The organism is Aestuariibaculum sp. M13 (genome assembly GCF_024723255.1).
GTDB lineage: Bacteria > Bacteroidota > Bacteroidia > Flavobacteriales > Flavobacteriaceae > Aestuariibaculum > Aestuariibaculum lutulentum.
In genome coordinates this window covers 197,219-254,889 of the sequence record NZ_JANIAC010000001.1, presented here as the reverse complement: position 1 = coordinate 254,889, position 57,671 = coordinate 197,219, and the positions used below count along the sequence as shown (strand labels likewise).

The following is a 57,671-nucleotide window of genomic DNA, read 5'->3' as shown; positions in this document are numbered from 1 at the left end:
AGGTTAGAAATGAAGTATCTAATCTGAATTCATTTGTTCAGGAACGTTTAACCGGAATGAAAATTTTACAACTGTTCACGCGTGAAGATGTAGAGTATAAAAACTTCATGGAAATTAACGAGCGTCACAAAAAGGGCTGGTTAAAAACCGTTTGGTACAACTCGATATTTTTTCCGTTGGCCGATTTGGTGTCTTCGGTGTGTATTGGGGCGGTAGCCTGGTATGGCGGATTAAGCATTGTGTTAGAAAATCATGAAGTATCGCAGGGCGATTTAATTGCGTTTATCATGTTTATCCCGATGCTCTTCAGACCTTTACGTCAGATAGCCGATAAGTTTAACACCCTGCAAATGGGTATGGTGGCTGCAACTCGTGTATTTAAAGTAATAGATACCACTTCGCAAATTGATGATAACGGAACCATAGTAGCGGAGCATTTTAAAGGAGATATTGCATTTAAAAATGTCGTGTTTAGTTATGTTGATGACGAAGAAGTATTGAAAGGCATTTCATTTGATGTGAAAGCAGGTGAAACCATCGCTATTGTTGGAGCAACCGGAGCAGGTAAGTCAACCATCATTAATTTATTGAATCGTTTTTATGAAATTAAAGACGGATTGATTGCCATTGATGGCGTAGATATTAAAGAGGTGACTTTAGCCTCGTTACGTACGCAAATAGCTGTTGTATTGCAGGATGTGTTTTTATTTGCCGATACGATTTTAAATAATATTACTTTAAATAATCCGGAAATTACTGAAGCTCAGGTTGAAGCGGCGGCTAAGGAAATTGGGGTTCATGATTTTATAACCAGTTTACCGGGCGGGTATCATTATAATGTGAAAGAACGCGGGGTGATGTTATCTTCTGGGCAACGTCAGTTAATTTCGTTTTTAAGAGCTTATGTAACCAATCCGAGTATTTTAGTGTTAGATGAAGCTACGTCTTCGGTAGATTCGTATTCAGAGCAATTGATTCAAAATGCGACGGATAAAATAACCAAAGGCAGAACCTCGATTGTTATTGCACACCGTTTAGCTACCATTAAGAAAGCTGATAAAATTTTAGTGATGGATGCCGGTGAAATTGTAGAACAGGGTACACACGACGAATTGCTTCAAAAAGCAAACGGGTATTACAAAAACTTATATGAAGTTCAGTTTTTAAAAGAGGAAGTGGTTTAAGCTAAATCTTCTTTAATAAGTGATTTCAGGGTTTCAGTATTATCGAAAACAATAAATTCGCCATCTTTAAAATAGGAGATTTGTCCGGTTTCTTCACTAACAACTAAAGCCAGTGCATCGGTTCTTTCAGTAACACCAATGGCAGCGCGGTGACGTAAACCAAATCGTTTTGGAACCGTTTTTTCATTGTTTAAAGGTAGAATGACACGGGTGGCTTTTACGATGTTGTTACTTACAATAATGGCACCATCGTGTAACGGACTGTTCTTGAAAAAGATACTTTCAATAATTGGCTGAGTCACTTTTATATTCATTTCATCGCCCGTAGAACTCAAAAAATCTAGATTGTTGTTGCGTTCAAAAACAATTAAAGCTCCGGTACGCGATTGCCCCATTTTAGTACAGGCCGATAAAATAGCATCGACATTGGTTTCATCGATAGATTCGGTTTTTAAAAAGCTAAATTGCTTAAAAAAGCTACGACGACGTTTAAAATTTGTTGATCCTACCATAAGCAGAAACTTTCTGATTTCAGGTTGAAAGACAACAATAAGAGCAATAATCCCCACTTTCATAAATCCTCCAAAAATTCCGGAGAGCAATTCCATGTTAAGGAATTCGGTAAGGCGCCATACCAGATAAGTAATGATGATTCCAATAAAAATGTTGATGGCAACAGTACCTTTAATAAGTTTATAAACATAATAGAGTAACAGGGCCACTAAAAACACGTCTATAATGTCGACAATAGAAAATTTTAGAAGGTCATTAAATATATCCAAGGCGAATGGGTTTTGGTAAATTTAGTAAAATAAGATTAATTATTTAAGGCTTCCATTAGCTTAACACATTCCATGGCTTCCTTAACATCATGAACACGTAAAATGGCAGCGCCTTTTTGGAGCGCAATGGTATTTAATACACTCGTACCGTTAAGGGCTTCCTGAGGATTAGTCTCTAAATATTTGTAAATCATCGATTTTCTGGATACACCTACAAGTAAGGCTTTATCGAGCATTTTAAAAAGCTCCAGATGTTTCATTAACTCATAATTCTGCTCCAGGGTTTTCGAAAATCCGAAACCTGGATCTACAATAACATCTATAATCCCTAAAGCTCTGGCAGCTGCAATGCGTTCGGAGAAATAGAATAAAATATCTTTTGTTAGATTATCGTATTTGGTAAATTGCTGCATGGTTTGTGGTGTGCCACGCATGTGCATCATAATATACGGAACATGCAAGTTGGCAACCGTAGGCAGCATGTTTTCATCAAGCAGTCCTGCTGAAATATCATTGATTATGGCTGCACCAGATTCAATGGCTTGTTTGGCAACAGCACTTCTAAACGTATCTACTGAGATTAAAGTTTCAGGGAAAGATTTCAGAATTAAATCGATAATCGGGGTGATGCGTTGCAGTTCTTCAGTTTCAGAAACAAAAGCTGCATTAGGACGAGAACTGTAAGCGCCAACATCAATGAATGTTGCGCCTTCATTAAGCATGGTTTCCACATGATTTAAGATGTCGGCTTCATTTTTATGTTTTCCGCCATCATAGAAAGAATCAGGGGTGATGTTTAAAATTCCCATCACTTTTGGCGTTGATAAATCGATGAGTTCTCCTTTGCAGTTTATGGTCATAATGGTGTTCTAAATCTTAAAATGTGACGCATTTTAATAAAATGGTCTTGTATTCAGTAATCGAATAAGCCGTGTAAAATTAAAGAATTACAAGTAGGTATTCATTATAAAATAAATATTAAATAAACTTTAAGGCTCTTGCTTTTGAACTTTAAACAATTTAAGCGAAATTTACCCAAAATTCAATTTTATACATGCAAGATACTTCAAAGCAATACGATGCTGTTATAGATACCTGTAAAAGTTTATTTATCAAGAAAATGTCTGATTATGGTTGTGCATGGCGCATTATGCGTTTACCGTCTTTAACCGATCAGATTTTTATTAAAGCCCAGCGCATTCGCAGTCTTCAGGAGAACGACGTGCGTAAAGTAGACGAGGGAGAAGTAAGCGAATTTATTGGGATTATAAATTACTGCATTATGGCTTTGATACAGATTGAAAAAGGTATTGCCGATCAGCCGGACTTATCGACCGAGGAAGTTACTGAACTTTATGAAAAGCAAGTAGCTATCACTAAAAAGTTGATGGAAGATAAAAACCATGACTACGGTGAGGCCTGGCGAGATATGCGTGTAAGCAGTTTAACCGATTTAATTCTGCAAAAATTATTGCGAGTTAAACAGATTGAAAACAATGCTGGAAAAACCTTGGTTAGTGAAGGTATTGATGCCAACTATCAGGACATGATTAATTATGCCGTATTTGCCCTAATTCACTTAAACGCTTAATATGAAAATTTTAGTTGCCCTATGCCGCATATTTGTTGGTGTATTATTTATAATTTCCGGATTAATAAAGCTTAACGACCCACTTGGGTTTTCCTATAAATTACAGGAATATTTCAGTCAAGATGTTTTAAACGTTCCCTTTTTAGAGCCATATGCCTTAATGATTTCCATTTTTGTTGTGGTATTTGAGGTGATTTTGGGCGTATTTTTACTGATTGGTTACAAACCTAAATTTACGGTTTGGAGTTTATTAGGCATGATTGTGTTCTTTACCTTTTTAACCTTTTATTCGGCGTATTTCGATAAGGTTAAAGATTGTGGATGTTTTGGCGATGCTTTAAAACTAACCCCTTGGGAGAGTTTTACTAAAGATGTCATTCTGTTAGTGTTCATTTTAATATTATTCATTGGAAAAAAATACATTACACCGGTATTCACCCAATTACCAACAACCATTTTAGCAATGTTGAGCTTTATTTTCTGCTTATGGTTAGGATTTCATGTATTAATGCATTTGCCGGTAGTAGATTTCAGAGCGTATAAAATAGGAGCGAATATAGAAGAAGGGATGTCTACTCCAGATGACGCACCAAAACCTGTTATAGAATATAGCTGGAAATTTAACGTAAATGGTAAAGAGGAAGTGATTAAAACTTTAGGAGATTACCCTTCTGTTGATGGTAATTTTGTAAGTGTAGATACTGAAGTTATCGATGAAGGTTATCAACCTCCGATTTATGATTTTTCCATAGAAAATTCAAATGGAGATGATTTAACCGAATACTTTTTACATGAAGATAATGTAATTGTTATTGTATCATACAGTCTGGAGAAGATAGAGAAAGAAGGCGCAGAAAAGCTTAAAATATTTTCAGAACGAGCAAAAGGTTTAGGCTATATGGTTATTGGTTTAACAGCTTCAGGTGATGATGCTAAACAAAAAATCAATGCAACTTATGGTTTAGATTTTGAATGGTATTTATGCGATGAAAAAGCTTTAAAAACTGTAGTTCGTGCTAATCCGGGTATTATTGAAATGGATCAGGGAACCATTCAGCAGAAAGTGCACTGGAATGATATTGAAACTTTACAATTACCGAAGGTTGAGAGAAAACCTGAAGCAGTAAAAGATGATGGAACTCTATATTTGATTGATGATGAAATTTCAACAGAAGAGGCTTTGGAAGCGTTAGATGAAGAAACAATAGAATCTCTGCACGTTTTAAAGGAAGTAAAGGAAGGGAATGAGTTAGATTCTATCAATAAAGTCAATAAAACAAATTATACGTCGTTAGTAAAAGCGGTATTAAAACAAGAATAACCTGATTAGCTACTTATTAAATAAAATTACTTATGCTTTCCTCACGTTGTTTGGGGTAGTTACTGTTATATTCTTTTTATTTAATGTGCTTCCCGGAGATCCGGCACAGATGATGCTGGGACAAAATGAAGACAGTAATCAGTTGGCTATTGTTAAACAGAAATACGGATTCGATAAGCCGGTAAGTACCCAGTATTTTTATTATCTGAATGATTTATCACCTTTATCGTTTCATTCTACAAATCCCGAAGATTACACGTATTTACAGTCTGACAAATACAGGGCGGTCAAATTGTTTACAATAGGAAAAACTACAACGGTATTAAAATTTCCATATTTACGCGAATCGTTTACCAAACAAGGTAAGAAAGTTACTCAGGTATTAGGTGAAACCTTACCAAATACCTTTGTGTTGGCTATATCCTCAATAGTTATTGCTATGCTGTTTGGCATTTTATTGGGTATCGTTTCAGCCTTATACAAAGACACCTGGTTAGATAAAACCATACAGATTTTCAGTACGTTTGGTATGAGTGTTCCGTCGTTTTTTAGTGCTATTTTATTTGCCTGGTTTTTCGGTTATGTTCTTCATGAATACACCAATTTAGAAATGACAGGGAGTTTATATGAACTGGACGATTTTGGTGAAGCCATGCATATTAAATGGAAAAATTTAATTCTACCTGCAATTGTCTTAGGGATTCGCCCATTGGCTGTAGTTATTCAGTTGATGCGTAATTCGTTGCTGGAAGTTTTTAATCAGGATTACATTCGTACAGCAAGAGCTAAAGGCTTAAGCGAATTTCAAATTATTAGGCGTCACGCTGTGAAAAATGCATTGAATCCGGTGGTGACAGCCATTTCGGGTTGGTTTGCCTCTATGTTGGCTGGAGCGGTTTTCGTAGAGTATATTTTTGGTTGGAATGGTTTAGGAAAGGAAATTGTAAATGCTTTAAATACATTAGATTTACCTGTAATTATGGGTGCGGTGTTAATAATAGCATTACTCTTTATAATTATTAATATTTTTGTAGATATAGTTTACGTTTGGTTAGACCCTAAAGTAAAACTACAGTAAATTTGCATTTAAAAATTAGCTAGAATGAGATTATTAGTATTGAGTATTGTTTTTTGTTTCAGTATGTTGAGTTGTGTAGCACAGGATCATCCAGCTAAATTTTCAAAAGAAGCATTAAACGATACTTTTGAGACCCTAAATGGTGAAACCGTAAAATTTAAAGACATCATAAAGCAATACAAAGGTCAAACCGTGGTTATTGATATTTGGGCGTCCTGGTGCAGCGATTGCATTAAAGGTATGCCAAAAGTACATGACCTTCAGGATCAATTTGGAGAAGTAACCTATTTGTTTTTATCATTAGATAAAACCAAAGAAGCCTGGAAAAAGGGTATTGAAAAGTATGAAGTAAACGGCGAGCATTATTTTATGCAATCGGGGTGGAAGGGACCTTTCGGAACTTTTGTTCAGTTGGATTGGATTCCAAGATATATGGTTGTCGATAAATCAGGAAAAATTAAACTGTTTAAAGCGATTGAAGCCGACGACCAGCGCATTAAAGAAATTTTATAACTAACAACTAAAATAAAAATCCCTTAAACTAAAAAGGGTAACAGTAACATGAGAGCACAAATTGTAGCAGGAAACTGGAAGATGAATAACGATTTAAGTGAAACCGAATCGTTAATTGCAAGTTTAAAAGGACAAACAAAAACGTCGAATGCAGAAGTTATGGTAGCGCCAACGGCAACCAACTTATATTCGGCATATAACAGCTTAAAAGGTTCAGGTATTGAGGTTATCGCTCAAAACATGCACTTTGCTGCAAACGGAGCGTATACAGGAGAAGTAAGTGCTTCGATGCTTAAAAGTGTTGGCGTACAAACCGTTATTTTAGGCCACAGCGAGCGTCGTGAATATTTCAACGAAACTGACGAAATGTTAGCTAAAAAAGTAGATGCCGCTTTAGAAAACCAAATGCGTGTTATTTTTTGTTTTGGCGAAGAGTTAGCCGACAGAAAATCAGGAAACCACGAAAATGTAGTTGAAAGTCAAATTAAAAACGCCTTATTTCATTTAGAGGCTGATGCTTTCAAAAGTATTGTTTTAGCTTATGAGCCAGTATGGGCTATTGGTACTGGAGAAACGGCAAGCCCTGAGCAGGCGCAGGATATGCACGCTTTCATCAGAAAAACTTTAGCTGATAACTATGGTGCAGACGTGGCAAATTCGGTGTCTATACTTTATGGAGGCAGCGTAAAACCTAACAATGCGGTAGAGATTTTCTCTAAACCAGACGTTGACGGCGGATTAATTGGTGGCGCTTCGTTAAACGCCGAAGATTTTTTTGCTATCGTAAACGCATTTTAATATAAAGTATTATTTCTGAAGCATCAGAAACTAAACTATAATCTGGGCGTTACCTCAAACCCGTTTGGGGTCGCGCTTTTTTCGTAGAGTTTAATTTTTAGTTAAAGAACTCATGAATACAAGTATTTCGGTAGTCGCTCTCTGCGAGGAGCTTCAACAATACCTTAATCGCTAACGCAAAAAACAAGAACCAGCCTCATGAGTGTAAAACTCATGAGGTTTTAATATAAAATAAACCATGTCAAACATCATTTATATAGGATACGAATTTACTGTAACACCATTACAACCTGCGGTAGAAATCTTAATCGCCGAGTTAGGCTATGCCGGATTTGAAAGCTTTGTAGAAACCGAAACAGGGGTTACAGCATATATTCAGCAGGAGGAGTGGAATGAAGACATTTTAAACGATGTTCAAATTTTAAATTCCAACGAGTTTAAAATAGACTATACCTTCAACGAAATTGAGCAAACCAACTGGAATGAAGAGTGGGAAAAGAATTTTAACCCTATTGTGGTAGATAATGTATGTTCGGTACGTGCACCATTTCATGAAAAACCAGACACCCAGTACGATATTATTATCGAACCTAAAATGAGTTTCGGTACCGGGCACCACGAAACCACACACATGATGATTCAGCATATTTTAAAAAACGATTTTACAAATAAATCGGTTTTAGATATGGGTTGCGGAACCGGTGTATTAGCCATTTTAGCCGAAATGAAAGGCGCTAAGCCAATTGATGCTGTAGATTACGATAACTGGTGTTATGTAAACAGTTTAGAAAATGTAGAGCGTAACAATTGCGAACATATTACAGTTATTGAAGGTGATGCCAGCGTATTGGAAGGTAAAAAATACGATGTTATTATCGCTAACATAAACCGTAATATTCTGTTACAGGATATGGCTACCTATGTGTCATGTTTAAATGAAAACGGAACCTTGTTTTTAAGCGGGTTTTATAACGATGATATTCCGGTTATTCAGGAAGCGTGCGAAAAGTTACTGTTAAAATTTGCTGAAAAATTCGAGAGAAACCATTGGGTTGCGTTAAAATTTTTAAATTAGTGCATTGTTTTGTAGTGAGTTATGTGGTGTTTATGAAAAATGCCTCCCACTTTAAAACAATTTAAGAAGTTTGAAATCTCTAAAAATGAATAAAAAATTATTGTGTATGAGTACTAGAGAAGAAACGTCCGAAGAATTACTCTTGGAAGAAGAGGTATTAACGCAAAACGAAATTGTTTTGTATAATGATGACGTCAATACCTTCGACCATGTTATTGAAACACTAATTTACGCCTGCGACCATACGGCAGAACAGGCAGAACAATGTTCGATTATAGTACACTATAACGGAAAATGTACTGTTAAAACAGGAGCTTACGACGATTTAAAACCACGTTGCTCCATGTTACTTGATGCCGGCTTAAGTGCAGAAATAGTTTAATACTATTTATTCATAGAATTTGCTAAAGCAAATTCTATGAATAAATATGTAAAGGCGTTTTTTTAGTGAGGGAGTTTATCTTTTAGAACTCCGTAAATGAATGTCCCTACAATAGCAGCTATTATAACAATAGCAATGGTGTAATACCCTGCTCCAAAAAGAATATACATAGGTCCCGGACAAGCACCTACTAAAGCCCATCCAAATCCAAAGATGATACCTCCAATAATGTAACGAGGGAATCCTTTGTCTTTTTTAGGAACAAAGATTTCAGCTCCATCAGTATTTTTAACATGCCCTCGTTTTGCTAATTGCAGGAATAGGATTCCAGATGCAATAGCGGTACCAATAATACCGTACATGTGGAATGATTGAAATCTGAACATTTCGTAGATTCTGTACCAAGAAACCGCTTCAGATTTGGTTAAAACGATTCCGAAAAATATACCGACTAATAAGAATTTTAAAAACTTCATAAATTAAAAAATTAAAGGTAAGATAAGGTTGGTCATAATTAAACCACCAACAAAGAATCCAATTACTGCAATTAACGATGGTTTTTGTAAACTGCTTAAACCAGTAATGGCGTGTCCAGAAGTACATCCACCAGCGTAGCGTGTTCCGAAACCAACTAAAAGTCCACCAATAATTAAAAGTGCTATACCTTTAATAGAAGAAACAGCTTCCAGGTCAAACATTTCGTTTGGTACTAAAGTTGCACCAGGGTTTTCAAATCCCATGTGTTGTAATTCCTCAATGGTTGTTGGGTTTAAATCGGTAATACTGTTATCAGATAAATAATGTGTAGCAATAAAACCACCAATAACGGTACCTGCAACAACCGTCAGGTTCCATAATTGACTTTTCCAGTCAAATTTGAAAAAATCGGCAAATTTGTCGGCACCCATAATAGAACACATGGTTCTTAGGTTTGACGACATACCAAAGGTTTTTCCAAAATACAGGAGTAATGCCATAACTACGGCAATAAGAGGGCCAGAAATGTACCATGGCCAAGGGCTTAAAATATAATCCATTTAAACAATTTTTGGCGCAAAAATAAAGGAACTATGTGTTACTTATGTAATAAATGTTACCAAACTTTATTTGTAAAATTAATTAAATATTTGATTGTTATAGTCTTAGTGTTTTTTAGGAAAAAAAATCAGAAAATATTTGAAAATAATTTGGTGGTAACTCAATAAAAGTTCTATATTTGCACCCACAAAAACAAGGCCACGTGGCGCAACTGAATAGCGCACTTGATTACGGCTCAAGAGGTTCCAGGTTTGAATCCTGGCGTGGTCACTAAAAGCTGTTTGAATCAGCACCAAAACCATGCAATCACTATGATTTGCATGGTTTTTTTAGTTTTAAGCATTACATTTAATTTGATACGATTTAGTTTAATCTGTCTGCTAATCGTCTGCTTAAACCTAAAGTGTCTGCTCAGCAGACACTTTGAATGCCTTTTGAAGTAGTATAGTTGATTTGACTTTCATGTTTAATAATTTAAATATTGATAGCTATGCAAGTTCAAAACACATTTTCAATTCTTTTTTGGTTACAGTCTTCACGCGCAATTAATGGGGAAGCATTAATTTATGCAAGGATAACAGTTAATGGCAAGCGTTTAAACATTAGTTTAAAGCATAAACTTCAAGTTCATCTTTGGGATGGAAGTAAAAAACGAGCTAAGGGAAATACTAGTGATGCTAAGTTAGCCAATCAGTTAATAGATCAAACCTACACAAGGTTGTTCCAGATATACCAAGATCTAAAGTACAAAGGAGAGCTTATCACCGTTCAATTAATCAAGAGTATTTTCACTGGAGAAAGCGAAACTAATAAAACGCTTCAGGAACTATTAATGTACCATTCCAATAAAATAAAGAATACGCTAACTTCAGGAACCATTAAAAATTTCCGAATCACAGAAAGCTATATTAAAAAATTCCTATTAGATAAGCGAGGAACAACCGATATCTATATCAAACAGCTCGATTATAAATTCCTTTGTGATTTCGAAAGCTTTTTAGCAGCGTATTGGCCAGAGAACCATTCACGCCGTATGTCAAATAATACGGTAATGAAGCATATTCAAAGATTTAGAAAGATAGTCACTCTTGCTTATAATATAGAATGGTTGGAAAGAGATCCATTTGTAAGATGGAAACCAGTTTATGAAAAGAAGGAACGAGAATTCCTTTCAGAAAACGAATTGTCTAATTTAGAAACGTATCCATTTATGGTTGAGCGCTTAGAGCGTGTTAGAGATTTGTTTGTGTTTAGTTGCTACACCGGTATTAGTTATATTGATATCATGCAACTTACAGAAGACAATTTAGTCAAAGGTATGGATGGGGGAAACTGGATTGTTACTAACCGTCAAAAGACAAAAACTAAGGTAAAAGTTCCTTTATTATTTCAGGCAGAAACATTAATTAATAAGTATGTAGATCACCCATTAGCCGAAAAGTCAGGGACTTTATTCCCAATAATGACCAATGAGAAAGTTAATTTCTATTTAAAAGAAGTTGCTTTAGCTTGTGGTATTAAAAAGAATCTCACATTTCATATGGCGAGGCATACCTTCGCAACAACTATAACCTTGAGTAACGGTGTGCCAATTGAGACGGTGTCAAAGTTATTAGGGCACACTAAAATAGCAACTACTCAAATCTATGCTCGTGTTTTAGAAGAAAAACTAAGTCAAGATATGGGTGTATTAAGGCAACATTTAGAAATTAAAAAGCAAGTAAGTAACACGGCAAGTCAAACGTCGGCTAAATAATGTAATTGGTATGCAGTTTCTTGATGCTTAGCGAATAAACGGAATTTTCATACAAAATCATAGGTTTTGGTAGGTTTTTGTTTCTTAAATTTAGGTACAACACATTTAAATTAATACTTAACCTACTAAAATTTATGAGTAAAAAATTACTTAAGCAAATTGTACTCGATTTGAGGCAGGAGTTAGAAATTATAGAAAATTTTAATGACGATACTATTCAAAAGCTGGAAAATTGTTTTAAGGTGTCTTATGAAGCACTACAGGAGTTAAAGGAGCTATTCATTGATACGCCTTCTTGGAGTATGGAAGATGAAATCTATTTTTTCAAGAAAACCAAACCATATGTTTTAAGCAAGGTCATTACTAATTCGGAGTTGTACCGTCTTGAAGTTAAAAAGCCTATCAATTCTAATAAAGTGGTTTTAAAATATTATAAATCCTATATAGATAAGCTCCAGAATTATATCGATTCTAAAATAGAATTCTACAATTATTATCGAATGGACTCTAAGTTTCTGGACGAGCAATATTTTACAAGAAAGGAAACCGATTTAAGATTATACCCAGATGCAGCATATTTTTGTACTGATGCGGAGTTCTCAACTAGTCATGATACGGTATTAGCAACATTAATGGCTTATGAGAGTATAATACTTAATGTAAAGCAAGAAATGTCAGTTTTAAATAAAGAACAGTATTCAACGGCTGAAAACTCCATGAGTACTTTGAATTGGACAGCCAATAAAAGTGATCTGGTTGAGCTTATTTATGCCATTCAAGGCACCAATGCTATTAATAACGGTAACGCTACTCTAAAGGAAATAGCTTCATTTTTTAATCTTTCTTTTAATGTGAAAATAGACGATTACTCCAGAGTTTACTTCGACTTACAAGCTAGATCTCAAAAAACAAAGTTTATCGATATGCTCAAAGAAACTTTAGAGAACAAAATTGAAAAGTCTCTTAATACACGTAAATAATCTTCAGACTGGAGTCTTTTCTTAAGTGTTTAGTTGAAGATTGAGGGATTAATTTTAATTCAACTGAAAATATTTTAAATTTTTTTCAATACAAATTGCATAAAAAAAGTGTCTTTTAGTCAACTAATTAGGCATTTGTAAACATTTTTACTTTTAAAATCACAGACTATGTGATTTCCAAAATAGCACTTTTCCATAACTTTTAATTTTGGCCTATTTTAAGGTCTTGCTTTATAGAGTTTTAGAATGAATTTTAGTTACCAATGAACACCCAACTTGGGTAACAGGTTTGTTTGAAAACATGTTTGCAGTAAGTATAAATTTTGTTATATTTTTAATTATCAAAGGAGTTATAAAATATAACTTTTTTTATCATTTTGTATTAAAATCACATACTATGTGATTGATTATCAATACTCCCAACTTGTTATTGCTTGTTAGAATTTCTCAAAATGACTTCGCACATTTGTAACCGAAAGTCAAATCAACTAAAATAATATCAATGTTAACCTTTTAATAAAAAAACTTATGAGGAAACCTGAAACATAGAATATCAAATTAATGTTTCGCAACAGATTTTAATAGCAATAAAACCCTAAGAATTAACCTTAACCCAATATTTATGAGTATAAAAATACTTACCCTTGATGATCTAAATGAGTTTAAAACCGAATTACTCAGCGACATTCAAAACCTAATGCAAAACCCAGAATCTGCAAAGCCTAAAAAATGGATTAAATCTTCCGAAGTTCGTAAGCTATTAGGTATATCTCCGGGTACATTACAAAACCTGCGTATTAATGGAACCTTACCATACACAAAGTTCGGAAGTGTTATTTATTACAATGCCGAGCAGATCAACAAAATGCTTGAAAATAATCAGATGAATCAACCTCAATAAGAGCATAAGTTGGTGTTTGTTGCTCATTACCAACGTTAACCATTGCTGGGTACAAAATGTGCCTAGCATGGTTTATTATTCGTTTCATTCCTATGCAAAATGTAAATTATATCAATCACCTAAATGGGGTACAAGATCAATTTGTAAAAGACAGTCGGTTGAATCCAACGCATATAAGCATGTACATGGCCCTTTTTAAATTCTGGAACTATCTCCATTTCCCAAAAACCTTTCATATCAATAGGGAGGAAATTATGCAGCTTTCTAAGATAGGTTCTAAAGCTACCTATCACCGGGTGATTAAAGAGTTAAGTCTATGGAAATACATTGTTTATATGCCTTCCAATAACCCTTTTAAAGGCTCTAAAGTCAAGATGCTCAATTTCGATACAACTTGCAAACCTCCATTGTCCCAATACCGTCCCAAACTAGATACAACTGTAAAACAAGAGCTGGTATCTAAAGATAAACGTAATAAAACAATTAAAAATAATATAAACGGGGAGGGAAACCAAGCGCTCCCGGTGAAAAATGAAGTAATTGAATTTTTTAAAACTGAAAACGGATCTGAAACAGATGCTCTAAAATTTTTTAATCACTATCAGGCCATCGGATGGAAATTGAATAACAAAACACCAATAGAAGATTGGCAGGCTATGGCTCAAAAATGGATGCTTAAAACAAAAGAGTTCGAAATCGAAAAGACAAACGAAAAACAACTGTCTCAAATTCAAGACAACCACCTACATACCATACGCAACAAAAACTACAATCAACCACTATGAGTTCATTCTGTTCAAATTTCAATCCAAAACAGCCGCACATCATTACCGAGGGAGCTGTGTCTTACGAATTAGGGGAATTAAAAGGCAAAGTCATTAGCTACGATTTCCAAAAAATCTTAATCTACCTGGAGGCCAAGGGGAAATTGTTATTCGGCCGCCAGTTTAAAATTTATGAAGAAGACCATGAAGTATTACTTAAATTAGTAACCTATTATATCCAGGATAAAAGCTATTGTGAACACTTAGGTTTAGATATCGAAAAAGGAATCATGCTATCAGGTCCGGTGGGGTGCGGTAAAACAACTTTAATGAAACTATTACCTTGTATTGCGCCTTACAAAAAGCCTTATAAAATTATTCCGGCAAGAAACATTGTATTTGGTTTCAATAATCTTGGTCATAAAATCATTGAAGACTATTCAGATAATCAAAGTTATTGTTTTGACGATCTCGGAGTAGAAGCAACCGGGAAACATTTTGGCGCCGACTGCAACGTCATGGGGGAGATCCTTTTATCGCGTTATGATATAAATTCTATATCGTCATTTCAAAACAGTTATCCTCATAATGTCATCCCGAGCGCAGTCGAGGTAAGAGTAACGAGAAATAAAACCCACGCCACAACAAACCTCAACGCACAGGAGCTCGAAGAAAAGTACGGAGAACGTGTTCGTTCAAGAATGCGTTCAATGTTTAATCTTATAGCATTTAAAAGAGAAAGTCTAGATAAAAGAAAATAAAAAGATTTAAAGGATTTTTTATTCAATATTAATCATTCATTATTTTTTCATAGTCCTCAAACGTCTTATAGGCTTTATATCCTTCTAGTGAGTTTATTTTCCAAAGACCATCTACCTTTCTTGCTGTTACTTTATATTCCATTGATGAATAGTCATCAAACATTTTCCAATTTAAATTAAAGCTGGCAAAATTATTTTCTATGTTCAGTTGATCGATAATTAGAGTTTCCCAATAGTTGTCTGGATGGTCCTGACAATAACACCAATCATCAGCTTCAGAATCCCATATACTAATATCAAATTTATGCCTCCACTCAATACTTGCGGTTTTAATAGATCTATCTATAGTTGTGGCAATAGATTTGTGATGTGATAAAAACTCATTCGTGAAGTAATTTGTACTTTTAAGTAATTCAATATTTTTATTATAAACCTCCCAGTCAATTCCTGTGAAAATGGTATCAGTTTCTGTGTCATCTAGGTATGGGAAGTCAGGTAGATATTTATCCATATGCCATTCATAAGCTTTTCTTATCAACGTGGTTAGTTGAATACTATCTGTGTTAACAATGGTCTTAATTGAGTTTTCTCCTTTAGCATCATCCAGTAATAAGCTATCTTCGGTTTTAAGGTGTTCTGTTTTTATTATTTCAAGGGTGTCTTTTTTCTTCTTGTTAGATTTTGAATAACCAATTAATAGGGTAGTAGATAGTGTAAATACTATGTAATATTTTAAATTCATTAATATTTTAGTTTAATAGATCGACCTAAATTTTTGAATTCCTTCAATTGATTTTCATAATCTCCTTTGGCCAGGCCAATACAAACAAAGGAGTTCTCTCCTTTAGCCACTACAGACAAATACATTAATACTTCTCTGCCATTTAATGTGCCTTTTAAGTGAGTCTCATAGGAACTATAAGCTTTAATGCTTTCTGTCGATTCTTCTTCTAATTTGTCATAGGTTAGTCCGCGTTGTTTTTGACTTAGTAGCATCTCCTGGGCAATACTTTTAGCAGTCATTTGTGCCGCATCGTAGGGCATTTGATTAACCATAAACATAGGGTCATCATCATAAGAGTCTTTAACTATGCCATCAACAGAATAGATAAACATACTCGCAGAAGATTTAGCAAATTTGTAAGTGCTATTTTGGGTGTTAAGCTCAAATTTCGCAAATTCTAAAGGGTCAATTTTTAATGTTTTATTGTATGAGATGGATTGAAGACAAGTTTCAATTTGTTTTAGCGATTCAGAATCTCCAGGAGCTAGCATACCCATAACCATGGCAGAAAAAGTAGTGTCTCCAAAAACTAATGCATAACCTTCATTGTCAATTGTTTCTATATGTACGGTTTTTGCTGGGAATTCTCCAACATGATGTTCCTTGAAAGATATAACCGTGGCGCCTCTACTTTCCCAGTTACTTTTTGTAAATGTTGCAGCATTTGTATAATAGTTTCCTCCAATTAAATCCATTACCGCAATACCAACAGTTTCATTTTTTTCAATACCTGTCATCGCTTTTGATATTTTAAACCCTTCAGGAACTTCTAAATAGACTCTTGTGCCAGGTATATTAGTTTTTTTAGCGAAATCTGTTGATTGTGCATGTGCTTTAGAAATCAGTGTAAGTAATAAAATTAAAATAAAATGTTTTTTCATTATTTAGGGGTTATAGGTATTTGGGTCTTATTATTGGATTAATATTGTAATTGAGTTTGTTGAAATAGAGTTTTTAATAATTTAAAATTCTTTTTACGTTACCGTTTTCAAAATATTCAATGGATTCTCCTTTTAACTGACCATTAGAATATTTCCATTCTATTTTCTTTTTACCGTTTTGGTAATATTCAGTAGAGATACCTTCAGGAATACCATTTTTATAGTTGAAAACTATTTTTCTCTCTCCAGTGGGATAATATGCAATTCCACTAACTAAAACGCCTTTATTAAACTCCCAAACCGTGTCTTTTTCTCCGGTTTCATAGTATCTAATTGCAGGTCCATTTCTTATGCCATCTTTAAAGGTGTATTCTTCAAACAGTTTACCACTACTGTAATAGGCTTTACCCTCTATAAGTTGTCCGGAATTGTAATTCCATTCAGAGTAGGTGCCATCTTTATGATATTCTTTAGAAATACCATTTAGTTCATTGTCTTTATAATTCCATTCAAGTTTTAATCCGCCATCCTCATAAAACTCTTTAGTTATCCCATTGAGTTGTCCTTGGGAAGTAGACGGGGGACTTACTTGTTTTGAAGTAGAACAAGAATTAAAAATTAGGAGAAATATTATAGCTGAAAGTTGTCTTATCATTTTATAAAGCGATTGTAATTGTATTTAAATATTTCTTACCAGAATTTCCACCACGGTTTTTGTTCCATAGTTTCGATTGTTTTACTCGGTATAATATCTATAAGGTGATGATAGTCATTTTTGTCAAATGGTATCAGGTTAAATAGTTCTTCTTGCGAGCCTAGTTTTTTTACTTTGCCACCAAAATCGTAAAGGAAATTTTCATTTCTAATATTTACCAGACTTACGTTATCATATTCCGTGTCATGTTTAGATACATACACCATAATCCAATCTCCAGTTTTAAATTCGAAGTCTCTTTCAATATCAGATATCTGATAATATCCTCTTAAAAGAGGAGAAAAACTATCGTATCCCTCTGGATACTTTATATAATTCACAAAATAATTGAATCTTTCAAAATCAGGTTGGTTTGTAAATAAAATTAAGAAGGAATCATAAGTGTCCTTTTTTCTGTAAAGTTGAATGCCATTAACAAATGCTGTATCTGCATATAAATTGGCTAAATTCATTAAGATATCTTCTAAATGCCTTTCGGTAGCATTTTCAACAATAATGTAGTTCTCATTCATAGGTTTGGGGAGGTTATATGTTTTCAGGGTTTATCATTTTAAGAAAGGGAATGTCTGCAGGAGCCAGTTTATAACTGCTTAAATCTTCAATAGAAACCCATTCAAAGGCATCATGATCAGTTAGCTTTCCTTGGTATTCAACTAGAGTACAGGCATACCCGATAAGTTCAATTTTAAAACTACCATAATCATAATGAGATTGGCCAATAAAATCTTTAACTAAAACTTTCATGTCAAGTTCTTCCAACAACTCCCTTGTTAAGGCAACTTGATCAGTCTCATTTTCTTCAATTTTTCCTCCAGGAAATTCCCAGTATCCGGATAAAGATTTACCTTCTTTTCTCCGACAAATAAATACTAGGTCATCTTTGAAAATCAAGCCACAAACAACTTTAATTATATCCATGACACGATCTGTGGTATTTCAAATTATCTTTGTCGATTTTGTGTTTGTCATCCACTGTTAATTGTCCCTTTTCAACACCGATAAGTTCATAGTTGTCCATTATTGAAAATACTCCTTTATCAAACATAACATGATGATTGGGACACAGACAAATTAGGTTTGATAAACTATCATCACCATTATGTGGTTTTCCAAGGGCTTTTATGTGAGCACCCTCGGCATAGAACCCACTTTTTGTTTCAATGGCAATTCCACAAACTTGACACTTAAAATCATAAAGTTCTTTTACTTTTAGAGAAATTTGAGAATCTCTTACTAAACGCATAACAGTGTTTTGTACTCGCTTTTTATCACGAATACTATGATCTAATTGAATCTGTTCTGGTGTAGATCTATTTTTGTTATTACCGATGTAGATAAGCTTAAACTTACACATCTTAAACTCCTTGTCATCAAATGTCTCAATTTTATTCCAATAACTGTCAACATAATACAAACCAGCATAAACATATCCAGATTTAGGAGATAGTGGTGATTTGTGTTTATGCCCAATTATAACACGAACAGGTTTACCTAAATCACAACTCAACATTAAACCAATATTGTCATTATGAAACCAATCTTGGTCTTTAATTTGTTTTCCTTTTTTATCTCTTCCTCCGGCGCCTGTGTATATAATAGCATCAGCATTATCCTCATCTTTATATTCTCCAGATAAAACTACAGCAGAAGCACCTTCATCCTTATCACTATCAATGCCACGACTCCAAACACGGTGAAAACTATTAGGCATCATTTCTTTTCTATCTTTAAATAAATAGCCTTCTTCGAAACCTTCTATCTCTCCGAAAATAATAGGTCTAGCCATAGTTATTAATAGTTTTTTAGTTTTTCGGTTTTATTTAGTCTTTTGTCTGCCATAAATAAAATTCTATCAGATTTATCAAATGGAATTTTTAAATCAAGACAAACGTTTTTCAAATCGGAAAGATATTTTAGATATAAATCAATTTGGAAATTTAAGTTTTTCTCAGAAGGGTAGGTGTTTAGATCAAGAGTTTGGTTTTCATAAATTATGCGATAAACACGTTGATCAATAATCTGATAAATATTAGGGTTTTTATATCGAAGTATTGTTGATGCCATTGCTAGTTGAACCCCATTGGTTTTTAAAAGCCCTTTTAAAATTTCTTTTGTTTTTTCAATATTGAGTTCTGTGTCATTAATATCTATGGTGTTGATTTTATTGATTAACTCCTCATCAAATTCTGCATACCTGTTAACCTTCCATAAAACGATTTCATTTAATATTTCTTGGTTGAAGTTTTCAGTTGTAGCATCTAACTTTTCAGTTAATGCTTCTTGATAATTAAATTCATAATCATCAGATGTTATTTCAAATTCAGGGTCAAATATGGTCTTTATCATATGGTATTGATTACAATTGTTGGTTATTAGCTTTTATGTTTAATTATTACAATCCTATTTGCCAAACAAAGATAATTGGTCTGGATTATTTTGTTTTTGCGTCTTTTTAACTCGTTCAAATATTTTTTCCTGCCAATCATGGCCATTATTATTTGTCCACCAAACTGTTTTGTTAGAACCAGGTGTAACTTGACCTGGAAGTAAAGGTATATTTTTAGTTGGGTGCCATTGGTCTGCTAATTCAGGAAATAGAGTTTCTAAGCTATTTGATTTAATAACTTGATGATTTGAACATATCGGACAGTCATCACCGCGCTTTCTGTTCTTAATAACGGATTGCCATTCATGTTCATTACTTTTTGAGCATTTCCACCAAACTTTTTTCCCCGACCCAATACTCACATTAGAAGGTGTTAAATCACCATTTTTCGAGGGATGCCATTCTTTAGCCAAATCAGGATTAGTAGTTGCCAATGAGTTCGATTTAACAATTTTTTGATTTGAGCATACAGGGCATCCACTACCTTTATGTCTGTTAATAATTATCGATTGCCACACATGGTCATCTCCTTCGGGGCATTTCCACCAAGCTTTTTTATTTGAACCAACCCCTACATTGTAGGGAGTAAGGTTTTCGTTTTTTGTGGGATGCCATTGCTTTGCTAATTCAGGATTTAAAGTAGCAAGACAATTGGAGGTTATAATTTTTTTATTTGAACAAATTGGACAATTCTGATTTCGTTCTGATCTATGGACAACTGAAGTTCTCCATTCATGGTCATCACCCTTTGGACATTTCCACCAAGCTTTTTTATTTGAACCCACACCGACATCATAAGGTGTAATATTTCCGTTTTTTGAAGGATGCCATTGTTTTGCTAATTCAGGATTTAAGGTAGCAAGACAATTAGAAGTTACAATTTTTTTATTTGAACAAATTGCACAGCCAGTATTATTAAGGCAACGATCAGCTATTTGAGACTCCCACTCATGGTCGTTTCCTTCAGAACATTTCCACCAAACTTTTTTGTTCGATCCAGGTAGGAAGTATTTTGGTAATAATGGCTCGTTTTTATCGTGGTGCCACTGTTTCGCTATTTCAGGATATAAATATTCAATAGAATCTTCAAAAGCAATATGATCTTTTGCAGCATGTAGTTTTCTAAAGCCTTTTGATGCAACCCAACTTTTAATTTTATGGTAATTATTTATTTTATTTGAAATTTCAGTTGATTCAATTATACTCAGTTTGCAAATCTTTACAAGAATACTTTTTATCGTCTCAATGGTTATGTTTGTTGTTTTTTGTTGAATGTCATCCTCTGTTAAAGTGGTCAAACCTTTATCTCGCACTCTAATTAGTTTAATCTTACCCCTAAGTGCATTATTTTTTCTTAAATCTTGTTTTTGTTTATTTATGTGCCAAAATTTACCATCATATTCGATGCCTACTTTTAATTCTGGAATGTATATGTCGACCTCAAAACCATCAATAATAACTCTATGGTCTACTTTTGGAAATATGCTTCTAAGTTCCGACAGTATTCTTAATTCTGGAGTAGAGGATGGATTTGTACAAAAAGGGCAACCAGTACCAAGTCTTCTACGGCTAGGTGAAGTTTTCCATTCATGATTTTTTCCTTTAGGACATTGCCACCAAACTTTTTTGGTGGAACCAAATGTAATATCTTTTGGTTTTAGATTCCCATTTTTAGTAGGATGCCATTGTTTTGCTAATTCAGGATCAACATTTTCCAAACAATTTGAATCTACTACAGTTTGATTTACACAAACAGCACAACCGCTTCCCTTCGTTCTATTATTAACCATTGCTTCCCATTCATGGCCTTCTCCTTTAGGACATACCCACCAAACTTTTTTACTTGAGCCAGGGCTTACATCATATGGGCTCAAGTTGCCATTCTTCGTTGGATGCCACTCTCTAGCTAGATCAGGTTTTAGTGTAGCTAAGGAGGTTGACTTTGCTACTTTATGTCCGGAGCAAATCGGGCAGCCTTTACCGTTAGTTCTATGCACAACAGTAGTCTTCCACTCATGGTCTTCACCTTTAGAGCATTTCCACCAAACTTTTGTACTTGAGCCTATGCCCACGTCATAAGGAGTCAAATTATCATTTTTTGTAGGGTGCCACTCTTTTGCCAAATTAGGGTTTAAAGTCGCTAAAGAATTAGATTTAACTATTTTCCTATTTGAGCATATGGGACAACCAACACCATTATTTCTATGAGTAATTCTAGTTTTCCATTCATGGTCATCACCTTTAGGGCATTTCCACCAAACTGCCATTGAGGAACGGGGAGAAACATCAAAGGGGCTAAGCCCTCCATTCTTTGTTGGATGCCATTGATCAGCCAATTCTGGATTCGTTTCAGCTAAGCTTTTTTCAGAGTGTAGCATTTTGGATCGAATGGATTTTGTTTTTGGATAAATATATGTCAAATGTCACTAACGCCACATATATCCGTCAGTAATCAGTTAAGTTTACTTTTTTTAGGTTTACCGCAGTCGTTAACAATTCTTTGCAGACTCGGAAATAGTCGAATACATAGTAATTGTAGTTTAGATATCTCGACATTAGTTATTTTCTCATTAGTTTTTTTGATTCACTCAATATTTTTCTATGGTTTTTACTTAAAATTCCCTTTGTATGCTGGTAATTCAATGGTAAGTAATTATCTTGAATTCGTTTCTTTTCTAACTGATTTAATTCTTCGAGTGAACTATTTTCCCATTCCACGATACAATTTTCATCAATGAATTCATCAATCTTGTTTTTACTCAAGGTCATTGGTAATTCTAAAAGTCCGCAGAGTGTTGTCCTCAAAGAAGATAAAAATCCGTTTTCAACACCTTTTAGGTGAAAATTGTTTGAGTCTAACATATGGTATTTAACAAGTCTATCGTGACCTTTTTTCGCTTGTCCAACATATAAAAGTCCGTATTCAATGCCATTAAATTGATTTCTTTTGATTTTGTTTAAATCAATTTCAGAATTCAATTTATTCAGTAACTGATTAAAAATATCAGTTTTAAACCACCAATAATAGACAATAGGGGAATTAGTTATTTCAATATTTTTTTGTCTTATTTCCTTTACTGAATTTCTATTCATTTACGATTTAGGGTTAATTAATGTCAACAATAGGGTAACACAATAACATTTATATGTCATATTTACTTTGTTAAATGTAATTATAATTCTTACAATTAATACCATAGTAAACCAAATCTTATGCATAGTTTCAATTCAAATCACGTGAACGCAGGTAAAGCGGTGTTCACTTATGGCTCCATTTAGTTCCATAAAACATATTTGCAAGCGCATTCCTATAAAACGAAGTATGTCATTTCGAGCATTTGATATTAAGAGGAGCAAACATGGTTTGTGGGAAATATTGAGAAACGTTATTTCATCGAAGCTAAATCTAACTCACGCCACAACAAACCTCAATGCCCAGGAACTCGAGGATAAATATGGTGAGCGTGTGCGTTCAAGAATGCCCTCCATGTTCAATCTCATAGCCTTTAAAAGGGAAAGTGTTGATAAACGAAATTAAATCAATACGGCTTAATCTTGCCAATACATTCCAGATTCTTAGTTCTAAGAAATAGATCTCCAGGAGAAACTAAAACCTCAGCAGTTCTTTTAAGGTTATCTATAGCTTTAACATGTGTAATGCATGTGTCCTCGGAAGTCGTTGGATTAGATAAGTAATATTGAGCGGTTAAAAAGTTATTGAAAAGGGAAGCGTATCCTTTAAATTCCATTGATGTAATATCTTGTTCAAAATTACTAATTCGAAAGTCGTTTGTATCAAAATCTGTTTTGTAAATCGAATTTAAAGTGGTTTTGTAATAATCAAACAGTTCATTTTTAGACTTTAAAGTCAGTTCAGGAGTGCTCATAATATTACTTGAATCTGTATCACCGTATATTGTAGAGTCCCAAGTTTCTAAAGGTGTCTTATTCCGCTGAGCTATTACATCTAAACCTAAACTAAATTTATGGTTTGGTGTTTTCAAGGCTTCATTGTATGATCGATATACCAGTTCGGAACAAACCAAAGTTTTTGTGTTTTTGGTTAGAAACTCTATAGCTCTAACTGTGGCATTGTCTATAATTTTTCCAAATAATAAGGTGTAGTTTTCTATCTTCGATTTTCGTATCAAACCTAACAATACCAAGAATACCATTTTGTCATAAGCATAATTTTGATCCATGTAATATTTGGCACGCTTAATAACAGGAGAAAAATTATCAGGTCTTTTTTTGAGTCGCATAATATAAGCACAGCGGGCATCTTGTAAACTTTCTTGCAATGTGTATTTAGTTATACCACTCCCTTTAGCTTCTATAACCTCTTCGTTACCTATGTATAAAGCCGAATGACTAACATTGGAGTTGTCTAAAAACTTTATAAAATCACTGATGAAGCCTATACCTTCATGTAAAATAACATCACCTATTTTTAATGAAGACGGGGTAATATATTTTGACATATCGAACTTTTTTGAAGTTCTTCAGGAGGAGTTGCATAAAGATAATTAAAATAAGTTAGATTTTGATTTGAATCATTTTGTACTGTGAATAACTACACTTTACGGTAAACCGTTTTACTATTAATACTTAAAGTGTTTATTTTATATCAAAGGCTGTATAGGTTGCTCAAATTATTTGAATTTTAAACAGATTTTCATGTGTATTTTCCTTTAAATTTTAATAAATTTCATAACTCTAAGTAATTAAATGCCTTCCAAATCTTAATGAACAGAATAACAAACAATATCTAATGAAATCAATACAAACTACTTTTTTTAAGATATGATTGTTAATGTAATACTGGGCATATTATCCTTAATTCTTTTATTTCGACTTTACTCTAAGGATGAAGAATTGAAAGATGCAAAACGTCAATTAAAACGCTTTGAAGAATTATATGATGAAGAAGATGTTCTTCCTGTATTGGAAAAGGAGGATCTTACAGAGTCTACTGCTCAAAACCAACAAATAGATTCACAGCCAACAAGTTCTGAAATAAGTATTAATAACAATTTAAATTTAGGAAAGGTTACTAAGGCAGAGGCAGTCAATATTTCTAATAAATATCTTAAAACAGAAATTTTAAATCATCGAAACACATCTTTCTCGAGTATAAATGCAGCAGCTCCAGTCTGGTGGTTTGATATTCCTCAAGAAAAATTTAAAGCCGATATGTATTTGATTTTAGCAAAGCGTAAAGGCTTTTATTTATTAAAAATCCCAAGAAACACCTTCTCAGACCCAAAATCACATTTTTATATTAGAAATGATAACGATAAAGTACAGTTAAGAATTTCTAGTGAACCAGGGGTGTATTATATGCGCGATACAGCTCCAGATAGTCGATCTGTAGGATTTGAGAAATTTATAATAAGCGAATTTAAATAAAATGAATTTAGAACAGATACAACAAAAAGCCTTATTCTTCAATAGCTTAAGTGATAATGAAGATGCGCTTTTTGAATATATAAATAATGAAAAACCAAACCTTACAGAGGTTATTCAACAATACCAGCCAGTAAAAGAATTTAAACCAGTTAATACACTTAGATTTTTAATCGCTAATCAGCTTCAAAAGGGGGAGGTTATAAATGCTAATGATGTTGAAAAATTAAAGGAAGCACTAGAGGCTAGAGATGTTTCTGCGTATTATGAATTAAATAATGAAGTAAAGCAAAGTTTAGGCAATTATAAAGATGGAAAAACAGGAATGTTTCCTAACTGGAAGCATAACTTCAAAGTCCTTTTTCCTTTTCTTTATAATGCAGCCGACGATCAAGAAGTAACGGAATGTCTTGAAAAACTAGCTGATGAAATTATTGAATACAATAATCTTGAAAGAGTTACAAAACATATAGTTGGGTTTAACGGTCCTCAAAATTACGGGGCCGATATGGTCTGGCTTGCAATCATTCCGGAAACATCGCCCAGTGTACAATATGCATATCAAATCTTTTTTAGCATCGATTCCAAAGGAATGGGTGGAGGTATCCACAAAGGACATAACTTAACGAAAAGAGTATACGATAATCAAGATGTCCGTTTTGAATCATGGAATGAATACCTAGCTTATACAAGTTCTATAAAGGAAGAATGGACCAGTCTAAATTCCGAGGTAAACTTTTTATTATTAACCGATGAAAAGGATTTTATCAAAAGAATTAAGAAGATAAAAGTTGATGTTCTTGGTGCATTTTTTAGGTCTTTAGATCATTTAGTTGAGGATTTAAAAATAGAAAATGAAGAAGATTTAGTATTTAGTGTAGCCAGTGGTCAATTAAGCTTTCAAATAGGGAAGCGTTTCTGTTTACTAGTGAAAAATAACAAGTTTGATTTCATTACTTCAAACACCCATGAAATTTCAGGTTTAAATAAAGATGTTTTTAGTTCTCCAGATAATGCTTTTTTGTATAGAGGGGCATCAAAATTACAATTAGAAGAAAATTATAATGTGATTAGAGATGCTGTTGAATCCGAATTAGAAAGAGATAATAATATCGAACCTAAAGATTATGATAATAGTGCATTCAGAAAAGCGGTATTTGATAAAGAATATCGAAATAAGATACTTAATAATAATGGTTTAAATGTAAAGTATTATGTGGTTGGCGCTTATTGGGGTAACGACGAGCCTAAGGATCAAACCGAACGTTTTGTTAACGAAGGCATCTGGACAAATGGTTATGATGATAAGTTTCTAAAAGAAGTCAATGCGGTAGAAGTCGGAAGTCGTATTGCAATTAAAAGTGCTTACACTCGTGAAAAGACGAGATCAGTAATGGCGATCAAAGCAATAGGGGTCGTAACTCAAAATTTAAATGATGGTAGAAACCTTAAGGTAGATTGGGATAAAACCTTCGAGCCATTCGAAGTCGATTTTGGAGGATACATGAATACCATTAAGCAAGTGAAACAAGAAAATCATATTAAGGCGATTTGGTTTAAAAATATGAATAGCATAAGAGAAGAATTCAAGAATTGGTTGAATGTAAAAGAATCGAGTAATAAAGCGGATTCTTATATAAGAGCCATAGATATATTAAACGAATTACTTAATAAGGATATTTACGCTATTGATAATATTACAGAGCTAAATACTTTGTATGAAGACCTTGTAATTAACCAAAGGTTAGACGATAGTAAATATTTTTATGCAAAAGCTCCATCCTACGGGAGGAACGGATTTTATTCAGCAAGTATAAAAGCGTTCATCCAATTTTTAAATGAAAGAGATACACAGGTTACTAAACCGCTTAAAACAATGAAAAATTCACAGCCTCCAAAAAATCAAATTTATTACGGACCTCCAGGAACAGGAAAAACGTACAATACAATTAATAATGCCTTACAGGTGCTTGGTGAGGATATCGATAATCTAACTAGAAGCGAAGTTAAAGCCTTGTTTAAAAAGCGAGTTGAAGAGGGAAGAATTGTCTTTACAACGTTCCATCAAAGCATGTCCTATGAAGATTTTATAGAAGGTATAAAACCAGAATCTAAAGAGGAGGCCATTTCATATGTAATACAAGATGGTATTTTTAAGCAGTTGTGTTATAAAGCGTTGTTCGCGCATTATTCAAATAGTAGCGGTATTGTTGAAGAATTCAATGAGTTTGATAATTTGTATGACAATTATGTGGCATCTGTTGAAAGTAGGTTAGAAGCTTTAAAAGAAGATGAACAGTTATTATTGCCATTAAAAACTTCAGGATTCTTTACTGAAATTAAAGCAATTAATGAAGATGAAAATTATTTGTTAACCAGAGGAGCTAAAGCAAATTCAGATGCTAAAGTATTTAAAGAAAAGTTACGCCCTCTATATAATAAATTCAAGTCAATTGATGATATTAAAGATGTAAGGTCGGTAGGTAAAGGTCTTGGATGGTCGTCCAATTATTATGGCGTTTTCAAAGATTTAAAAAGCTTTGAGGCCTCTCAAAATCAGTCACCGGTTATAACAGAAGGACCATCAATATCTTATAACGACTACGATAAAATCAAAAACATTATTTTAAACTCAAATCACCCAGTAAATTATAATGATGAAGCAGACAGATTTGTGCTTATCATAGATGAAATAAACCGAGGTAGTGTTTCTCAAATTTTCGGTGAGCTTATAACATTATTGGAATCAGATAAACGTTTAGGCTGTGATGAAGAGCTGTCATTAGTCCTTCCATACAGTAAAACAGCTTTCGGTGTGCCGCCTAACTTATTTGTTTTAGGAACTATGAATACCGCAGACCGAAGTGTGGAAGCACTCGATACAGCTTTGAGAAGACGATTTAGTTTTATAGAAATGCCACCTAAACCAGAACTCATCAAAACTCATGGTAAAGCCCAAGGAGGTATTGTAAATAACATAGAATTAAACCGCTTATTAAATACGTTGAATATACGTATTGAGAAGTTATTAGATAAAGATCATATGATTGGGCATAGTTATTTTATGTCTGTTTCCAATTTATCAGAACTTAAGTCTGCATTCCAGAATAAAATCATCCCCTTATTACAGGAGTATTTCTTTGGCGACTATGGTAAAATAGGCTTAATACTAGGAACAGGTTTCTTTGATATTAAAGAAAATAATGATGACGAAACCTTTTTTGCTGCCTTCGATGATTACGATAGTAGTCCGTTGTTAGAGCGCAGAGTGTATCATTTAAAAGATGTGCAAAATATGGAAGATGTAGAGTTTTTGGAAGCTTTAAAAACCCTTGAAAGAAAGAATCAATAATTGAAAAAGCAAAAGGATCATATTACTGTTTTTGAACACGAAAGTTTAAGGGTCGATCGTGGTGAGCAACGTTTAACACATGGCCAATTAGAAGCATTACAGTTATTCTACGGAGAAAATGGAGTACCTTATTATTCACTAATTCATAACGGTGTTCGGTTTAACGAATACGTTGGGGTAATTCAAGTGGGCAGAACCGTTATAGAAGTATTACCCAAAGCAGATAAGTCTAACGATGCTATAAAATGGCGTAACATGCTTATCACAATGCTTAATGCAGTAGGGATTTTCGATATTCAAGCACCGAGTAGTAGTGATTTACGGTTGAGGTCTAATTCTATTTTAGATCTGTATTTTGAACTATTCATAAAAGAAGTGGAATACCTTCTTCATCGTGGGTTAGTGAAAAAGTATAGAAAGACTGAGGGCAATCGTACAGCATTAAAAGGGAGTATCCAGTTTCCAAAACATTTGCGGCAAAATCTAATTCATAAGGAGCGCTTTTACTTAAAATATACCACTTACGATAAGGAACATAACCTTCATGCAATTTTATACAAAGCCTTAAAATTGTTAAGCTATATAAATACAAACGCGCAATTAAATAGTAGGTTGGGGGCCTTATTGCTCGATTTTCCAGAGGTAAATGATATCAAAATTACAGAAGCTGTTTTCGATAAGTTGGTTTACGACCGTAAATCCGAATCGTATAGAAATGCCATCGAAATAGCCAAGTTAATATTACTAAACTATCACCCAGATGTACATCGTGGTACAAATAATGTACTAGCACTAATGTTTGATATGAATAGATTATGGGAGCAGTTTGTTTATGTAAGCCTTCGTAAACATAAGTCAAACAATACAACTATAGCAGCACAAAATACAAAAGCCTTTTGGAAACCGCAGGAGGGCTATCGCAGTAAAATGAAACCAGATATAGTCCTTAATAAGGGTAAGGAAGATTGTGTTGTTTTAGATACCAAATGGAAGAATATCAATGGTTATAACCCCTCTCCTGAAGATCTAAGGCAAATGTTTGTATATATGAAATACTATGGAGCTAAAAAGGTAGCTTTAGTGTATCCAGGAGAAGTAAGTGCTCAAAAGTCTGGACTCTATTACGATCACACCTCTGCCGATTCAAAGGATTTAAGTAGTGAAGAGTGTAGTGTCATTTCCATTAGTGTGGATAAGGAAATAAAAGCTTGGCAATTTAAAATACACGAACAAATCAATACTTGGTGTCAATTACAAGAGTTACATAATTAGAGATAACAAAAATTTATAAAATTATGGAATCAATACTATTGCACGGGATCACTCCAGAGGAGTTAAAAGATTTAATCGTAAAAGACTTAAAAAAAGAGCTAGAATTAATTTTAAATGTAAAGGCAGAAACAACTAATTATTCAGTTCAAGAAGTTGCAGATTTGTTAGGTTGTTCAGTGGTATCTGTATACAATTACATCAAAAGAGGATCTATACCAGCATATAAATTAAGTAGGAGGTATATTATCAAAAAATCAGATCTTGATAATGTCTTAAAAGAAGTAAAGTCATTGAAGTATCGTAGAGATTAGACAAAATAATGTAATCCTTAGTGCACAAGTTTAGTTGGTTTTGACTTACAGCACTTTGTCGATTTTTGTCATCTTTTTAAGGAAAACCGCAATGTCATGTGCTGTAAAACTAATATATTTAGTGTCAAATTAAATGTTAGTAGTGTTTCTGCATGCCTCAGTTTTCAAGCCTCAATATTAATTTTGTTTCCAAAATTTACGGTGGGTAGTTAATCGGAAGTATGCGCTTTTATTCTCGATCTCCTGTTTAAGTTGTTGTAAACAATAATCTTAGGGTTTCGGTTAACAAAAAACTATATGAACAAAAAAGACCTATCGGAATCCGATATCAAAGCCAAATTTATAACTCCTGCAATCTTAAAATCAGGTTGGGATGAACAAACTCAAATAGGACGTGAAGTATTCTTTACCGATGGTCGAATATATGTAAAAGGTAAATTAACAGCCAGAGGTAAACGTAAATTTGCCGACTACATTTTGTTTTATAAACCCAATGTACCAATTGCTATAATCGAAGCAAAAGATAATAAGCATTCGGTTAAAAGTGGTATTCAACAGGCTTTAGGGTATGCAAATACCTTAGATATTCCATGTGTATTTAGTAGTAATGGCGATGGCTTTTATTTTCACGATAAAACTGCCGATGCCGATATTGAAACCGAGTTAACTTTAGATCAATTTCCAAGCCCGGAAGTGCTTTGGGAAAAGTATAAGAAGTACAAAGGCATAGATACGCAAGAAGAAGAGGAGGTAGCCAAGCAAGATTATTTTCAAGATGGTTCTGGGCGTAGTCCAAGATACTATCAGCAAATTGCCGTTAATAGAACAATTGAAGCTGTAGCAAAAGGCTTAGACCGCATTTTATTGGTTATGGCTACGGGTACCGGTAAAACCTACACGGCATTTCAAATTATTTACCGACTTTGGAAAAGTGGTGCTAAAAAGCGTATTCTTTTTTTAGCCGATAGAACGGCACTAGTAGATCAAACGGCTCGAGGTGATTTTCGTCATTTCAAAGACGCACTTACAATTATAAAGCACAAAAAAATAGATACAGCTTACAATATTTATTTAGCCTTGTATCAAGGTTTGTCAGATAGTAAGTCTGATGATGCTTATAAACAATTTAGTCCTGACTTTTTCGATTTAATCATTATCGATGAGTGTCACCGCGGAAGTGCAAAAGAAGACAGTAAGTGGCGAGAAATACTAAATTATTTTAATAAGGCTACACACATCGGTTTAACCGCTACTCCAAAGGAAACCACTAAGGTGTCTAACATAGATTATTTTGGGGAGCCCGTGTATACATATTCATTAAAACAAGGTATTGATGATGGGTTCTTAGCACCTTATAAGGTGGTTAAAGTAACCTTAGATATTGATGCTGAGGGGTGGAGGCCGCCTAAAGATTTCCTTGATAAAGATGGTAATCTTGTAGAGGATAGAATTTACAATCAAACCGATTTCGATAAAAATATAGTGGTCGAAGAAAGAAGAAAGCTTGTGGCTAATAAAATCACCAACTTCTTAAAGGGCTACGATCGTTTTGCAAAAACTATAGTATTCTGTATCGATATAGAACATGCCGAAGGCATGCGCACCGCACTAGCAAATGCAAATCCAGACTTATTTAAAGAGAATAATAAATACGTCATGCAAATCACGGGCGATAATGAAGAGGGTAAGCGCGAGCTCGATAATTTTATTAATCCAAGTGAAAAATACCCGGTTATAGCAACAACATCTAAATTAATGACAACCGGTGTCGATGCACAAACCTGTAAGCTAATTGTGTTAGATAGCAATATCGGTTCTATGACCGAATTCAAGCAGATAATTGGTCGTGGAACTAGAATTAATGAAGAGTACGGTAAAACCTATTTTACCATTATGGACTTTAGAAATGTAACAAACCTGTTTGCAGATCCCGATTTCGATGGCGATCCAGTAATGATAAAACAAGCGGGTGAAGATGATGATCTATCTGGTGTAGAAAATGAATCTAACGATGAGCCAATCATTGATGTATTTGGTGGGGAAGAAGTAGAGTTTCCTGAAGAACCAGATTATCCATTTGTCGAAGGAGGAGGCGATATTGTTGAAGAACCTCGAGGAAAAATTAGAGTCGATGGCGTTAGGGTTCAAATTATCAACGAACGCGTTCAGTATTTAGATCCAAAAACAGGCAAGATTATTACCGAAAGTTTAAAGGATTATACCAAGAAAAATGTCTCTGAAGAATATCAGAGTTTAGAATCCTTTTTAAATTCATGGAATAATGCTGAAAAGAAAGAGGCTATAATAAATGAACTGGAAGAAAGAGGTATTTTCTTTGATGCTTTAAAAGAAGAGGTTGGTAAAGATTTCGATCCGTTCGATTTAATATGCCATGTTGTTTTTGATGCCAAACCGCTAACAAGAAAGGAAAGGGCTAATAACGTTAAAAAACGAAATTACTTCACAAAATATGGCGAAAAAGCACAAGAAGTGTTAAGCAGTTTACTTGATAAATATGCCGAAGACGGCTTGTTAACCATCGAAACTACCGAAGTACTAAAGTTAGATCCTCTTAACAAGCTGGGAACGCCAATCGAATTAATTAAAGCCTTTGGTAATAAATCGAAGTATTTAGAAGCTTTAAAGGAATTAGAATCTAATTTATATAATACAACAGCTTAAATAAATGTTAGTAGCCCCAAATACAACCGAAGAAAAAATAGTATCAAGCGAGGACTTAATCGATAAAATTTCTAAACAGGTTTACCAATCAAGAGAATTAATTGAAGGTAACGGTGGTTTTCATATCCGTCGCGGAATGGCGCATAAGATTTCTGGCTACTGCGAAGATCTGTTTGCCCTTTACATAGCGCAGCATATAAACAGACACGATTATCAATATTATGTAGACAAAGTTATTTCTACAAAGTTTGAAGGCGATAAAAAGTCAACATCCTTTAAGCCGGATTTAGCTATTATTAATGAGCAAAATGTCCTTACACATTATTTCGATTTAAAAACCAATTTGGGGTGGAACCGACATTTAAAAGACTACTTAACCAAAAAGAACGAATTCATTACTAATCTTAAAGCTAAAGGAGAAGCTTGGATAACCAGTAAAAAGGAATGGTTAGCATTGGAAGATAAAGAAGGAAAAGAGATCGAATTTAATAGAAGATTTCCACTGCCAGATTATCAAAAAATAACCATTTCAGATAGCCTAAAATACCACATGGTGGTTATCTTTGGCGGCAATATCAACGAGAAAGATATGGTAAAAAACATGGATATAGCTAACGGGTTTGATAAAAACATAGCCCTTGATGTGTTATACCAAAACAATACAATTAACAACACGGCTTTTAGTAATATTCATAAGGCCTTAAAAAACAATTATAAAGAGTAGATGGCAAATGTAGGAGCTGTAATTAGCAGCATTAGAAACATCATGCGTCAAGACAGAGGGATCTCTGGAGATGCACAACGTTTAGAGCAATTAGGATGGATGTTGTTTCTTAAAATTTTAGATGATAAAGACCAGGAGCTGGAGATCATTAAAGACGATTATACGTCCGTGATACCAGAAAAGTTCCAGTGGCGAAATTGGGCTACAGATGCCGAAGGCATTACCGGTGACGAACTATTAGACTTTATCGACAATACGTCTGAAGGTTCAAAAGGTTTGTTTGCAACCTTACGTAATTTAACCAGTATCAAATACCCGAAGCGTGCGGCATTAGTTAAAGAGGTGTTCGACGGGTCTAATAACTACATGAAAAGTGGTTACGAAATGCGTAAAGTCATTAACAAACTAAATGAAATTGACTTTAACAGCTCGAAAGATAAACAGGTATTTGGCGATATTTACGAAAGCATCCTACAGGAATTAAGAGATGCCGGTAACAAAGGGGAGTACTATACACCAAGAGCCGTTACCAGATTAATGACACAAATGACCGACCCTAAATTAGGTGAAAAAGTACTGGATCCGGCGGCAGGTACCGGGGGCTTCCTAACCGAAGCTATCGATCATGTTAGGACAAATTATGTCAACACAGTAGATGAAGAGCATGTGTTACAACAAAGTATTACGGGTTGGGAGTTAAAACCGGTAGCCTACGTTTTAGGTTTAACCAACCTCATCCTACATGAAATGGATGTACCAGATTACCATTATATAGACAGTTTAAAAAAAGAATACAACAGTATAAGCCGCAAAGATCAGGTCGATGTTATTTTAGCAAATCCGCCTTTTGGAGCAACCATAGCCGATGGTGTAGAAACCAACTTCCCGGCAACCTACCGGTGTAAGGAATCTGCCGACTTATTTGTGATTTTAATGCTACAGCTCTTAAAAGCACAAGGGCGTTGCACTATAGTATTGCCAGACGGTTCTATTACAGGCGATGGCGTAAAAGCACGTATTAGAGAAAAACTGTTAACCGACTGTAATCTGCATACCATTGTACGCTTACCGCAAACAACATTCTTCCCGGCAACGGTAAGTACCAACCTATTGTTTTTCGAAAAAGGAAGTAAAACAAAAGACATTTGGTATTACGAGCATAAATTACCGGAAGGTCAAAAAAGTTACTCTAAAACCAAACCAATTCAGTTTAACGAGTTCGAACCATTAATACAATGGTGGAATAACCGCGAAGAAAACGACCAGGCTTGGAAAGTAAATATCAACGATCTTAAGGATTGGGATTTAGATATTAAGAACCCTCATAGTGAGGTGGCTCTTAGGGAGTATCTTACAAGTTCTGAAATTATAGATAAACTTCTTTCTTCTCAGAAACAAATAATTAGCTCAATCCAAGATCTTAAAAAGGAACTAAAATGAACAAGATCAAATTAGGGGAAATTTTAATAGAACAAAAGGATACTGTTAAGAGAGCAGATGGAAGAGGTTTGAATTTGATAGGTGTTAGTAATGAAATAGGGTTGCATATTTCAAGAGCTAAAAGAATAACTAATCTGAGCAAATATAAATTTATTCAGAACGGTTGGTTTGCCTATAACCCGATGAGAATTAATGTCGGTTCAATTGGTTATGTATATAGACCAGATCAAATTGGAATTGTAAGTCCTGATTATGTCGTTTTTTCATGTTCTAAGAAAATTTTGCCAGAATATTTACTTTATATTCTTAAAAGCGATGAAGGAATAGAAACTATCAATAAAAATGCTTCAGGAGCGGTTAGAAAGAGACTCTATTTTTCTGATTTATCAAAAATTGAAATTGCACTCCCCAGCATAGAATCACAAATTAGAAAGTTAAATGTATTTGAAAAAATTAAAGAATTGAATATACAGACTTTTGGATTAAGGTTGAAAGATAGTCTTTTTTCTAAATTAAAGGAATCTATTTTTAGAGAAGCAATTCAAGGGAAATTAACAAAGGAATGGCGTTCTAGTCACCCTGAGCTTGTCGAAGGACCTAACCACGCCCGCGAACTCTTAAAACGCATCAAATCCGAAAAAGCACAGCTCGTTAAAGAAAAAAAAATAAAAAAAGAAAAACCATTACCATCAATTACTCCTGAAGAAATCCCTTTTGTATTACCCGAAGGTTGGGTGTGGGGTAGAGTATCTGATATATGTAATGTATTTACAGGTAATAGTATAAATAAAACAGTTAAAGAAGCAAAGTACTCTAAAGTTCAAACCGGTCTAAACTATATAGGAACCAAAGATGTTGGTTTTAATTGGAAAGAAATTGAATATTCAACAGGTGTTATTATCCCTGAACATGAAACTTATACACATTTTAGAGTTGCCCCTTCAGGTAGCGTACTTATCTGCATAGAAGGAGGAAGTTCTGGAAAAAAAATAGGAATAACAGATAGAGAAATTTGTTTTGGTAATAAGCTTCTTGCTACAATTCCATATATTGAGTTTTTGGCAAAATATATCTATATATATTATAATTCATCAGTTTTTGCTTCTGAGTTTCAATTACAAAGTAAAGGATTAAGAGGTGGTGTTTCTACAAATTCTTTTAAGCAGATTAAAGTACCAATACCGCCTAAAGAAGAGTTGCTTTTGATAATTAAAAAAGTTGAGGCTTTAATGCAAAAATGCGATGCTTTAGAGCAGGAAATAACCAAAAGTGAAGCCCATGCCAATATGCTCATGCAGGCAGTGTTAAAAGAAGCCTTTCAGGGAGAAACCGTGTAATGTAAAAGCCAATGTTTATTAGTCTATATAAATTATACAACAGCACGAATAGCAACCGCACACCCTTAGAAGATTTTACTACAGAGTGTTTTGCGGGCGTGCTGCAATGTAATGCAGACGTATTGGTCAATTTTATTAAGTTTTTAAAATTAAAGCCCGGTAACTATGAAGTATTAACACAAGTAAAATACACCTTACCAGACGACCCTAACTGTATTGTAGATATGGTGTTAGAGAGCGACACCACGGTATGCTTTATAGAAAATAAGGTAAACTCTAAAGAAGGTTGGGAGCAGTTGGCGCGCTATGCTAAAGTATTAGATGGCATAGATAAAGAAACGCATCTGCGCTATTGTACAAAACACGTCGATACTAAAAAAGAAAAACAACACCACTTTAAGCAATTTAGGTGGTACGATATAGGGAACCTTTTAGAAAAGCATCATGACAAGAATGTCATGGCTATGCAATATTTACATTTTTTAAAACAACAACAAATGGCAATAGATACATCAATATCTACCGACACGGTAATAACACTTAAGCATTTTTTAAACTCTTATGATGCGATGGATTTTCATGTTAAAAATGTAGAACCAGATTTTAAAAAGTTGTTCTCTGATGTTCGAATAGTGAAACAAGAAAAGTTATCAAAAATAAGGGAGCATGACAGAATAGCCCGGATGATTTGTAATCCATTACAAGATACAAGTTATCATACCGAAATATTGTATGCCATTCATTTTGAATCATGTCAACTTCAAACGCAATTATGGGTTCATAAATCGCATCCACAATGCGCCGAGATACAAAAAAGGGGAAAAGATTCTGGTTTGTTCAATTCCAGCGAAATAAATGAATACGGCTTGCACTTAAAAAATACTAAAAAACTATTTCATTTTATAGACAGTAAAAATTCAGACGTTGATATCAAACAGTGGTTTTTAGAAAGCTTCCAAAAGGTCAAACAATTTATAGATGATAACCAAGATTTAAACTGGAATGAAAATGTAACAGCTTAAGGAATTAATAAAATTATGATAAAACGTTCAGGTTTAAAGGGGATAGATAGAGAGTTAGCTTTTTTAATTATTAGCAGTCTGGAGGACATTCAAGGTAGAATGATCTATCATAATCATAACCATGTATTTCATGAGTTACTTGAAACGCTTGGAGGAAACAGTGGTAATAAAACTTATACTTTAGAATTTCAACGTCATGATGATAAAATGCAATTGTCGGTAGATAAAAACTGTTTAGAAATTAATTACGAAGGTATTGAAGGGGATACCTTAGTAGAAACAACATACCCTATTTATTCCTACAATTATAAAAATAATAATGACAATTATCCTGAAATACATGAGGAAGGGGACTTTTTTATTTTTTCCGAAAAGTGGCATGAGCACCTTAAGGGTATTGATATAGATGAGGTTATTCTAAAGTAGTTTGAAAGAGTAAAGAACATTCCGGTTTAAAACCAGTTAAATTTTTGAAGTATGGAGATCACGAGAAAATTGATAGAAGAATTACAAAACCGCCTCAAGGTTGGTAATAGAAGAGGAGTACACCTAAACGCTATTCCAAGTGGGTCAAGGTATAAGTTTGATATCCATCAATTAGCACATATAAACCCGGCGATTCCTTCAGAATTTATCGAAAATTTATTAACGCAATCCCCGTTAAAATATCGCATCAGTTGGAAAGACAATGTGCCAGATCTAAATGAACTTTTCGTAGATGATCAAAAAAAATTAGTTGCTATAACTAAAACCTTCGATAATCTAGTCAATCAAACCGATGCTATTTTTACAGAAAAAGGGGTAAATACATTTGGTTTTGGGTTTCCTTTAATAGCGAGAATTGATGAAAAGGATAAAAAACTAACGGTGGCTCCAGTCTTAATATGGTCATTAAAAATCAAAAGAACAAAAGAGTTTAATACCTGGGAGATTTCAAGAACCGAAGATGATGCTATTTATATTAATGAGGTTTTAATAAATCACCTGTATAACGATTCTAAAATTCAAATAGATCCGGTCTCTTCCGATTATTTGGATGATGGCATTATTGATAAGGATGAATTAATTGAAATTTGTGCCGATCTTCTGCAGCAAATAAACAGTAAAGTTCCAGAGAATATTAAAAGTATTCTAAAGGAAAAATTGGAGAATATTGAAAGTATTCCATCCAAAAAGCATTTCGAAAGTTTACCGCTGGCGCCCAATAATTCTTTAATAACTTTTAGTGGCTTGTTCTCAATTTTTGAAGTACAAAAGCAAAATGTTATAAAGGATTACGATTACCTTTTAGAGCTTGAAGGTTTAGATTTAGTAAACGGGGTAGAGGGCTTGGCAGATTTTCAATCCTTAAGCTCTGTAAAAACTGATCCTTCTCAGCAAGGTATTTTAAATGCTATCGAATCAAAACGTAATATCCTTATTCAAGGGCCTCCAGGTACAGGGAAGAGTCAATCCCTAACCGCGGTATTAGTAAATGCCTTAGAAAACAGAAAGAAAATAATAGTGGTTTGCGAGAAGCAAACGGCGTTAGATGTATTGTATAAGCAATTAGAAGCTATTGGGCTTGATAATCATGCCATTCTGATTAAAGATATTATTCGAGATCGTAAAATAGCTGTAAAATCAATAAGAGAACGTTCTGAACTACTTATCGCTAAACCCGAATTGGCATATTCTTCAAAATCTGAATTAAATAGAGATTTAAAAAAGGCGAATGAGCTAATTTCAAAGATTAATAAAAGGCATTTAAAAATTAATGAAACTCTGGTTAATAGCTTAAACTGGACACAAACCGTTGGGTTTTGGTTAAAGCATTTCAAAGAATTAGAGGAAGAAGAAAAGTTAACCTTAAGTAGAGATCTTTTTTCTTATAATTCAAAAGAACTAAATGAAATACTCGATGTTTTAGAAAATGGAGAACCTTTGTATAAAGCGTTTAAACCAAATAAAGAGTTAAGTTTCCTAAATCCAGAGAAGTTTATTGGTGATAGTCCGTACCAAATGGAAGATGATTTAAAAGATGTATTTGAGAGGTATGAGGCTAAGTTAGGAGAAACAATGAAACTGGTCGATAGCTTTCGTATAAAAGTTAGAGAAGTTAGAAATCTACAATTTGAAACTTCAAAAACTAAAATTTTAGATGATCTTCAAAAGATAGAAGCAAATCTTGCCGGTATTCCTAACCATTTGGATAAGGTAAAACCCAAATTTGTTGAAATTTACCAAAAAGGCTTAATGCCTGTTGTGCAACCACTAAAGTCTGATGTTGATGAATTAAATCAGTTTTACCAAAATTGGGATGTAAAATATAAAGAATTTTATACGCAATTTTTAGCCTTCAGAAAAAACGAGATTAATACGCAATGGCAAGACATCAAAGCTTTATTTGTGAGTTTAGATCAACTTTATCTAGAAGTTGGTACAGAACAATTGTTTTTAGATGATAACAAGCGCAATTCATTTATTACCAAATTAAAATCTAAACTATCTTCTAAAGTTAAAGCTGTTGTCGATAAGGTAGATGAAATACAAAAGCTTACAGATAGCTTGGCGAGACAATCGGCTAGCTGTATAGATTTTGATAATTTCAATACTGATATTTCAGCTTTAAAAACAAAATTAGCTTATGACGCATTTAAGAAACAAAGCGAAACAATATTTAATAACAGCCCTAAATCAGTAGAAAGTGAGTTTGAAACCTTAAACTTCAAAAGTTTTTTTGAGGATGATATATCCAACCCAGAGCTGTTTTCCAATATTGAGCAAAAAATAAATAGCTTTTCATGTTCTAATGAGTATAAGGAGTATTTAGAAGACATAAATAATGTATTAAAGGAATCTCAGGCTAACCTAATGAGTTGGTTTAGTAATATCGATAGTGCTGTAAAACAAATTCCATTTTTTGAAAATACAAATTGGGCTGATAGCATTAAAGATAGAGAAGCCGATGTGAAAAAATTGACCCAACAGTTAGCAAACTTTGAGGAAGAAGCCGAAAAGCAAGCTGTTTTAAAATTTGATCAAGTAATTGTCGATCTTGATAATACTTATGTAGGTCTGCCTAAGGTAATCTTTAAACTAAAAAATGTAACTAAAAATGCAGGTCAAAGTACTTATAAATTAGAAGACAATTTTTGGCAGAAGTTATACGAACATTTAAAAAGCACAAGAAAGGAATGTACAGACCTGTTTTCGGGTATTGCTAAAGAACTGCAAACATCAAGAAATTTTACCCCATTTTCTTTTCATGCAACTTGGGAAAAAATGGTATTGCAAATTGAAAGTTTCAAAACCGATTTCGATATACAAATAAAAGCGTTTCCCGATAAGTTAGAAAAAGCATTAGAAGGGCTAAACTTTTTAGATGACAAACAAACAGCAGATTTTGAGGAATTAAATGTTATCCAGAATAACGTAATAGAGTTAATAGCTCAAATAAAGCAGGATAACCTTTTAGTAAAACAAATTAATAAAGGAAAAATAGCTAAAAACATTATTAAAGTTAGTGATGTTATTGGTCAGTTTAAGGCTTACAGTTCGCATGATGATGCCTTGTTTTTAAAGGAGTTCGGTTGGCTTAATTTTTATAATAACCAGTCGGAATCGCTTAAGTTTATCTTAAATCAGTTATCAGAACACAGCGATTGGCGTTCACTTTTTATTTCTCATTATCTTAATAATTTACTGTCATCAAAATCATCATCAGAACTCCCAACAAATGATCAGTACAATGAAGACTTATCTAAGGTGCTTTCCAAGTTTGGTCAGAAACAAATAGATTATGTAAACAGCCTTTGGAACAATAATCAAAGTTTAGCAATTAGAGAATTCACTAGTAAAAACAGAACGACGGGTCTAAATATTTCCAATTTATATAATTTAAAAAGAAGTAAAAACTTTGATAGATTGTCGTTAAGAAATATCATAAAATATGATATCGATTTCTTTACCGATTTTTTCCCAATCATTTTAACCACCCCAGACATCTGTAGTAACTTATTTCAGGAGAGAAATAAGTATTTTGATATAGTCATGTTTGATGAGGCCAGTCAGTTAAAATTGGAAGATAATTTACCGGCTTTACTTAAAGGTAAAAAGGTAATTGTTGCGGGCGATGAACATCAGATGCCACCATCAAATTATTTTACCAAACTATACGATGGTTCAATTAATGATGAAGATGATTTGGAAGATGAAGACGAAGTTTTAATTAATTCGGAAGATATAGCTTTATCCTGCGAATCTTTATTGGAATTTGCAGAACAACTTAGTTTTGAAAAGAAATATTTAGATTTTCACTACCGTTCGCAACACCCTTATTTAATTGATTTCTCAAATCATGCATTTTATAACAAAAGATTAATCCCATTACCAAATAAGGTTGAATATAAACCAATTAACTTTATTCAAGTCGATGGGGTGTATTCCGATAATTCCAATGAACGTGAAGCAGAGGTAGTTTTATCAATTATTGAAAATAATATTCATCAGCTTCCCGATGGCTCATACCCAAGTGTGGGTATTGCAACCTTTAATATTAGCCAACGAAACTTAATCCTTAATAAAATAACCGAACGCAAAAAACTTGACAAGCATAAAGCGTTTAACCAAAAAATTGAAGAGTTAGAGGCTAATGGGTTATTTGTTAAAAATCTCGAAAACATTCAGGGAGATGAAAGGGATGTAATCATTCTATCAACTACTTATGGTAGAAATCCAGATAATGTATTCCGTCAGTCTTTTGGGCCTATTAATCATAAAAAAGGGTACAAATTACTTAATGTAATTGTTACCAGGGCAAAACATAAAATATATTTGTGTACTTCAATTCCTGAGGATGCTTATTTAGATTATAAATCCTATTTAGTCACAGAAGGTGATAATAATAGAAAAGCCGCGTTGTATGCGTATTTAGCCTATGCTAGAGCGGTAAGTAATGGCGATGAGGAAGCCAGATTAAATATTCTAACTCATTTAACAGAGAATGTTCAGGAAGCTTCCGATATAACCTATCATCATCAAAAATTAGAATCTCCTTTCGAAGAGGAAGTTTATGATGTTTTGGTAAGAAATTTTGGTGAAGACAAAATAATACCTCAATATAAATTTGCAGGGTTTAGAATAGATCTGGTATACCAATCAAAGAATCCAGCATTGCCAAAAATAGCAATAGAATGTGATGGTGCGGCGTATCATTCCAGTAATGAAGCTTATTTGTATGATCGCCATAGACAAAAGATCCTAGAAAACCATGGCTTTGTATTCCATAGAATCTTTAGCACCAATTGGTGGCGAAATGTAAAGCGTGAAAAGCGAAAACTTATTGAGTTTATTGAGTCTATTGAAAAAGGGAACCCAAATCTGGTGTTAAATTTCGACGATCCAACATCGGCATTTACTGATGAGATTAAGCATCCCATACATGAGATTAAGAATTTAGGGAAGCAGGCTCAAATTAATTACGAAGAAGTTTTAAACGATGTGGTTACAGAAGTTATTGAAGAACCAAAAGTTAAAACAAATCCGGTTAAAGAAAACAGTATTGTAGTAATTAATTACATCAATAGTAATAAGGAAATTAAATTACAATTGGTTGAAGACGGTTATGTGCAACCAACAACAACTAACGGGGTAATGAAAATAAACTATAAAGCGCCTATCGGTCAAGCCTTATTAGGTAAAACAGAAGGAGAAATGGTTAAAATAGGGAAGTTAGATAACTATGTTGAAATTTTACAAATTGTAAATAAAAATTAAACAGAATATGCACGAAATTGTTTTTTTTAATATTAGCGAAGAAGTATTAGTATTTGTATGCAAAAAATTACCCTGGATAGTATTATTGATATGGTTTTTATACTCTTTTTCTATGCTGGCAGCTACAAAATATTTCCAACGAATTAGAGTTACCAATTATTTTGTTTTAGAAAACATTCCATCCATTTTTGTAACATTAGGTCTTTTAGGGACTTTTTTAGGAATTACATATGGTTTAATACATTTTGATACTTCACCAAAACAAATTAAAAATAGTATTTCATTATTACTTGATGGATTAAAAACAGCTTTTTACACCTCTATTTTTGGAATATTCTGTTCATTACTCTTTAAAATGTTTTTGAATTATAAATTTCAGGTAGGGGCCATAGTACATCCAGATGATCTCAAAGAGCAAGATATTAGTTTAAGTATCAATAATAATTTAATAGCAATCAGAGAGCAGACAAAATTATCTTTAGATGCACTGGTTGATATTAAAGACAAAAAGCTTAAAAATATTTCTGATGGCACCGATGGTCTTCAAAAGAAACTTGATAAGTTTTTTGAAGATATGGCACAACAAAGTGCGGGGGCTATACAGGAAGCGCTAATGTCAATAATTGAAGATTTCAATGAAACGTTTAAAACGTTTATCGGGCAATTGGTAGAGAAGAACTTCGAACTTTTAACAGAATCCATTAATCAGTTAATCACCTGGCAAAAGGAGTATAAGGGCGAAATAGTTGGTCTTAAGGAGGCATACAATAGATTGGCTGAAAATCACAAAGACTTTGTTAACAATACTGAGAATTGGATATCTAAATTAGATGCAATTGCAGGGAGTAGCAGCCAACTTCAAAATATAATAAACGATTTTCAATCCGCTTTCGATGATGAATCAAGGTTTAGTGATGTCATAAGAAAGATAAACGAATCTGTGGATAGTTTACATGCTACAAGCGGGATGGTTAACAAACATACCGAACAACTAAGTCAAACATCTATAGCTTTGGAAAACACCAAAGATGAAGTGTCAGATTGGCTTAATAAAGAAGAAGGCGTTCGCGATATGGTGGTGGCGTTGTCAGAGAGCCTTAAAGAATTGAGACAGTTTGATATCAGTCAAATTGAAGATTTAGATAAGTTATTTAATAAAAAGATAGAGAACACATTCAAAGGAATGGATGATCTTTTTACAACGCAGTTGAAATACATTAATGGGAGATTAAAAAATAACTAAAATGGCAAGAAACAAACAACAGGATAGTTATTGGATATCATTTTCAGATATAATGACAGGGTTAATGGTGATATTCATGTTTATAGCGCTTAATTATATCATCCAGATTATCGAATATAAGTTTGTTGAACAAGATATTTATAATGCACTTCAATCAAATCTTAAAAATGAAATCGACGACAAAACTATAGAGCTTTCACCTGATGGCACGGTGAGATTTAATTTGAATACAACAAAAAAGGAGCTTTTCATTACCGGTGATTATGAAATAACATCCGTTTTTGATAGTATTTTAAAAGAGTTTACTCCAAAATATTTGAAAATAATCACTTCAAAAAAGTATTTAAATAATATATCTGAGATTAGAATTGAAGGTCATACTGATACAGTACCTCCAAAACCAGAAAAACACCGTGAAAGTTATGATTATAATTTAGAATTATCATCTAATCGAGCAAGAGCTGTACTTAAATATATTCGGGAAAGTGAAGTTTATTTATCTTATCCAGATAGCATAAAAACAAGATTAGATTTTCTGTTTACAGCTAATGGCCTTTCGTATTCTAGAGCATTAAACAATAGTAAAGGGGTAACTTATTTATCACAAGATAAATCCGTAAACAACGATTTGTCTAGAAGGGTAGAATTTAAAATTGTAACCTCAAATGAGAAGTTGGTTGAACAAATAGTTAAAAAGGAATAGCCTATGCTTTATGATTTTTACAATGGAAAAGCGGCCAGCTACCTAAAAAAAATAACGAAGTCAGCTATAAAGAAAACTAGTAAATATCGTTTCGAGCCCATTACCAATATTGTTTATGGCAATATTAAAAAAATGGATAAGCGTTTCTTTTATTCCGAAGGGGAAGATACCTATCTCATGTTTGCTTACAAAAACAGATATTCAACGGTTCAATATGGCCTGCCCAGATATCATGTCTGTCAGTGTAAAACAAGAGAAGAATATTCAGGGTATATATATTCAAATGCGATGCCTGTTGAAATCTATTGTAAAGATCAAAAAAAGACATTAGAAGATAAAAAAAGTTTACCGTTATGTGCAAATTGTGTTTCAGCAAGTCAACGTGCCTTATATGCTTTCCTTGCTAAAGGCAAACCGTGGTTTGAATATGTTTTAGAATATGCAAATTCAGATAATGAAATGGCTAAGAAAACTAAGCGTGATGGCTATGTTAAAATGTGGAAACAAATTTCAGAGGCATATCGTGAAAGAACAGGGTTTCATTGTGAGTCATGTAGACTTAATTTAAGAGAAGAGAAGTATTATTTAGAAGTGCATCACGGGGATTATAATAAAACGAATAATGCTATAGAGAATTTAAGTGCCCTTTGCGTATTATGCCATGCAACAGTAGATGAAACTCATCTTTCAAAGTTCAAAAAGGACAATAGTTTAAGGGTAGCCACATTTATTGACGATTACTCACAATTTGTTAAGGCAAATAATGTACACAATTTAGAAAAGTGGTTAAAGGGGTAGTGGAGTAAACAATTCGGAATAAAAAAGTTGGTTTAAACGTTTCTTGTTCAGCAAGTGGTGCTGTTTGTTTCAAAATCCAAATTACAACTCAATAAATAGCTAATACAATAAAAAATGATTAATGGAATATTGTAAAAGATGTAATAATGAAATGAGAATCATTGAGAAGTTCGGTGAAAATTTTGCGATTCTATGGCATTGTGAACCTTGTAACTTAACACTACCAAATTTTATTGAATGCCCGCATTCTTTTGTTAAAGCAATTTATCAATATGAAAGCGGTTACGAACACGTTTGTTCAAAATGTAAGTATTGCTATAAAACTCAAAAGGTATATAAACGCAAAGATGTTAATCTAGATGAATTGCCAGTTATAAAGGTACAAGATCAAGACTCTTTACCATATTGGGCTAAATGGACGCGAGCAAATAAAAAATTCAATTTAAAAATTGAAGAAATCAATTTAGAGAATAAAAAGAAATCTAACGCATGGACAATTCAGCAGTGGTATTATGGATATCTTGATAGTCCTCAATGGGCACATAAAAGAAATTTAGTGTTTAAAAGAGCAGAGGGCAAATGTGAAAGATGCAGTAAAAAAGCAGTAATGGTACATCATAAAACTTACGCTAGAGTTGGGTATGAAGATTTAGAGGATTTAATGGCAGTTTGTTTCCATTGTCATAGTTTAGAACATAGTGAAAATCGAAATTTAAATGTTGTGTCGCAATTTAAAATTCATGATATTAAATAATAGTCATCACTTATATCTCTTTGTGGTTTCCGCTTTTGGTGTCGCTTAGTAGGGTGAAAAAAGCATCTTCTCTTTATACTAAACTCAATACTTGTTACCCGGATTAAAAAAAATTAAAGTAAAGCCCTAAAATGAAAAACTTATCATCAGTATCAAAATCACTAGTAGTGGCGTGTTTCATTGTTTTAAGTGGAATTGTAAGTGCTCAAAACCTGAAAAAAGCAACTTTAAAGAATTCATACGGAACGATAGTAAGGTCAGATTCAGAAGGTGATAAAACTGATTTTGGGGTCTTTGAGTTTTTTGATAATAGCATCTATAGAGGAGAAAATCCATTTTTAGAAGGGATGAACACAGGTTGGTTAAGCCATACGAATAATTCACAAATACTACAGTATGGTGTTTTTAGTAAAGATTATTTTGTAGGTGTCAAATATTTTAAGAGCACAAATACGGTTTATAGGGGTGTTTCAAACATAAAAAATGTTAACTCAAACGACCAACATGTCTTCACTAGCATAAAAGATATAGGTACTGAACCTATTAAAGGGAACTACACAATTATTTACAAAAATGAAGACCTCTACGCAGGCGAGGTTTTTAAAGGAATGAGAAATGGGTATGGGACTTATATCACCAAAGACGGTTATGTGTATAAAGGGAGATGGGTTGATGATAAACGTGTAGATTATGAGGGTACTGCAGTTTTAGAAGATGCCAAAGTGTTTAGAGGGGTATGGGAAAAAGATAAAATACAAGGTAGAGGTACGATCTATAATGTACAACACGTGGTTTCAGGTGTTTGGGAACAAAAAGGAAGGGGGCTATTTAACGAATACAATACAAAAGTTATAGATGATAAGTATTTATCCGAAAATTTAGAGACTAAAATAGCATATCTAATTAATAATGACTTCTTGTATAAAACAAATACAAATCAGGAGCAAAAAGCGAATAAGGAGATTATAGACCAAAATAGGGAATTAAATAATGAGACTGATCAGCAACACATAAGTGATAAATTAAATGAGGTAAGGTTTGCTCAAGGTAGGTATGTAGGAGATTTAGAAAATGAAATCTTTAACGGTCAAGGTACAATATACTACACCAATGGGGATAAGTTTGAAGGGGTTTTAATAGATGGAATGTTTAGTTCTGGAACATATAGTTTTCAAAATGGAATAAAAGCTAATGGTGTATTTTACAAAGCGTACAATAATCTTTTAGTTTTCGAAGGAACGCTCGAGTATCCAAATAACGTGGATTATCATGGTAAGGTAATTTTGACTGTAAGCCTGAGCCAGAAAACGAGTCAAACACCATTGCATATTGAAAACTTTAATAGTATTCATGAGGATATTAATAAGGCTAGAATACAGATTGTAAATGGGATTTTAATAGAAAGACCAGTAACGACTGTATCTCCAGAACAAAAGGAAGCCAATAGCACGTCAAATGTCAATACTAAGCCCAGAGGCAATAATGAAAAAGACCCTTTCGATAAAATATGGTTATTTATTATTGGGGGAGTAGTTCTTTATTGGGTGTTTAGTAAAATTAAAATCACCAATATACTTGCCGGAAGTGCTGATAATAAAACTCAAACAGCACATACAAATAAAACAAGCAATTATAGTACTTCTTCACAAAATGAAATTCAGAGAGAAAAAGTAAATGTTGTTAGGGAATGTAAATACTGTAATAAAATGTTCAGTACCAATGAAAGCTTAAGCAGACATGAAACCTTATGTAAATTAAATCAAAAGGCAACTAAGCCTAAGCCTAAATTAAAAAAATATAGATGCCAATGTAACCAGGAATTTAAATCAGAAATGAGATTAATAATGCATCAAAAAGATTGTCCTGTAGTAAAGGAAAGAGCTGCTTATAAAACAAAGAATAATAATAGTAATTCTAGCCATACAGTAAATTCAAATGACAAACAGCCTGCATCAACAAGTTCAAATAATATTACTAATAAAGGGGGTAAATCAACAGTAGAAAAGAATAAAACTAGTTTTAAAGAAACTAATTCAGTTAGCCAGATTAAAAAAGTTAATTATCATGCTTTAGGCCTTATGGAAAGTACAAGCCAGTATCCAATTATTAGAAAGCCAAGATATGGTAATGTAATACGGTCATATCGCAAAGGTCGTAACAATAGAAAAGGATACAAAGAAGAAGAATTTTTTAGTGTCTTAAAACAATATTTTTCTGATTATTTTGAAGTGTTAGATGATATAATATTGGCGGTTGGAGAAGGAGTAAACCCATATGAGCCAGATATAGCAATGATTTCAAAGGGGACTAAAAATATCCATTTAGATATTGAAATTGACGAACCTTATGCGGGAGTATCAAGGAAATTAACACATTGTTATCCTGAAGACATGGCACGGGATAACTTTTTTGTTGAAAGGGGTTGGTTAGTTGTAAGGTTTACAGAATATCAGGTGCATCATCAAATAATGGAATGTTTAAATTTTATAGCTAAACTAATTTCTAAAATTGATAATTCGATTGAAATAAATGAGCTTTTCAGCTATGAACAAGTTAAAAGAGAGCCATGTTGGAATTTAAATAAAGCTGGAGTTTGGGAAAGTATAAATTATAGGGAGAATTATTTAGATCATATTTTTAAACCTTATACAGAGTCTTATCAATATGTCAATACAGCACTTACAGATAAAGAGAAATCAGAAGAGAAACTAGTAATCCCTCAAAGTAATAAACAAAATGAAAATGAAGTAACTCCTTCGCAAAGTACATCATATACACAAAGAAATGTACCTAAACCAATCAAGAATTATGTTAAGAAGGTTGAGGTTTTAAATTCAAACTATAAGTCTATAAATGAACTTATTGAATTGGCCGTAAAAAATAATTACGATATCAAAATGATTTATACAAATTATGATGGAGAGGTAAGGGAAAGAAAGGTTAGTGATTTAGAATATTCTTCAGAATTTATGGATAATGGTTATATTTACAAGGAACATTTTAAAGGGTATTGTCATTATAGAAAGAAGGAACGTTCATTTAAAGTAAGTCGTATAGAGTTTATTGAAATTATAAAGTAAGTATTTCAATTCAATGTTTTTAAAGCCTTACCTCCAGTAGGTACACGCCATTCGTTCCTCATTTTGGTACCCACTTCCGGTGCCGCGCAGCAAGAGTAAGGAAGCCTTACTTTCCGTTGCACTTCAATACAGGCCACCATACACTTGTCTATAGCCTTTGCGCTCTAGCTTTAATTCTAATTATTTACGGTTGTAATTTGAATTTGTTCTTTCAATTCGTTGAAAATTTCTTTGTCAGTCAATGTAAATAATAGTAGTTGTAATTAATATATTTTAGCAACGGGCATTGTAAAGTTCTTTTATTGTTATGGTTTACTTTGTTTTTCGGTTTAGCACTGGCCTTTGCAGTTCCTCCTTAATTTTGGTTTAATTCAAATTTATCCAATATGTCAAAGCCAAATCTTTGACAGAAAAGGGCAAGTTCATTAAATTCTTGATAATTGAATTCTATTCTTTGGTTTTCCTTAATAAGTTTGCTTTTTAACTTTTCGTTCATTACCATTTTTGTCTCGGAAGTTACCTTATCAAATCGTTCCAATATTTTTGTCTGTCCGTTATTTGTTAATTTTATTTCCCAGAACCACCATTTCAGTTCAAGTCCATTTTCTGTATTAAAATCTGTTGGTCTTACAACTCCATTTCTGTGAACCAAGCACCTTCTTACTCTGTTTATTGTTTCTACTTCCGATTTAAATTTTAATGGTTGCTTCAACGAGCCTTCAACTTTTTTGATTAAAGAGGGGAAATTTTTGGTCGAATTACTGTCATTTGGTTCAAATATTAATTCTTTAAATTTCTCCAGAGTCAATTTGGTGTTCTTTTGAAGTTTTTCGTTTAAATCGATTATATGTGAAATACTAATTAATAATTCAGTTAGCGCAGAAATTAAATCTTCAAATCCTTTTTTTAAAATCCAATGCTTAAAATTCTGTTTGCTTTGGTATAAAGTTAGCTTTCCGATGGGTATCTGCGTATAAACAGAATCTTCTTGAGAACTTAAAGATTCAGGTAACTCAGTAGTTGTTTCAAGTGCATTCATTCCGAAAAACACAGAATTCGTGCATTCAGCCAATTTACTGTTCAGGGTTACTAGTAAATCATATGGCTTCAATTTTAATGTTGCTGTTGAATTCTCACTCATTTTAGCTTACTACGTAAAATGTTCTCGACTAAGAGAATATTAGTATTTCGTAGGTGAACTTATTAAGTACACACCAAACTAAAAACCCATTAGAACAAGCAATTATTATTTACAGCTATTACTGTAAACAGTTTTTATTTAGTTATATGTTTTGCAATATCTTCTGGCCAAACAACAAATTGTCCATATTGTCCATTTTTCTCAATTCCGCCAGTTTCTTTTCCTCGTTTTGTTGTTATCCAATCATCCTCTTTTTTATACATAAGTTTATTGTCAGTAAACCATTTATTCACTTTTCGACTACTTAAACCAGTTAGATTAGATAATTCATTAGTTGTTAGTAGTTTAGATTTTGAAAAGTCTTCAGTTTCTTGAACTTTCTTAAAAGTATTTTCAGTTTTTTCTTCTATTTCTTTATCTACTTTCTTAACTGAAATACGAATTTCCTCACTTATGGTCAAAAGTCTTTGAACTTCATTGTATATGTCGTTGTATAAATCAGGATCTTTTACTTTTGTTACATGAATTCCCATTTCGTCATTATTCTGTTGCGAAAAAGAATATAGATTCATTGAAGTTACAATGGCTTCATTTTCATTTAAATAGCATTTTGCGTGAAGTGAATTACAAAGACTCGTTCGAATTCCAATCTGACTTTCCAACCAATTACTTTCCTCAACCTGTAATTTATTCTCTCGATAAATAATTCTGATGTCTCTTTTTTGAATATTTAGACTTTCTAAATGGTCTTTCACTCGTTTATGAAATTGAAGATATGGGCTAATTAAAATCAATCGGTCTTTTGTGTTTTTAATTAGTTCTTCTAAATGATATGAAACCCCCGTCGTGTTTAAAAATTTTGCCATTTTTATTTCTGTTTGTCGATTTTCGTAAATTGATTACAATAATTGAATAAACACAATTGTATTTATCTACATAAAATTTATATGCTAAATGTAATCATTATTCTTACAAATGTCGGGGATTCTTACTAAATTTTATTCATTGTTTGATTCAAAACAAAGCGCGCATAGGTATAACAAAATACTTCATTTGCCTAAAGCCTTTGCGCTCTAGCCTTAATTCTATTTATTTACGGTTGTAATTTGAATTTGTTCTTTTAATTCGTTGAAAATTTCTTTGTCAGCCAGGGTAAATAATAGCATTTCTAACTCATAGGGTTTAGCATCAGGACCATAAATCAACGGAGCATTTGTTCTTATAAAATCACAGAAGTTAAAATACGCCTCTTGGGGTGTTACATACAATGGCTTATTGTCTATGTATTCATTAACATGTGAAATATTGATTATGGTATTCATATCAAAATCAGCAATAATTCTATTTCGTCCACTTGGCATTGGAAAGTACGGTTGTTTAAAACCATTTTCATTTTCACAGGTTAAAATAAGCCAGTTAAGCGTATAAATAACTCTAGAGTCATATATGACAAAATGATCAGGATAAATAAAAGAAGCTAATTTCGAAAGTGAAGAAATCGTTGTAAAACAGTCTAATGATAATTTCTGTTTTTCTAATTGTTTTTTAAACCGTTGTACTTTGTCAATATTCCTTTCATTGGGTTTAAACCCACGTATTCCTCCCCAATTATTAATGATCCAAAAGTCAATAAAGTTCTGTTCAGTATGTTGTTTATATTTTTCACTTAAAATCCATTTTAACTTTACGTTTTGATCAAATGGATTGTTTTCATTAGAAAGAAGCTCTGATTCATTTTGTGAAAATATACTATCGGTAACATCAAAGTTATAGTCGAAACGTTTTCTTAGGTCTACTTGTTCACTAAATGCTTTTAATTTTAGGATGACGTTCTGCATATGTTTAATTATTTAGCTTAGTATTATAGATTTTAAAAGTTCTCCTAATTCAATAGACTTTTTTTTTGACCAACCTCTGGAAAGATGATGCATCGCTAAAATGTTGGTTTTTGTCCCCAAAATTTCTATGGTTTCAATTTTACCTTTTTCAATTTTAACGCCATAAAGTTTTTCAAAATATTCTAGCACTTCATTTCCATGTATAAAAAGGATTTTTGGTTTTATGGTTTCTAATAAATATTCAAAAATAGAACTTTCCCTATCCTCACTTTGTAACTCATATGCTGAAGGCGTTGCTTTTACAAATAAATTAGTTTCTAAAGTTTCAATAGGCCTACTAGCTTCAATAATCCATTCAATTCTTTGCCTGGTGTTACTTAATTTATTTCGCCTTGTTTTGTTTTGTTTCAAAGGTTTTAGCTTTCTCTCAAGGATATAATTCTCGAGCCATTCCTTTTTTTTAAAACCATTTTCTGTTGACCAAAATTCCCAAAAATCGCTATCCATTTCAGTAGCGGCATTTATCCCTACAATAAATATATCACAGTCTAAAGGATTTCCGTCACAAATAAAAGGACGTGGCTTTTCATACTTTTTCAATTTATCTCTAAGCTCATTTTCAAATTGTGATAGCTTCATGCGTTATTTTTCAGTTGGTTTTGGGTAATTAAAGTTAATATTTAAGGAGGTTTAGAGTGCTTACATTGTATAAAAAAAATATAAAGTTCATGGGGTCTTTATAGAAAATTAATTAGGCATTTACATATTTGCAATTACAAAAATTAAAGAGATGACAGCGGTGTAAATGCCAAAATTATTGTCCTTTCTCATTTTTGAAATTCCAAAACCAGTTAAAGCTGAAAACACTAAAAAGGGTAGTGAGTACGCTATTGTACTGGATATAGGATATTGAGTGTTTTGCCAATTGAAATAGAGGGTATAACTAATTGCCAAAATTATACCGATCATATTTTTGTTTTCTTTTGTAAATTCCAACATAATATATTATTGATTAAAGATTAGAAATAGGCCTACAATGATGGATATAAGGATCATATATATTTTATGATTCCATTTTTTTAGGATTAGTCTGGATATTAAATAAAAAGGAGATGCAAATATTATAGCGCAAAATAAAGTCCCAATAATCCAAAACATTAACCCTCTATCTACACTAGTTTTAAACCCAAAAATTATAGCTTTTAAAAAAATAGCAACAGTCAGTAAAAACCACCAAAGGCTATATTCTTTAGAAAAAATGGGATGTATTTTCATTGATGTATTATAATGTTTTAGTTTAAAATATGTTCTAATTCACTTTTAGTGTAAGGAGATTCTAAGTTTAATAAATCACTAACTTCAAATTTTAATTTTGTTTTTCTAATAGGTTTATTTTTGTAGATGAATTCTCCATTAATTTTTACTAAAACAAATTCATTATCATTTAACCAAGACGTATTTTTAGGGGAGAAAAAGTGGTTTATAAAACTTATTAAACTATTACGTTCATGCTCCATTTCTTTTTTAATTTCAGAGGACGATAAATCATAACTTTCAAAGCTTTGTTCATAGAATATGGATAGTTCATCATTATCATATCGCGCAAATATGTTTAAACCGGGTAATCCCTTTGTTTTTAATTTTTCACTCATTTCTTTAAATAATATATTTAAATTTTCTATGGTATATTTTCTAGTTTGTTCTAGGTTAGGTTTTTCTTTTTTTATTAATTCTTCCTCAGATTCTATACTGGTCACAAATTTTTCGTGTTTGATTAATATTTTAGGCATATATATAAGTAAAACATGATAATCAGAATCAATGCTTATGGTAAGATTAAAATCTCTGGTTTCCCAAATGGCAGACCTTGTCATCTTAGTGTTACTAGAACCATATTTAGCACTGATTTTATCATAGAGTTTTTCAAAATAAACTTTTGAGTTTTCTGCTTTTTGAGAACTATTTTTGCCTTTTATTGATTTACCAAGACCCACCATTGCAATTTGGCCTTCATTATCGAAAACAATACTCTGTCTTTCAAAAAGGAATTCTTTAAGTTCATGTTCCTTTGAAATTTTACAGTCATCAAATGTAACACCAAGTAAAGGATTGTCATTATCGAGATTTTGTCTATCAAAACCAAAGTCATCGATAGTTTTGGTAAGGTCTATACCTAAAAACTGCAACTTGTTAATGCTTTCCTTTGGATAGATTTTTAAAATATCATTTTCAATTTCAAAACTTCCAAATTTTGATAATGCAGACTGTCCGAAAAGTAAAGGAGCATTTTCATTTTCAATAACTGTAGCATTAACGTTTTTTATAAAGACATCACTAATTTTAATTTCTCGAATTATTATTTTAGTTCCTTCAGTGATTGATCCATTTGCGAGTCTATATTTTTGTGTTCCTAGAATATCATTTTCATTTAAAAGCCCTTGTTTGGCTAAAAAGTTAGCCTCAGTTTTTGAAATAGAAATGTCCGATGCACCAGTGTCAAGTATAAATTTCATATCAATCCCATTCACTTTACAAGGGATTTGGTAAACATCATTGACTTTTTCCATTTGTACGAAAGTTTGGGAAAAAATGTTTTGGCTTAAAACTAAAAGAATTAAGTTAAAAAGTAATTTTTTTGTCATAGGTAATTAGTAGTATACAGTAGCATATAGATAAACACAATAGCATTTATCAGCATTAAATTCATTTCGATAAATATAGATTTTATTCTTACAAAATGATGTTTTTTGTAGAGATTTATAACAATAGTTATAGTCTTTTCTTGGAATTTTTTTGTAAGGTTTTGATAGTGAGAAGTTACTGAGTACGCAGGTAAAGCGGTGTTCACTTATGGCTCCATTTAGTTCCATAAAACATATCTGCATGCCAAGTTAAAACTATTGTCATTTCGAGCATTTGATATTAAGAGGAGCAAACATGGTTTGCGGTGATATTTAGAACCTGTAATTACTCAATGAGTCTTTTTATCATCTCAACAACTAATTGGGGTTCATCAAGATGAAAATAATGTCCGGCTTTTGGAGACACTATTAAATATCCCTCAGGAGATTCACTAATCCATTCAGTACAAGCTTGGATTCTTTCTTTCTGGCCTGCTTCATGGTATTCAATAGAATAAATGGCTTTTTCAAGTGGGTTTTCCGATGTAACGGTTGGAATTAGCTCTGGTTCTGGTGTTTTTGTACCAACAAATACCGCGATGGGAATTTTAGGGGTACTACCAAATCCTATATCGTCGCCTTGAAAGTCAAAAAAAAGTTCACTAATGTATATCCATTCCTCTCTGTATCCCGGAGGAAAACTTTGTGCCTTTTTTATATCATTTTCCTTATACTTTTTTGCAAATGCTGCGATTCCTGTTGTATCTACACCCATTTCCACTAATATAGCATGATCTCTGGGTGTCGTGAAATCTGTAGAATCGATGTATACAAGTGCTTTTATTTCATCCGGAAAATGTCCGGCATAGGTTCTTATAAGGACACCACCCCAACTATGTCCAGCTAAGATATAGGGTGGTGGAAGTTCAAGTTTTTGGAGTATTTTACGTAAAATATGTACGACATTGAGCGTTGTATACTCCATCTCATTCCATTCAGATTGTCCTATTCCAGATCGCTCATAAGCTATAACAGGGGCAGTTTTTGCAATATCATCGAAAATGGTACCCCAATTCCAGTTGCCAAACCCGGCTTCCAGTACAACCACTGGAATACCATGCTCCAAATGTTCCTGTCCACCAATTCTAACATGATATTTATATCCGTCAATTTCTACAAATTGATAAGTAGGCTTAGTTGAACTGTCCTGTGCGTTTATAGAATAGTTGAAAAGTTGGAAACCAACGATTACTATCCAATACTTAAAGCCGTTAAAAGTGAATGAAGCCGTCATGATTTTATGGTTTATTACTAATAATAATTGTAGTATACGGTTGGAGTAAACAGACGTTTTAATACCGTTTATTTATAGTTAGTTTTTTTTGATGCCACGATACAGTATAATTATTTTTATCTACGATTTTTTTAAAAACGGACTACTCCTTCTTTTTATACTTTTCAAACCAAGCCAAAATACTTGCTATTTTAGCTATCAAGTTACTTGGCTTATTAGCAATACCATGTGAAGCATCTGGTATTCTTACCATGGCAGTTTCAACGTTTTCCAACTTCAATGCAGCAAAAAATTGTTCTGATTCCGCGATAGGTGTTCTGAAATCCTGTTCACCGGTTAGTAGCATAGTTGGTGTAGTTATATTACCAACATAGGACAAAGGTGAACGTTTTAAATAGCTCTCCGGATCTTCCCATGGTTTTTTAGCAAACCAATATTTTGAAAAGTATTGAATGTGATCTGCATACAATACAAAACTATACCAGTTAATAACAGGTTTGGCTACAACTGCAGCTTTAAACCGGTCGGTCTTACCTACTATCCAGGCTGTAAGTACACCACCTCCGCTGCCACCAGTAACAAATAAATTTTCAGCATCAACAAATCCTTTTTTAATAACAGCGTCTACACCAGACATGAGATCATCATAGTCATGATTTGGGTAATCGTGATGTATCAAGTTGCCAAATTCCTGACCATAGCCTGTACTACCTCTTGGATTAGAATAAAGTACCACATAGCCGGCGGCAGCAAATGCCTGTATTTCGGCAGAATATACAGAGCCATAACTAGCGAATGGACCTCCATGTATTTCCAAAATCAGTGGATACTTTTTAGTACTGTCAAAATCTGGAGGCGTAACTATCCATCCTTGTATTTTGCGTTGATCGAATGAAGATTCCCACCATATTTCTTCTACATTTCCAAGATTTCTATAGGAGAAAAGGTCATTATTAAGTGCGGTTAAGCGCTTACTTGATTTTGAGTCTGCAACACCCAAATCAGCTGGATGATTTGTTCCACCAAGTGTATAGGCAAATTTGTTTGAATTTGAAGATGTATAACTAGCAGCATTATATGGCCTACCGAGTGTAAGGCCACCTAAATTTTCAGTGATTATCGATACTTTTCCGGCTAATGTAATGTATGCTAATTTAGTATCTCCTTTATCATCATATTGAAAATAAAGCCCTTTACCATCATTTC

50 protein-coding genes, 1 tRNA gene and 1 pseudogene (2 of these 52 running past the window's edge) are annotated in these 57,671 nt (G+C 33.1%); 31 read left to right on the top strand and 21 right to left on the bottom strand.

The annotated features are described in order from the left end of the window. On the top strand, nucleotides 1-1,184 hold the 3' portion of the coding sequence (locus NO995_RS01070) for an ABC transporter ATP-binding protein (protein ID WP_258225931.1). It extends 586 nt beyond the left edge of the window; the window shows 1,184 of its 1,770 coding nt (coding positions 587-1,770); the start codon falls outside the window, past its left edge; its stop codon occupies nucleotides 1,182-1,184. On the opposite strand, the gene NO995_RS01065 is transcribed toward NO995_RS01070, so the two are convergent. Both NO995_RS01065 and folP read right to left on the bottom strand, forming a co-directional pair. Next, nucleotides 1,181-1,966, bottom strand: coding sequence for a diadenylate cyclase (locus NO995_RS01065; RefSeq protein ID WP_258225930.1), 786 nt, complete (start codon nucleotides 1,964-1,966; stop codon nucleotides 1,181-1,183). The two genes, NO995_RS01070 and NO995_RS01065, sit on opposite strands and share 4 nt — an antisense overlap. Nucleotides 1,967-2,001: 35 nt before the next feature. Then, on the bottom strand, nucleotides 2,002-2,826 hold the full coding sequence (gene folP, locus NO995_RS01060; protein ID WP_258225929.1) for a dihydropteroate synthase: 825 nt from the start codon (nucleotides 2,824-2,826) through the stop codon (nucleotides 2,002-2,004). A gap of 194 nt (nucleotides 2,827-3,020) precedes the next feature. On the opposite strand from folP, the gene NO995_RS01055 reads away from it, so the two are divergent. The 7 genes from NO995_RS01055 to NO995_RS01025 all read left to right on the top strand — a co-directional run bounded on the left by NO995_RS01055 (nucleotide 3,021) and on the right by NO995_RS01025 (nucleotide 8,724). After that, nucleotides 3,021-3,557, top strand: a complete 537-nt coding sequence (locus NO995_RS01055) for a DUF1599 domain-containing protein (RefSeq protein ID WP_188215196.1) — start codon at nucleotides 3,021-3,023, stop codon at nucleotides 3,555-3,557. A gap of 1 nt (nucleotide 3,558) precedes the next feature. Next, nucleotides 3,559-4,878: a BT_3928 family protein gene (locus tag NO995_RS01050; protein WP_258225928.1), complete on the top strand. Its 1,320-nt coding sequence runs from the start codon at nucleotides 3,559-3,561 to the stop codon at nucleotides 4,876-4,878. Nucleotide 4,879: 1 nt separating this feature from the next. Further along, nucleotides 4,880-5,956, top strand: coding sequence for an ABC transporter permease (locus tag NO995_RS01045; RefSeq protein ID WP_258226883.1), 1,077 nt, complete (start codon nucleotides 4,880-4,882; stop codon nucleotides 5,954-5,956). Nucleotides 5,957-5,980: 24 nt separating this feature from the next. Next, complete coding sequence (locus NO995_RS01040) at nucleotides 5,981-6,469, top strand: TlpA disulfide reductase family protein (RefSeq protein ID WP_258225927.1); 489 nt, start codon at nucleotides 5,981-5,983, stop codon at nucleotides 6,467-6,469. A gap of 48 nt (nucleotides 6,470-6,517) precedes the next feature. After that, nucleotides 6,518-7,267 (top strand): triose-phosphate isomerase, encoded by a 750-nt coding sequence (gene tpiA / locus NO995_RS01035; RefSeq protein ID WP_258225926.1) that lies wholly within the window; start codon nucleotides 6,518-6,520, stop codon nucleotides 7,265-7,267. Nucleotides 7,268-7,505: 238 nt separating this feature from the next. After that, the gene (gene prmA, locus NO995_RS01030) at nucleotides 7,506-8,342 is read left to right on the top strand and encodes a 50S ribosomal protein L11 methyltransferase (RefSeq protein WP_258225925.1); all 837 of its coding nucleotides are present in this window, start codon (nucleotides 7,506-7,508) and stop codon (nucleotides 8,340-8,342) included. A gap of 106 nt (nucleotides 8,343-8,448) precedes the next feature. Then, nucleotides 8,449-8,724, top strand: coding sequence for an ATP-dependent Clp protease adaptor ClpS (locus NO995_RS01025; protein WP_240571297.1), 276 nt, complete (start codon nucleotides 8,449-8,451; stop codon nucleotides 8,722-8,724). A 62-nt stretch (nucleotides 8,725-8,786) separates the two neighbouring features. On the opposite strand, the gene NO995_RS01020 is transcribed toward NO995_RS01025, so the two are convergent. Beyond that, the gene (locus NO995_RS01020) at nucleotides 8,787-9,200 is read right to left on the bottom strand and encodes a DUF6691 family protein (RefSeq protein WP_240571294.1); all 414 of its coding nucleotides are present in this window, start codon (nucleotides 9,198-9,200) and stop codon (nucleotides 8,787-8,789) included. A 3-nt stretch (nucleotides 9,201-9,203) separates the two neighbouring features. After that, nucleotides 9,204-9,761, bottom strand: a complete 558-nt coding sequence (locus tag NO995_RS01015) for a YeeE/YedE family protein (protein WP_258225924.1) — start codon at nucleotides 9,759-9,761, stop codon at nucleotides 9,204-9,206. A 197-nt stretch (nucleotides 9,762-9,958) separates the two neighbouring features. Between NO995_RS01015 and NO995_RS01010 the strand changes: the two genes are divergently transcribed. The 6 genes from NO995_RS01010 (at nucleotide 9,959) to NO995_RS00985 (ending at nucleotide 14,924) form a co-directional block, all read left to right on the top strand. Beyond that, nucleotides 9,959-10,032, top strand: a tRNA-Arg gene (locus NO995_RS01010). A 220-nt stretch (nucleotides 10,033-10,252) separates the two neighbouring features. Continuing rightward, a complete protein-coding gene (locus NO995_RS01005; RefSeq protein ID WP_258225923.1) occupies nucleotides 10,253-11,518 on the top strand; it encodes a site-specific integrase in 1,266 nt (421 codons plus the stop codon). Between the two features lie 134 nt (nucleotides 11,519-11,652). Continuing rightward, entirely contained in the window at nucleotides 11,653-12,498 is an 846-nt protein-coding gene (locus NO995_RS01000) for an RteC domain-containing protein (protein WP_258225922.1), read from the top strand. Between the two features lie 622 nt (nucleotides 12,499-13,120). Then, nucleotides 13,121-13,399, top strand: coding sequence for a helix-turn-helix domain-containing protein (locus tag NO995_RS00995; protein WP_258225921.1), 279 nt, complete (start codon nucleotides 13,121-13,123; stop codon nucleotides 13,397-13,399). Nucleotides 13,400-13,455: 56 nt separating this feature from the next. Next, nucleotides 13,456-14,184, top strand: coding sequence for a hypothetical protein (locus NO995_RS00990; RefSeq protein WP_258225920.1), 729 nt, complete (start codon nucleotides 13,456-13,458; stop codon nucleotides 14,182-14,184). Continuing rightward, nucleotides 14,181-14,924 (top strand): ATPase, encoded by a 744-nt coding sequence (locus NO995_RS00985; protein ID WP_258225919.1) that lies wholly within the window; start codon nucleotides 14,181-14,183, stop codon nucleotides 14,922-14,924. The genes NO995_RS00990 and NO995_RS00985 overlap by 4 nt, the downstream gene beginning before the upstream one ends. 28 nt (nucleotides 14,925-14,952) lie before the next feature. Here the strand turns inward: NO995_RS00985 and NO995_RS00980 are convergent, their stop codons facing one another. The 9 genes from NO995_RS00980 to NO995_RS00940 form a co-directional block, all read right to left on the bottom strand. Next, nucleotides 14,953-15,666, bottom strand: coding sequence for a hypothetical protein (locus NO995_RS00980; protein WP_258225918.1), 714 nt, complete (start codon nucleotides 15,664-15,666; stop codon nucleotides 14,953-14,955). Continuing rightward, nucleotides 15,666-16,589, bottom strand: a complete 924-nt coding sequence (locus tag NO995_RS00975; protein ID WP_258225917.1) for a hypothetical protein — start codon at nucleotides 16,587-16,589, stop codon at nucleotides 15,666-15,668. Before NO995_RS00975 ends, NO995_RS00980 begins: the two co-directional genes overlap by 1 nt. Nucleotides 16,590-16,662: 73 nt before the next feature. Beyond that, nucleotides 16,663-17,244 (bottom strand): toxin-antitoxin system YwqK family antitoxin, encoded by a 582-nt coding sequence (locus NO995_RS00970; protein ID WP_258225916.1) that lies wholly within the window; start codon nucleotides 17,242-17,244, stop codon nucleotides 16,663-16,665. Nucleotides 17,245-17,279: 35 nt separating this feature from the next. Further along, nucleotides 17,280-17,816, bottom strand: coding sequence for a hypothetical protein (locus tag NO995_RS00965; RefSeq protein WP_258225915.1), 537 nt, complete (start codon nucleotides 17,814-17,816; stop codon nucleotides 17,280-17,282). 13 nt (nucleotides 17,817-17,829) lie between these two features. Further along, nucleotides 17,830-18,195 (bottom strand): (deoxy)nucleoside triphosphate pyrophosphohydrolase, encoded by a 366-nt coding sequence (locus NO995_RS00960; protein ID WP_258225914.1) that lies wholly within the window; start codon nucleotides 18,193-18,195, stop codon nucleotides 17,830-17,832. A 13-nt stretch (nucleotides 18,196-18,208) separates the two neighbouring features. Then, nucleotides 18,209-19,090 carry a YDG/SRA domain-containing protein gene (locus tag NO995_RS00955; RefSeq protein ID WP_258225913.1) on the bottom strand — a complete coding sequence of 294 codons (882 nt, stop codon included), beginning with the start codon at nucleotides 19,088-19,090 and terminating at the stop codon, nucleotides 18,209-18,211. A 5-nt stretch (nucleotides 19,091-19,095) separates the two neighbouring features. Further along, a complete protein-coding gene (locus tag NO995_RS00950; protein ID WP_258225912.1) occupies nucleotides 19,096-19,650 on the bottom strand; it encodes a hypothetical protein in 555 nt (184 codons plus the stop codon). 54 nt (nucleotides 19,651-19,704) lie between these two features. Continuing rightward, nucleotides 19,705-22,068 (bottom strand): zinc-ribbon domain-containing protein, encoded by a 2,364-nt coding sequence (locus NO995_RS00945; protein WP_258225911.1) that lies wholly within the window; start codon nucleotides 22,066-22,068, stop codon nucleotides 19,705-19,707. A gap of 181 nt (nucleotides 22,069-22,249) precedes the next feature. Then, a complete protein-coding gene (locus tag NO995_RS00940; protein ID WP_258225910.1) occupies nucleotides 22,250-22,783 on the bottom strand; it encodes a GIY-YIG nuclease family protein in 534 nt (177 codons plus the stop codon). Nucleotides 22,784-23,099: 316 nt separating this feature from the next. On the opposite strand from NO995_RS00940, the pseudogene NO995_RS00935 reads away from it, so the two are divergent. After that, nucleotides 23,100-23,228: pseudogene (locus NO995_RS00935) on the top strand (ATPase); the annotation flags it as partial. Nucleotide 23,229: 1 nt separating this feature from the next. Here NO995_RS00935 and NO995_RS00930 read toward each other — a convergent pair. After that, complete coding sequence (locus tag NO995_RS00930) at nucleotides 23,230-24,171, bottom strand: YiiX/YebB-like N1pC/P60 family cysteine hydrolase (RefSeq protein WP_258225909.1); 942 nt, start codon at nucleotides 24,169-24,171, stop codon at nucleotides 23,230-23,232. 322 nt (nucleotides 24,172-24,493) lie between these two features. Here NO995_RS00930 and NO995_RS00925 point away from each other — a divergent pair, with 322 nt between their 5' ends. From NO995_RS00925 to NO995_RS00850, 16 genes are all read left to right on the top strand, one after another. Next, nucleotides 24,494-25,099 carry a hypothetical protein gene (locus NO995_RS00925; RefSeq protein WP_258225908.1) on the top strand — a complete coding sequence of 202 codons (606 nt, stop codon included), beginning with the start codon at nucleotides 24,494-24,496 and terminating at the stop codon, nucleotides 25,097-25,099. A 1-nt stretch (nucleotide 25,100) separates the two neighbouring features. Beyond that, a complete protein-coding gene (locus tag NO995_RS00920; RefSeq protein ID WP_258225907.1) occupies nucleotides 25,101-28,448 on the top strand; it encodes an McrB family protein in 3,348 nt (1,115 codons plus the stop codon). After that, a complete protein-coding gene (locus NO995_RS00915; protein WP_258225906.1) occupies nucleotides 28,449-29,720 on the top strand; it encodes an McrC family protein in 1,272 nt (423 codons plus the stop codon). It abuts the gene before it with no gap. A gap of 23 nt (nucleotides 29,721-29,743) precedes the next feature. Next, a complete protein-coding gene (locus NO995_RS00910; protein ID WP_258225905.1) occupies nucleotides 29,744-30,031 on the top strand; it encodes a helix-turn-helix domain-containing protein in 288 nt (95 codons plus the stop codon). Nucleotides 30,032-30,328: 297 nt separating this feature from the next. Continuing rightward, entirely contained in the window at nucleotides 30,329-32,713 is a 2,385-nt protein-coding gene (hsdR, locus tag NO995_RS00905) for an EcoAI/FtnUII family type I restriction enzme subunit R (RefSeq protein ID WP_258225904.1), read from the top strand. 4 nt (nucleotides 32,714-32,717) lie between these two features. Continuing rightward, complete coding sequence (locus NO995_RS00900) at nucleotides 32,718-33,437, top strand: hypothetical protein (RefSeq protein WP_258225903.1); 720 nt, start codon at nucleotides 32,718-32,720, stop codon at nucleotides 33,435-33,437. Continuing rightward, a complete protein-coding gene (locus NO995_RS00895; protein WP_258225902.1) occupies nucleotides 33,438-34,877 on the top strand; it encodes a class I SAM-dependent DNA methyltransferase in 1,440 nt (479 codons plus the stop codon). Continuing rightward, nucleotides 34,874-36,214 carry a restriction endonuclease subunit S gene (locus NO995_RS00890; protein WP_258225901.1) on the top strand — a complete coding sequence of 447 codons (1,341 nt, stop codon included), beginning with the start codon at nucleotides 34,874-34,876 and terminating at the stop codon, nucleotides 36,212-36,214. Before NO995_RS00895 ends, NO995_RS00890 begins: the two co-directional genes overlap by 4 nt. Nucleotides 36,215-36,225: 11 nt before the next feature. After that, entirely contained in the window at nucleotides 36,226-37,236 is a 1,011-nt protein-coding gene (locus tag NO995_RS00885) for a PD-(D/E)XK nuclease family protein (protein ID WP_258225900.1), read from the top strand. 15 nt (nucleotides 37,237-37,251) lie between these two features. Beyond that, nucleotides 37,252-37,662 carry a hypothetical protein gene (locus NO995_RS00880; RefSeq protein WP_258225899.1) on the top strand — a complete coding sequence of 137 codons (411 nt, stop codon included), beginning with the start codon at nucleotides 37,252-37,254 and terminating at the stop codon, nucleotides 37,660-37,662. Between the two features lie 51 nt (nucleotides 37,663-37,713). Next, entirely contained in the window at nucleotides 37,714-42,993 is a 5,280-nt protein-coding gene (locus NO995_RS00875; protein ID WP_258225898.1) for an AAA domain-containing protein, read from the top strand. A gap of 7 nt (nucleotides 42,994-43,000) precedes the next feature. Beyond that, on the top strand, nucleotides 43,001-44,236 hold the full coding sequence (locus NO995_RS00870) for a MotA/TolQ/ExbB proton channel family protein (RefSeq protein ID WP_258225897.1): 1,236 nt from the start codon (nucleotides 43,001-43,003) through the stop codon (nucleotides 44,234-44,236). 1 nt (nucleotide 44,237) lies between these two features. After that, nucleotides 44,238-44,939 (top strand): OmpA family protein, encoded by a 702-nt coding sequence (locus tag NO995_RS00865; RefSeq protein WP_258225896.1) that lies wholly within the window; start codon nucleotides 44,238-44,240, stop codon nucleotides 44,937-44,939. Between the two features lie 3 nt (nucleotides 44,940-44,942). After that, a complete protein-coding gene (locus NO995_RS00860; RefSeq protein ID WP_258225895.1) occupies nucleotides 44,943-45,737 on the top strand; it encodes an HNH endonuclease in 795 nt (264 codons plus the stop codon). 121 nt (nucleotides 45,738-45,858) lie between these two features. After that, nucleotides 45,859-46,491, top strand: coding sequence for an HNH endonuclease (locus tag NO995_RS00855; protein ID WP_258225894.1), 633 nt, complete (start codon nucleotides 45,859-45,861; stop codon nucleotides 46,489-46,491). A gap of 131 nt (nucleotides 46,492-46,622) precedes the next feature. Further along, nucleotides 46,623-49,571, top strand: a complete 2,949-nt coding sequence (locus tag NO995_RS00850; RefSeq protein WP_258225893.1) for a hypothetical protein — start codon at nucleotides 46,623-46,625, stop codon at nucleotides 49,569-49,571. Between the two features lie 355 nt (nucleotides 49,572-49,926). Here NO995_RS00850 and NO995_RS00845 read toward each other — a convergent pair whose 3' ends face one another. The 7 genes from NO995_RS00845 to NO995_RS00815 form a co-directional block, all read right to left on the bottom strand. Continuing rightward, on the bottom strand, nucleotides 49,927-50,610 hold the full coding sequence (locus tag NO995_RS00845) for a hypothetical protein (protein ID WP_258225892.1): 684 nt from the start codon (nucleotides 50,608-50,610) through the stop codon (nucleotides 49,927-49,929). A gap of 236 nt (nucleotides 50,611-50,846) precedes the next feature. Continuing rightward, on the bottom strand, nucleotides 50,847-51,578 hold the full coding sequence (locus NO995_RS00840; RefSeq protein ID WP_258225891.1) for a phospholipase D family protein: 732 nt from the start codon (nucleotides 51,576-51,578) through the stop codon (nucleotides 50,847-50,849). Between the two features lie 219 nt (nucleotides 51,579-51,797). Continuing rightward, nucleotides 51,798-52,550 carry a hypothetical protein gene (locus NO995_RS00835; RefSeq protein WP_258225890.1) on the bottom strand — a complete coding sequence of 251 codons (753 nt, stop codon included), beginning with the start codon at nucleotides 52,548-52,550 and terminating at the stop codon, nucleotides 51,798-51,800. A gap of 12 nt (nucleotides 52,551-52,562) precedes the next feature. After that, on the bottom strand, nucleotides 52,563-53,150 hold the full coding sequence (locus NO995_RS00830; protein ID WP_258225889.1) for a hypothetical protein: 588 nt from the start codon (nucleotides 53,148-53,150) through the stop codon (nucleotides 52,563-52,565). 692 nt (nucleotides 53,151-53,842) lie between these two features. Continuing rightward, nucleotides 53,843-55,192 carry a TIGR02281 family clan AA aspartic protease gene (locus NO995_RS00825; RefSeq protein WP_258225888.1) on the bottom strand — a complete coding sequence of 450 codons (1,350 nt, stop codon included), beginning with the start codon at nucleotides 55,190-55,192 and terminating at the stop codon, nucleotides 53,843-53,845. Between the two features lie 325 nt (nucleotides 55,193-55,517). Next, nucleotides 55,518-56,465 (bottom strand): alpha/beta fold hydrolase, encoded by a 948-nt coding sequence (locus tag NO995_RS00820; protein WP_258225887.1) that lies wholly within the window; start codon nucleotides 56,463-56,465, stop codon nucleotides 55,518-55,520. A gap of 142 nt (nucleotides 56,466-56,607) precedes the next feature. Further along, nucleotides 56,608-57,671, bottom strand: partial view of a S9 family peptidase gene (locus NO995_RS00815; RefSeq protein WP_258225886.1) — the 3' portion only. 970 nt of this gene lie beyond the right edge of the window; the window shows 1,064 of its 2,034 coding nt (coding positions 971-2,034); its start codon lies off the right edge, out of view — the gene reads right to left on this strand; its stop codon occupies nucleotides 56,608-56,610.

Bases quoted from the DNA above. Each gene is read 5' to 3' on its own strand.
- NO995_RS00855 (WP_258225894.1), top strand. From the start codon at position 45,859: ATGGAATATTGTAAAAGATGTAATAATGAAATGAGAATCATTGAGAAG.
- NO995_RS00850 (WP_258225893.1), top strand. From the start codon at position 46,623: ATGAAAAACTTATCATCAGTATCAAAATCACTAGTAGTGGCGTGTTTC.
- NO995_RS00840 (WP_258225891.1), bottom strand. From the start codon at position 51,578: ATGGCAAAATTTTTAAACACGACGGGGGTTTCATATCATTTAGAAGAA.
- NO995_RS00920 (WP_258225907.1), top strand. From the start codon at position 25,101: ATGAATTTAGAACAGATACAACAAAAAGCCTTATTCTTCAATAGCTTA.
- NO995_RS00880 (WP_258225899.1), top strand. From the start codon at position 37,252: ATGATAAAACGTTCAGGTTTAAAGGGGATAGATAGAGAGTTAGCTTTT.
- NO995_RS01025 (WP_240571297.1), top strand. From the start codon at position 8,449: ATGAGTACTAGAGAAGAAACGTCCGAAGAATTACTCTTGGAAGAAGAG.
- NO995_RS00995 (WP_258225921.1), top strand. From the start codon at position 13,121: ATGAGTATAAAAATACTTACCCTTGATGATCTAAATGAGTTTAAAACC.
- NO995_RS01020 (WP_240571294.1), bottom strand. From the start codon at position 9,200: ATGAAGTTTTTAAAATTCTTATTAGTCGGTATATTTTTCGGAATCGTT.
- NO995_RS00845 (WP_258225892.1), bottom strand. From the start codon at position 50,610: ATGAATGCACTTGAAACAACTACTGAGTTACCTGAATCTTTAAGTTCT.
- NO995_RS00975 (WP_258225917.1), bottom strand. From the start codon at position 16,589: ATGAAAAAACATTTTATTTTAATTTTATTACTTACACTGATTTCTAAA.
- NO995_RS00930 (WP_258225909.1), bottom strand. From the start codon at position 24,171: ATGTCAAAATATATTACCCCGTCTTCATTAAAAATAGGTGATGTTATT.
- NO995_RS01040 (WP_258225927.1), top strand. From the start codon at position 5,981: ATGAGATTATTAGTATTGAGTATTGTTTTTTGTTTCAGTATGTTGAGT.
- NO995_RS00820 (WP_258225887.1), bottom strand. From the start codon at position 56,465: ATGACGGCTTCATTCACTTTTAACGGCTTTAAGTATTGGATAGTAATC.
- folP (WP_258225929.1), bottom strand. From the start codon at position 2,826: ATGACCATAAACTGCAAAGGAGAACTCATCGATTTATCAACGCCAAAA.
- NO995_RS00900 (WP_258225903.1), top strand. From the start codon at position 32,718: ATGTTAGTAGCCCCAAATACAACCGAAGAAAAAATAGTATCAAGCGAG.
- NO995_RS00970 (WP_258225916.1), bottom strand. From the start codon at position 17,244: ATGATAAGACAACTTTCAGCTATAATATTTCTCCTAATTTTTAATTCT.
- NO995_RS00825 (WP_258225888.1), bottom strand. From the start codon at position 55,192: ATGACAAAAAAATTACTTTTTAACTTAATTCTTTTAGTTTTAAGCCAA.
- NO995_RS00985 (WP_258225919.1), top strand. From the start codon at position 14,181: ATGAGTTCATTCTGTTCAAATTTCAATCCAAAACAGCCGCACATCATT.
- NO995_RS00895 (WP_258225902.1), top strand. From the start codon at position 33,438: ATGGCAAATGTAGGAGCTGTAATTAGCAGCATTAGAAACATCATGCGT.
- NO995_RS00870 (WP_258225897.1), top strand. From the start codon at position 43,001: ATGCACGAAATTGTTTTTTTTAATATTAGCGAAGAAGTATTAGTATTT.
- NO995_RS01050 (WP_258225928.1), top strand. From the start codon at position 3,559: ATGAAAATTTTAGTTGCCCTATGCCGCATATTTGTTGGTGTATTATTT.
- NO995_RS00875 (WP_258225898.1), top strand. From the start codon at position 37,714: ATGGAGATCACGAGAAAATTGATAGAAGAATTACAAAACCGCCTCAAG.
- NO995_RS00990 (WP_258225920.1), top strand. From the start codon at position 13,456: ATGTGCCTAGCATGGTTTATTATTCGTTTCATTCCTATGCAAAATGTA.
- NO995_RS00980 (WP_258225918.1), bottom strand. From the start codon at position 15,666: ATGAATTTAAAATATTACATAGTATTTACACTATCTACTACCCTATTA.
- NO995_RS00940 (WP_258225910.1), bottom strand. From the start codon at position 22,783: ATGAATAGAAATTCAGTAAAGGAAATAAGACAAAAAAATATTGAAATA.
- NO995_RS00890 (WP_258225901.1), top strand. From the start codon at position 34,874: ATGAACAAGATCAAATTAGGGGAAATTTTAATAGAACAAAAGGATACT.
- NO995_RS00955 (WP_258225913.1), bottom strand. From the start codon at position 19,090: ATGGCTAGACCTATTATTTTCGGAGAGATAGAAGGTTTCGAAGAAGGC.
- NO995_RS01005 (WP_258225923.1), top strand. From the start codon at position 10,253: ATGCAAGTTCAAAACACATTTTCAATTCTTTTTTGGTTACAGTCTTCA.
- NO995_RS00860 (WP_258225895.1), top strand. From the start codon at position 44,943: ATGCTTTATGATTTTTACAATGGAAAAGCGGCCAGCTACCTAAAAAAA.
- hsdR (WP_258225904.1), top strand. From the start codon at position 30,329: ATGAACAAAAAAGACCTATCGGAATCCGATATCAAAGCCAAATTTATA.
- NO995_RS01000 (WP_258225922.1), top strand. From the start codon at position 11,653: ATGAGTAAAAAATTACTTAAGCAAATTGTACTCGATTTGAGGCAGGAG.
- prmA (WP_258225925.1), top strand. From the start codon at position 7,506: ATGTCAAACATCATTTATATAGGATACGAATTTACTGTAACACCATTA.
- NO995_RS01015 (WP_258225924.1), bottom strand. From the start codon at position 9,761: ATGGATTATATTTTAAGCCCTTGGCCATGGTACATTTCTGGCCCTCTT.
- NO995_RS00835 (WP_258225890.1), bottom strand. From the start codon at position 52,550: ATGCAGAACGTCATCCTAAAATTAAAAGCATTTAGTGAACAAGTAGAC.
- NO995_RS00910 (WP_258225905.1), top strand. From the start codon at position 29,744: ATGGAATCAATACTATTGCACGGGATCACTCCAGAGGAGTTAAAAGAT.
- NO995_RS01055 (WP_188215196.1), top strand. From the start codon at position 3,021: ATGCAAGATACTTCAAAGCAATACGATGCTGTTATAGATACCTGTAAA.
- tpiA (WP_258225926.1), top strand. From the start codon at position 6,518: ATGAGAGCACAAATTGTAGCAGGAAACTGGAAGATGAATAACGATTTA.
- NO995_RS00925 (WP_258225908.1), top strand. From the start codon at position 24,494: ATGATTGTTAATGTAATACTGGGCATATTATCCTTAATTCTTTTATTT.
- NO995_RS00965 (WP_258225915.1), bottom strand. From the start codon at position 17,816: ATGAATGAGAACTACATTATTGTTGAAAATGCTACCGAAAGGCATTTA.
- NO995_RS00950 (WP_258225912.1), bottom strand. From the start codon at position 19,650: ATGATAAAGACCATATTTGACCCTGAATTTGAAATAACATCTGATGAT.
- NO995_RS00885 (WP_258225900.1), top strand. From the start codon at position 36,226: ATGTTTATTAGTCTATATAAATTATACAACAGCACGAATAGCAACCGC.
- NO995_RS00945 (WP_258225911.1), bottom strand. From the start codon at position 22,068: ATGCTACACTCTGAAAAAAGCTTAGCTGAAACGAATCCAGAATTGGCT.
- NO995_RS00865 (WP_258225896.1), top strand. From the start codon at position 44,238: ATGGCAAGAAACAAACAACAGGATAGTTATTGGATATCATTTTCAGAT.